The sequence below is a fragment of the Bacillus cereus group sp. BfR-BA-01523 genome (assembly GCF_022662615.1).
GTDB lineage: Bacteria > Bacillota > Bacilli > Bacillales > Bacillaceae_G > Bacillus_A > Bacillus_A mycoides.
In genome coordinates this window covers 634,386-692,056 of the sequence record NZ_JAKUDX010000002.1, presented here as the reverse complement: position 1 = coordinate 692,056, position 57,671 = coordinate 634,386, and the positions used below count along the sequence as shown (strand labels likewise).

Below are 57,671 nucleotides of genomic sequence, written 5' to 3'. Positions count from 1 at the left end.
GAATTTCTTGAGATAGTCGATTTCTTTCCTCTAATTTAAATGTGTATTCAGATTGCCTTATGTAATCTTTATTTTCATTTAAACTTTTCGTAAGTCTTTGTATGTCTTTTCTCATTTTATCATTTTGCATTTCTAGTTTTAATAATCGTGCTATATAGCGATGAGCTATCGTTAAGGAAAAAAAACAAAATGCACTAATAAGTCCATACATCATTTGAATACCTTCACCTATAAAAATAATAGGAAGAATCATAATGAAAAAGATTAACCATTTCTTTTTTATGTAATAATTTGCAATTTCATATAAGTTCAAAGGTAAAAACAAAATAAAAAACGGATGAACCTTCCATGTAAATAACATAACTACGCCAATTGACACACAAGTTAATATGTTTTTGTACGTATCTTTTTTAAATATAGAGATCAACACATTGACAGAAAGATATAAAAGCAAAGTAAGTATAATCCACGGTAAGTTCGTAACATTTAAATGAATGTAGCTAAACACTATATATAAAAAGACAATAAGTTTACTTACAGTTAACCAAAATTCCATAACATTAATCTACTTTCCCTGTTAAGTAATAAATCGCAATTTGCGTGCGATGTTCTAGTCCAGTTTTCCCTAAAACTGATGTAATATAATTTGCAATCGTTCCTTCAGATATGAAAAGTTGCTTCGAAATTTCTTTATTCGAAAAGCCTTTCGCAATTAATGCGATAATACTAAGCTCTCTTTCTGTAAAAAGACTCTTATCAATTTTAGATTCTTCCTCTTTACTTTCCATTAAATTAGACTTAATTTTATCAAGCACTACATCTTGCATAACAGTTTGACCGTTATAAACTCCTTTTATCGCATCACGAATACGCTCCGGATCATTATTTTTTAACAAATAACCTTTCGCTCCGTTTTTTACTGCATCCAAAATATATTCATCATCATCAAACGTCGTTAAAATGAGAGGCTTCGTTTTTGTCTCTTCACAAATTAACTTCGTCGCCTCTACCCCGTTCATGTTTGGCATACGAACATCTAAAAGTGCGATATCAACTTCATACTTTTTACAATACGCTACAGCCTCTTTCCCATCATTTACAGTATCTAATACTTCAAACTCTTCGTATGTATTTAAAATAATTTTCATGCCTTCTCTAATAAAAGAATTATCGTCCGCTATTAATATTTTAATTTTCATGTTTGTTAGTATGGACCTTCCCCTACTAACATTCACATCCTTTCTCTGTGTAACATTTCCTTCTTGCTCATTATATACTTCTCTTTACCATTTTTTCACACCTTTTTCATATAGCCCTCCTGCTAAAAATATATTATTCTTTTTTTATAACATGTGTAGGGTGACTTATCATTTCTTACGTCTATATAATAGAATGCGTCAAAAAGGAGGGAGAGACCGATTGAGGAAAAACAATTAGTTGAAAAAGCACAACAAGGAAGCGAACATGCTTTTCGTATCCTTGTACAAACATATCGTCATTATATTTTTCAAGTTATCTTTTCTATTTTAAGACATGAAGAAGATGCTAAAGATGTTACACAAGAAGTATTCGTAAAAATTCACGCCTCTCTCCCAAATTATCAATTTCGCGGATTAAAAACGTGGATGGCACGTATTGCCACCAATCACGCTATTGATTATAAGAGAAAAAAAGCTAGAGAAAACGAAGAACTCTCCTTATGTAAAGAAACTGCGGAAAATATAAAATCCTCTCATAATATTGAGGCTTTATTATTGACGAAAGAGCAAAAATTACTCATTGCTCAAAAACTGCGAGAACTTCCCGACAATTACCGTGACGTCGTTCTCGCACATTACTTAGAAGAAAAAAGTTATCAAGAAATTGCTTTGCAAGAAAATATTGAAGTGAAAACAGTCGAAATGAAACTGTATCGGGCAAGAAAATGGATTAAAAAACATTGGAAGGAGGAAGAGTTTCTATGATGCATTATTCAAAAGAAGATTGGCGCAATTATACATTAGATGTTATATCAAACAATGAACGTGAATCTATGGAAGAACATCTTTATGAATGTGATCATTGTTTAGCACTTTATATGGAAAGTATTGATGAACAACATGAAAACCTTCCAATGATAAATGATGATTCATTTACGAACGAAGTTATGACGCAAATTAATTTTGAAACACTACAATCTAATGAAAATATAAAAACAAACTCACTAAAGCGCACAATTATTCACTACATAATTGCGACTGCGGCTACAATTATTTTTATGGTAAGTGGTTTATTCCAGTATATTTTCACAGCGACATCAAATTTCGAGAAATCTTCAAAACATAACGAGTCTTCTATCTCACAACAAATTGTAAACAAATCGGTAGACACATCAAAAAAGGACGGAGGTTCAAAGCATGAATAAAAATCCCTTTTTAGCACTTGTGTTAGGGCTAATTCCTGGGCTTGGACATTTATATTTAAAGAAATTTGGACGATTTATTTTATATAGCGGCGGGGCTTTATTTCTATTTATCCTTGCAGCATTTTGTACAATAGCATTAGGAGCGCGTGATATTGCTTTTCTTTCTCTATTTTTACTAGTCGTGTTATGGGCGATCAATTTATTAGATTTAGTTATCACTATTATTAATCAATCGAAAAAACAAGCAGCCGGAGAATTTACAGAGTCCTCTAAAGAAAGCGAACGATTTTATATCATTCTTCTATCAATCATTCCTGGGCTTGGTCATTTTCAATTAGGACTTATGCAACGCGGACTTACATTTTTAGTCGCTTGCACAGGAATCGGAAGTATGATTATATTCGTTGCACTCTTAACATCTCAAGGAAGTTTCCTTATCTTTCTTATTACATTACCTGTTTTATGGATTTATAATTTCTTCGATGTTGTTCAACAACTACAGAAAAAAGAACGCGGCGAGCAATTAGTGGATCGTACTATTTTTGAAGAATTTGAAGAGCACCGAGAACAAGGAAAGAAAAATAAAACATTCGCTTCCATTTTAGCAATGTTTCCTGGAGCAGGACATATGTATTTAGGCTTACAGCGCCGTGGTCTTCAGCTTATGGCAGCCTTTTTACTATCTATTTATTTGCTCGACTTATTAAGACTTTCTGCGTTTTTATTTTTAGTACCAATCATTTGGTTCTATAGCTTTTTTGATGCGTTACAGCAAACTGCAAAATACGGAAAAGAACGTGTAAATGACGAACCTATCATTGACTATTTTATAAATCATCAAAGATGGATCGGTATTGGGTTAATTACACTCGGTGGTTATTATTTATTAGATCAAACAGTCCTTCCTATTTTGAATGACTATTTTGCAACTATATTTAATATTCATCTTAGCGAACTATATTATCGCTATTTCCAAACATCTATCGTTGCTCTCCTTTTAATTGGTGGCGGCTTTAAATTGTTACTTGGAAATAAAGAAAACAAAGGTGGTACAAACGAATGAGAACATGGCGCGTTGGAACATTCTCAATGGGGCTCTCCATTATTACATTAGGTTGCTTTTTACTATTTTCAGTCGTAAAAGGAGTTCAAGCATTAGATACATTAACAGCCTGGTGGCCTGTTTTACTTATCATACTTGGCGCTGAAATTTTACTATACCTTCTATTTTCTAAGAAGGAACATTCATTTATTAAATATGATATTTTTAGTATTTTCTTTATCGGAGTTTTAGGAAGTGTTGGAATTGCTTTTTACTGCTTATTATCAACTGGATTGCTAGAAGAAGTTCGTCATTCTATTAACACAACTAGACAAACGAGTAATATTCCAGACGGACAACTTGATATACCTGAATCTATCAAAAAAATCGTAGTGGATGCGGGGCATCACCCTCTAACGATAGAGGGTGATAATACAAATCAAATTCATCTTTTTGGAACATATGAAATGACGACAAAAACAAATGAAAAACCTAATTTAAAAAGAGATGATTTCCTTTCAGTTCAAACGGCTGGAGAAACGATGTATATAACGTTAAAACCATTACCGGTTCAGCATACGTTTTTTAACTTCGCACCACAGGTGAAACAAACACTCGTTCTTCCGCAAAATAAAAATGTAGAGATCCGCGCTTCGAATAACGAACTATCTCTTTATCCAGGTCAATTACAAAATAATTGGTTTGTACAAAACAGTTCAAACGTATCTGTTCATTTAACTAAAGAAAGTGATGTTTCTTTAACAGCCGTAACAAATCAAAAAGAAACTCACGGAAACACACCTTGGGAACAAGTAGAAGATTTAGCGAAAAAAGAAAATAATTCTTCAGAAGAAAATCCAGAATTAAATGGGCAAGAACATTGGTATAAAAACTCGATAAAAACAGGAAATGGAACGTACAAATTAAATATTGAGAAAGCTTATAATTTAAATATGAGCGTTATCGAAAAATAAGAAACCTTCCACAATTGTGGAAGGTTTTTCTCATATAATCGCTTTTATTCCTTCTAAAATTAATCCAATCATAAAACCACAAACAGCCCCGTTCACACGAATCCACTGCAAATCTTTACCGACATTATTTTCAATCATTTCGATTAATGTTTTATCATCTAACTTATCAAGGTTTTCTTGCACAAGCTTTCCAATTTTCGAATGATTCTTTTCAACAATAGTAACAACTTGTTTTTGTAACCAATCTTCTATTTTTTGAACAGTCAATTCGTCTTCTTTTATTTTATTCATTTGTGTTTGTAAGAATGGAACAACATATTTATCAGCAAATTCTTCATTCTTCACAAAAGTAACTGCCCTACTCTGTACTTGCTCTAGCATCTCTTTTATTTTGTCAGTAGCATCCCAATTTGCAATCCATTTTTCTTTCCACTTCTCTAATTCCTGTAATAAAGATTCATTTTCTTTTACATTTATAATCTCTTGACGAATTTTCGCTAATATAAGTTGCCTTGTGCTATTATCTGCATCTTGTAAGCTGTTAATATTGCTAATGATAAACTTCTGCAAAATGCCGCCGATTTTATCCTCATCAACAATATTCATAAACGATTTCAAAGTAAACTGTAGGAATCCATCTACTTTTATGTTTTCCATCGCCTTCATGCCTAAGCTTCCGAGCTGATAACGTGCTTCATCTTGAGCTGTCCAATCTTTCACTTTTACTAATATGTAATCAAGTGTTTTTTCATCATATTCTTGCACTACTAATTGATCCACGAGAACTTGTAATATGTTACTTGTATTAATTGTATGCAAATACGTTTTTAATTCTTTTTCAATAATAACTGCTAATTTTTCCGTATCTATTTGAAGAATCGCTTTCTCAGCAATTGTTACAATCCCTTTTTTCACAGCGTCAGACTGTAACTCTTTCTCAGCAATTTGCAGTACCATTTGCGCTAGCTGCATTTCTTTTACTTTACTTGTAATACTGTCTTTCGTCAGCCATTCATTTTCTAACGTAGAAACGAGTCCCTTTGTTACCCGCTTACGATTTTTCGGTAATAATGCTGTATGTGGAATTGGGATTCCCAACGGATGACGGAATAAAGCTGTAACCGCAAACCAATCCGCAAGTCCACCAACTAACCCAGCTTCAAATCCACCTTGTATAATTTCTCCAGCTACCGTTCCTTGAAAAGGGATGGAAGCCGCAAAACCTACGCCCATAACCCCAAGCGAAATACCCGCTATATATTTAGTCTGTAATGACATCGTATACACATCCTCTTATTATGTAAAATAAAGCTTTTTTGTTATTTTTATTCGATATTAGCAATCCTTTATATCTATACTATAATGAACTAATGCGAAAATAACAAAGAATTTTATGCACATGAAAAAAATGAGGCTGTAAATAGCCTCATTTTTATTTTAACGTTAATTCCAAACCTTTCTTATAATACCCATTCATCACGTCTTCCGGAACCATACTCCCACCAGTTCCCCACACAATATGAGTACCTTTCTTCACCTTCTCTGTTAACTGTTGCTTTTGTAAATACTCATTTTCAGCTTTACATACATTCAAAGGCCCTATCATACCCGCTAATGCAGAAGGCTCTAAATAAATATTTTCAGTATCAGCCAGTTCTTTTAATAATCTATATAACTCCTCATCACTTACTGTGTAATTTCCACTCAAAAATGGTTCCATCGTTTTACCGACAAATCCAGATGGTCTTCCTACCGCAAGTCCATCCGCATCAGTTACATTATCAATCCCGATATCTTGAACGGCGATTTTATCGTGAAGCCCTGTCATTAAACCGAGTAACATACACGGAGAGTGCGTTGGCTCCGCAAAGAAACAGTGTACGTTGTCTTTATACAATAACTTTAAGCCGAATGCTACTCCGCCAGGTCCGCCCCCTACTCCGCACGGAAGATAAACGAATAAAGGGTGCTCTTCATCTACTACAATCTCTAACTCTTCTAATTGTTTTTGTAAACGTGACGCTGCTACTGCGTATCCTAAAAATAAATCATGCGAGTTTTCATCATCAACAAAATAACAGCTAGGATCTGTATCTGCTTGCAGTCTTCCTTCTTCTACTGCTTTACTATAATCAGCTTCATATTCAATAACGTTTACACCTTTACTTCTTAATAAATCTTTTTTCCATTCTTTTGCGTCTGCTGACATATGAACAGTCACGTTAAAACCTAGTTTCGCACTCATAATACCGATGCTAAGCCCTAAATTCCCAGTAGAACCTACTGCAATTGAATACTTCGCAAAGAAACCTCTAAATCTATCACTATCTAAAATTGAATAATCATCTTTCTCTGTTAACATTCCATGCTGAAGTGCCAGTTGCTCTGCATGTTTCAGCACTTCGTATATTCCGCCTCTAGCTTTTATTGATCCTGATATCGGAAGCCCGCTATCACATTTTAATAGTAATTCCCCTAAAATAGGTTTCCCATAACTTTTCTCTAAAGATTGTTTCATAGAAGAGATTTTCACTAAAGGTGATTCTATAATACCGCCTGTTTCTTTCGTTTCAGGAAATACTTTCGCAATATATGGTGCAAAACGCTTTAATCTCTCTTCCGCGTCTTTTACATGTTCTTCATTAAGTGGCGAATTTTTTATTGCTGTTTCATACTTTTCCATATTCGGGTTTATCCAAAATACTTCTTCTGTTGCGATTAAGTTATTTACTAGTGGATATTGCTCTTTTAATGCCTCTATCTCCTTCATTCCTCTTCCTCCTCATATCCTTGTAGATAGCCATATAATAAATTATAATTAAATTAATTTTAATATAGTTTAACATAAATAATTCATTTTAGTTAATTTCAATTTAATTTATTTAAATATAATTTAATAATTATTAAGGAGCATTTATTATGGAAAATATAGATATTGGTAAAAAGATTGAAAAACAAAGAAAAGAAAAAGGATTAACTAGTAAAGAATTAGCAAAGATGGCCGAAATCACACCATCAATGCTTAGTCAAATTGAACGTGGTTCTGCTAACCCTTCTATTCAAACATTAAAGGTACTTGCAAAAGCTCTTGATGTTCCAACATTTAGTTTTTTACTTGAAGAAAATAATACAGACGATTTAATTGTACGTTCTCATAAAAGAAAAAAAATGATTATCGATAATTTATCATATGAATTGTTATCACCTGATTTCACAGGAAATTTAGCAACAGCAATTATGACTATCCCACCAAATACTGCTTCATCAGAAAATGTTCTAGAACATAAAGGTGAAGAATTAGCATTAGTATTAGACGGAAAAATCACATTGCACTTAAATGAAGAAGAATACACATTAGAAACTGGTGATAGCGTAAAAATACCAGCTTATTTAAAACATAAATGGGTAAATCAATTCGAGAAAAATGCGATTGTTTTATTTTCTGTTACTCCGCCGATTTTTTAATTCATATGATGATACAAAAATAGCCATGCTCTCCGTGCATGGCTACTTTTATTTTTTTGGTACTAATAAAATCCCTAAACTAATAATAAAAAAACTGAGTATTTGCTGTATTGAAAGACCAAATAGAACTGAATTTTGTTCACTAATAAGTGAAATAATGATATGAGCAATTCCCTCGCAAATTAGAAAAAAGCTTATATTCTTTCCATTTCCTAATCTTTCATTTTTAATCCATAACGAGCCAATTATACCGAGCGCGAGTATAATCTCATACATGAAAATAGGATGATACAAAAATTTTGATTCATATATTTTCATCCCCCACGGCAGTGTCGTTTGTGCACCTACTTCTTGATGGAATATAAAATAAAAGATTATACTCACGCAAAATCCAAAAGGTAATGTATCAAGTAAAATCCGAAGAGAAAATTGCTCTTTTTTACTTTTCCAAACAATATATATACTCGCAATTACGCACCCTACTATAATATGCTGAATACTTCCTACAGCTAATAATGCTGGCATTGGCGCCCCAATGGCCCATACCGGATTTAAAATTGCCGGTGCGAATTTCCATACTAATACAATGATAAGAAAGCCATTCGTTACTGCATCCATCATTTTTTCATATTGAATATTTTGCTTTTTCATCCTTAGTTTCATTAGAGTAAATCCAAATAAACTTCCTATTATAAGAGAAACGGGTTGTAACCTCACCATCCACTCCATCACTATGAAATCCCCTCTTAATTCTCAATTATTTTCTTAAACTTCTCTTCTAATTGATCTGGAGGTAATACCCCTCGTGCATGATCTACAATAATTCCATCTTTATTAACAAAAAAGGTCGTTGGTAAAGAAAATACTTTATAATCTATTCCAGCTACTCCGTCCATATCTAATAGAACAGGAAATTTAAATCCGTGACGATCTGCAAATGCGCTCGCTTCTTGTACTGGATCCCCGATTGTTGCATTTACCGCAAAGATTTCAACATCCTCCTTATATTTATCATACAAACGAACTAGATCAGGAGCCTCCATTTCACATGGACCACACCATGATGCCCAAAAATTAATAACATATGGTTTTCCCTTTGCATCATTTAACGAATAAAGCTTCCCATCTAATCCTTTTAATGTTATGTTCGGCGCTTTAAATCCCACTTGTGGTAATACTTCCTTCTCTTGTAACTCCGCTTGTTTCGCTTTTCTTTCTTTTTCTTCTTTCTTAGTATTATAAAAGTTAACTCCGGCCCAAATTAGTGCCCCAGCTAGTATAATAGCAATTAGTTTCTTCACTTTTCTTCCTCCTCATTTCTAAAATCCCGTAAATCCGCCGAATAGACGAATAAAGAACGCTGTAATTTTCGTCATTTGATTTGTATATAATAAAACCCCTGTTAAAATCATCATTCCACCGCCGATTTTCATCATGACATTGGCATAAGTAACAATCCATCTTACCTTTCCAATAAAAAATGCCATCACGAAAAACGGAACTGCAAAGCCAAGAGTATATGCCGTAATATAAAGAAGCGCACTTTCAGGATTGGTCGCTCCGAGCATAAGCACTGCAGAAAATATCGGACCAACACACGGTGTCCATCCTGCTGCATATGTCATGCCGACCAAAATTGAACGAATATATCCTGTCGATTTACTTCTATACTGCACTTTTTTCTCTGCCATAAGCCACTTAGGCTGAAACAATCCAGTCATAAATAACCCCATCAAAACAATAAAAACCCCACCAATTTGCTGAATCAATCTTTGATTAGATGAAAAAGTAATCCCAATCCAACTCACCGATAAACCTAACGCATAAAATATAACCGAGAAACCGATCATAAAAAATACTGTATGTATAATCGCTGACTTTTGCATAATCCCACGATTTTCTTTTAAATCTTGAATAGACACACCTGTAATATATGATAAATAAGATGGATATAGCGGTAAAGAACATGGTGATATAAATGAAAGTATCCCAGCCCCTACTACTAGCCAAATTGTTAAATCCGCCGCATTCATTTTATCCCTCCTAAACACACTACAACGCGTAGTGTTAATTATTAAAAAAAGAGGCTATATGCACTCTCCGACAATAAGTACAATCGACATACAAAATAGCCCTAATGTTACATATACTGAATTTGTATGTAATGGCATATTCAGCTTAACAACTTTCTCATTCAACACTTGCTCAATTCGTAAATTAATTGCGGTTTTCGCAAACGACGCTGTAATACATTGATTTTCCATCGTCTTTATTTTAATTAACTTTAATAATGCACTACCTAGCTCAAATGAAGATTTCATTTTTTGCATCGCATATTTATCTGCTGATAGCTCTTGATATACATGATAACGCTGCAACATCCCTTTTAATATAGGAATATACATCATTCCCTCAGCTAACAATGTAAAGAAAAATAACTTTAATGGATCTCGATTTTTTTGATGATATTCCTCATGTAATACAATCGCATCAATTTCTTCCTCAGAAAATGCCTGAAACATTCCTTCTGAAATGACAATTTTCGGTCGAAATAATCCAATTGTAAATGCCGTAATCTGTAACGTTGATAATACGTACACTTGCTTTCCTTTTCTAGTAATAGACACGAGATTTCTTTTCAATCTTTTACTATAAAAAAATTGCTTCCAAATTCTTTTACTCATAATGATTACAGTAAATAACAGTAATCCGGCTATCATTATACGAAGTATTGATAGTTCCCTCATATGTTTTTGTAATTCAAATAAACAAAATTGAGAAAGGAAAAATGCTTTATTTTGAAAAAGAAATGGGTATGTAACATAGTATACTAACATGCTTAAAAAAAGCACACTAATAGTCACTGCTAACAAAACGATTTTACGCATTTGCCACTTCATTTTATCGGTCCTCTTTTTTTAGCCGACTTAATTTCTCTTCTAATTTTTTTATTAAAGATGGATCAGCTTGTTCTAACTCATCTATCATATGGTTCACAACAAGATCTCCAAATTCACCCATTAATTCCTGTGTCATTTTCTTCGTTTGATTAGATAAAAATTCTTCCTTCGTTTGTGTAGTACGATACATACCACTTCTTTTCACAATATGCTTTTCTAAATGTGCTTTCTCTACTAATCTGTTCATAACTGTCATTACAGTATTAAAATTCACCGGGGATTCTTCACTTAATCTCTGTTGCACATCTTTAATGGTAATACCCTCAGTAGCCCAAACAATTTCCATTATTTTCGCTTCAAGCGGTCCGAAAAAGTGATTTAACCCTTGCTCATTTAACTTGTAGTTTTGAGTAAACATCGTATGGCCCCTTTCACACTACAGATTGTAGTATAAAATATATAGAAGGTCAAACATAAATGATATTAACTGATACTTAAATGAATCCTAATCTCCACTAATTAGTTATCTGTACCACGTTCGATTCATTGTAAACCTAACTTCTCTCCAAATGTATCATAGAGATAATATTCTAATATTTGCACACTAAATTTCTCATTACGCCCAAGTGCAAATAATTCTCGATCTTTAGCTACGATAGTATCTAATGGAATCACCACATTATCCACTATTTTTGTAATTTCAATTATATTACTTTCTACGTTTACTTCTGTTTTAAATTCAATATTTTCTAATACTATATGTGAACGTCTTCCTGATGCAAAAAAAGTAAAGTTAGGGTTTTTAAAAATTCCAATTTCACTCTCTAACGGATATAAATATTTATAAATTATATCTCTGTGTCCATCTTTTATTATTTTTTCATCTTTTTCATCATCTAAATATTCTTTCACCTTCGCTGCGAACTCAAATCGGAAATCCACTCTTTCACGCTCCCTCTTTTTAGTCTACGCTAATAAATATATTAATATAATTTAACTATATTATAAAATAAGTTCCTATAAAAAGTAAAAAACACTTTTGTAAAACTTTTGGTATTCCCTGTACTTTTTAAATATAAATACTCTTTCAACATTCATTAGTACGTCGTTATATTCATTTAAACATATTGTCCCCATATTTTGAAACAATATTTTCCAGTATTATATATCAATAAAGTGAAACTTTAATCAATGGGGATTTTGTTCATCCCCCATTGATTATTAGCCCACACCAATCGGGCGTTTACGGGACGCAGGGCTCCCACCTAACCGCTTTGCTCCAATCGAATTTTGAGGCTGGAGTTTACTGCCCGCAAATAGCGGGATAAACTGCTTCTAATTCCTTTCTATCCACAGCTATCGACTCCTTATGCTATTTCAATATATTGTTCACTTTATTTCCCCTTATTCATTAAATCACAGAAGGAATGTAACTCCCCACTATCGAATTTTTACATAACAAATATTATTAGGTGGTGCTTTACTATGAAATTAGCTGTCATTGGTGGCGGTGATTTACAAGATCCAAATCACTTGCATATTAATGAACGACTTATAGAATTAACGAATAAACAATACCCAAAAGTATTATTCATTCCTACAGCTAGTCGTGATGATGAAGGATATATAAAGTTATTTTTAGCAACATTTGAAAAGCAATTACATTGTGAGGTTCAAATTTTACGCATTTCAACCGAAACACCTACTAAATATGAAATAGATGAGATGATTCATTCTGCCGATTTAATTTACCTTGGCGGTGGAAATTACGTTCACATGCTTGAACAATGGAAAGAACATAAACTAGATGAAAAGTTACTATTTGCTTTAAAACGAGGAACACTTATTGCAGGATATAGTGCCGGTGCTATGTGCTGGTTCACATCTAGCATTCGTTCAGATTATGAAGGTTCCGGTTATATAGAAAGTTGTGGCTGGGGTATTGTTAACAAAAGATTTTGCCCCCATTACAATCAATTAAATAGAATGAATGCCTTCCATACGTTTTTACAAACTCACCAAGGTAATATAGAAGGTATTGCATTAGAGGATAATTGCGCTTTATATATTACAGAAGGTTCATTTGAAATTATCGGTGAGCCAGATACAGCTTGGGAGTTTTATATGAATAATGGAGAACTCATTAGACAACATTTTGACATAACTTTAAAAAGTTATTTATAAGTATTCATAAAAAAATGTCCCTAAGTATAATGACTTAGGGACATTTTCATCTTTTAACTCACTAATCGTGTAATTCGTTTCTTCTGCCATGAAAGCTTATAATATGCATACTGTAATATTAAGCTGACGATGAATGCAGCTGGATACCCAATCCATATCCCTTCTATTCCAAGGGTCGTATGGTAAGAAAGATAATACGCCACAGGTACTTCAACAAGCCAAATTGATACAACACTGATTACAGTTGGCCATAATACAGTACCACTTGCTCGCATTGTCGCACTAATAATTTGTGCATGACCGAAAATTAAGTAGCTCCATAATGTAATCATGATTAGACTATGAGCAATGTCAATTGTATTTTGACTTGTTAAAAATAGTGCTAAAATATCTCTTGAGAACAAGTAAATAAGAGATATTAATACACCACCAATGATGTAATTCATAATAATTCCGGCCTTAACAACTTTCTGTAATCGATCAAATTGGTTCGCACCAATTGATTGCGCTGCAAAAATTGATACTGTAATACCGAGGCTAACCGCTGGCATTTGTACATAACTTGCAACTTGGTTCACAACGCCATACGCCGCTGTTGCATCTGAACCGTACCGATTTACAAATGCGATTACCGCGATCTCTGATAATGAAACTAATATCATATTAATACTCGCTGGAATACCGAGGCGTAACAATAATTTTAATAACTCCCATTCCATACGAAGATATTTTCTTACTGTCCCGTCTAATTGTAGTGGATGATTTTTCTTCTTTAAATACACTAGCATGACAATAAACGTAATAACTGTAGATATAACTGAAGCATAGGCTGCTCCGTAAACATCTAATTTCGGAGCTCCTAACCAGCCAAAAATAAGAATTGGTAATAAAATCATATTTAGCGCTGTACTTACGATTAAAAAGTAAAATGGCGTTTTTGAATCTCCTGTACCTCTCATAAATGTTGTGTATGCAAAATATAAAAATAATACTGGCATAGATATAAATAAAATTCTTGCGTAATGCACACTTATTTCAATAATATTTTCTGGCGTTCCCATAAGACGCATAATATCCATCGCAAAAATACTACCTATTATCGCCAACACGACTCCGATAATAAAAGTAAACGTAAGCGTCGTACCAACGATAGCTTTTAAGCGCTCCTCATTTTTAGCACCAAATGCCTGACCAATTAAAATTGAACTACCAGAACCAATTCCAATTACAAATGAAATGAGTAGGAAAAATAACGGGAAAAATGCCGATATAGCTGCTAGATCATTTACGCCAAGCCATCTTCCTACTACTACCATTCCAAATAACTGTCCAACTGACTGTAATACATTACTTAAAAGTAACGGCACTAAAAACATGGACATCGATTTCCATATCGGCTTATGTTCCGTTTCTGACTTCTGTGACTCTACACCTTCTTTATTGTTATCTGTAGGTGGTTTCAAATTTCATTTCTCCTTTTATTTAAAATCTGCACGGTTAAATCCGTGCTCAAATAATTGTAATTACTCCAACCATTTCTATACTGTTTGCTCGTCAAAGTAATTGCTTCTTCTACTCACTATTTTCAAATTCATCATAGAACTTTAGCATATTTTTCGTATCTGTAATCCTCAATCTCTTTGTATAGTTGTTTTTATTATGTGCATCTATTCATTTTCTTCTCTTCATTCTTATAACTTCACCCAATATTGGCTTCCATCAGCTGTTCTATCTAAAAAACCATATTCGATTAAATATCTTCTCAAAGTTACAAAATCCGGATATATATTTTCTAAAACTGTATTTACTTCTTTTTCAGTATACTTTTTATTACTATCGAATTTCTTCACTAAATGACGTAATATAATTAATTTCCGCTTTTGCTTTTTCGGAAATTTAGAAAGCGGTCCATCCAAACCTTCTGTAAAATGCGCTGTTAAAACTTCAGCATTTTCTTCCTCTGTAATATTGTATCGATCATCCACCATCGTAGCTGTTCTATGAATCGGTACAAATTTAGTTTGAACTTTTGATTTTTCTTCTGACAATTCCATTAACGCTAAAAATACTTTCGCTTGCTTCATTTTCTCGCGCAATGTAAATCGATGATTGCGAATCGTCGATGTGCTCCCGCCATCCATTTCTTTTACAATCTCTTTATCGTTAAGTCCCATATGGAAAAACTGAACCATTTTCTTTTGCAAATCAGTTAAGCCTGTAAACTTTTTATCAAGATTTAATAAATATTCAAACATAGATGTATGCTCATTTTGAATATGCAACTGTACAAACTTCTCTGCTTCATACAAAACTTGATTCTCTTGATAAATAACCCCTTTAATAAACGTTTCTCCACAAGCTAAACAAACATACTCCTCTGCTTCCTCGTCAAATACATACCCTTTCTTCAATTCCTCTATCGACGCATCCCAAAACTTCTCTGAAATATCACTCATACTAAACATTCCTCCAAAAGGTTTATTAAAACCATAAACAAATTACGATAACGTTTATTACCACTCCATCATCTTACCATACAAAAAGCAAACAATTCAATGTTTCGTTTGCCTATTTTACAAACTTTTATAAAAATATCTATTTATACGTTATAAAAAGGACTTATCCCAACAAACAGCGAATGTGTTTTTAGAAACGACTTATTATTAAGATGTGAAATATGCTGTTCAATATTTAAGTGCTACAAACCACATGGAACCGGCATTCACACATTCCAAAACTTCAGCATTCAATTTTAACTACAAAAAAGGTGTTTCCATATACGAAAACACCTTTTACCTTTTATATATTTTATAAACAACCTCTACTAAAACTTTACTTGCTTTTACAAATACATGTTTTCGATTTCCATCCTCAACGAATCTATTTGAACAACCACTAATCATCATACAACTAATTATGACTATTACTTTAATACTTTTTCTGCAAATCATTTTATGCAACTCCACTTTTGAAAACTCCATTCAAATTTACCCCATCAAAAAAAGTTTACACGAATAATGAAACGTAAGAATATGTAATGTTGCATATTTTTACGTTTCATTACAATATTGTGATTTAATTATTTTAATGACTGGTATACCGAGGTGATTTACTTGAAATTTAAAGCGAAAAAAAATCCATTTCATATCATTTTAATCTCATTGTTTTTAGTTGTTTTTTTCATTTCTCTATTCTTCCAAAATGAGAATTCTATTTTTTTCACTCTCATGATGCTCTTAAATATCGTGAATCTCTCTTCTTTCTATTTTTCTCATTACAAAATAACGGAATCTGCCCTTATTGTTAAACATGGTTTCATACTCCGTACTGAAATTCCATTTGAAAATGTACGCCACATTAAATACTCTGGTAAAAAGCTTCGTTCAGAAAATTGGACAAGACAACAAATAGAAATTCATTATAATTTATTCGACTCATTAACATCTTTCGTACCACAAGAAGAGGAGAAATTCATTTCACTCTTAAAAGAAAACTGGCCAAATGTGAAAATAATCAATAGTACCTCAAATGAATAATTTTGTTTGAGACAGTTCAATACTATTAGGATAACTATATAAGAATTGAATATCCTCCCCTCAGGCTAACTCTCCAATAGTTAGTCTATTTTTTATTACATAAAGATGCTACGCCTTCATCACAAACAAACGATACGAACATACACTATTTCTAGAAAAACAAACTACTACACAAAATGAATGAAAGGTGCTTATTATGTATGAGTTAAGTTATGAAGGATTAACAGGTGAAATTATTACAAGATATGATTGTGAGTACGAAGAAGCTAGACAAGAATGGAATCGAGCTATTCAAAAGTTTCCTTTAGCTATCATTTATTGTTTTACGAAATGGGATGTTAGTAATGCGATTATTTGGGCGAGAAAAAATGAAATTGCTATTCGCATTCGTTCTGGTGGACACCATTACGAAGGATATTCTGTCGGAAACAATGTCCTCGTAATTGATATAAGTAAAATGAACTGTATGCAGCTTAATGAACATAAAAATACATTAGTCATTCAAGGTGGTGCTCAAAATAAACAAATCTATGACTTTATCTCTTCAAAAGGTTACCCATTTCCAGGAGGAACTTGTCCAACTGTTGGAGTAAGTGGATACACTTTAGGTGGAGGTTGGGGCTATTCTAGTAGGTATTTCGGCCTTGGTTGTGACAATTTAATAGAGTTAGAATTAATTGACTATAAAGGTAAAGTAATTACAGCTAATGAAACTTGCCATAAAGACTTATTTTGGGCTTGTCGCGGGGCAGGTGGCGGAAATTTTGGCATCGTTGTTTCGCTAACTTTTAAGCTCCCTCCAATAGTTGATAAAGTTACTTTCGTTGAACTATATTGGCCTAACACTTCAGTAGACATCCAAAAGGAATTTCTTCACACATGGCAAAGCTGGCTAGTAAATTTAAATAGTAAGATGACAATCGGTGCGAGCATATACAACTCTGCTGTGGAAGGACTTGCAATATATGGACGAGGTTTATATTACGGTACCCCAGAAGATGCAGCGTTCATTCTACAAGATTTACTCAATATAAACGGGGTGAAGATGAATTTACAATATATCAGTTTTCTTGAAGCAATGGCCATTGTAGAATCTTCATATCCCTCGTCTGAACAATTTAAATCTACAGGCCGGTTCGTTCATAAACAATATAACGAGGAAGAAATCGAAAAAATTATTAGTCTTATTGAAGATAGAGCTTCCGGTAGTATTTTTGCAGCTATAAGTCTCTACCCCCTTGGAGGAAAAATTCAAGATGTAGGTAAAGATGCGAGCGCTTTTTATTACCGCGATGCACATTATATTCTAGGCATCCAAACTATATGGGAAGATCCAATTGTTAAAAAGGATAATTCCCAATGGTTAGAAAGCCGATTTGACTATATAGAATCTATAACAGAAGGCTCATTCATCAATTTCCCATACAGCGATTTGAAAGATTATATGAACGCTTATTACGGGACACATGCGAACAAATTAAGAAAAATCAGTAAAAAATATGACCCTTTATGTGTATTTACTTTTCCGCAAGGAATTAAAAATTAATATGCGATAAAGTGAAACTTTAATCAGTGGGGTTTTGTTCATCCCCCACTAATTATTATCCTTCACCAATCGGGCGTTTATGGGCAGCAGGATAAAAAAACCAAGATTCTAAATTAAGAATCTTGGCCTCTTCTATTATTCTTTCGGAGCAATCATTTTTTTCGGATCTACGATCTCATCAAATTGCTCTTCTGTTAGTAGTCCAGATTGCAATGCTGCTTCTTTTAAAGTTAACCCTTCTTTATGGGCATGCTTTGCAATTTTCGCGGCATTTTCATACCCGATATGTGGGTTTAGCGCTGTTACAAGCATTAATGAACGATTTACATTTTCATTAATTACTTCTTCATCTGCTTCAATACCAACTGCACATTTATCATTAAACGAAACGGTTGCATCCGCTAATAAGTGAGCAGATTGCAGGAAGTTGTAAGCAATAACTGGTTTGAATACGTTTAGCTCAAAATTACCTTGGCTCGCAGCAAATCCGATTGTTGTGTCATTCCCCATAACTTGTGCTACAACCATTGTTAATGCTTCACTTTGCGTTGGATTTACTTTACCTGGCATAATAGAGCTTCCTGGTTCATTTGCAGGGATAATAATTTCCCCAAGACCACTTCGTGGACCACTTGCAAGCCAGCGCACATCGTTAGCTATCTTCATTAAATCAGCAGCTAATGCTTTTAATGCTCCATGTGCAAATACGACTTCATCATGGCTCGTTAACGCATGGAATTTATTTGGTGCAGAAACAAATTGTTTACCTGTAAACAGACTAATTTCTTCCGCTACCATCTCACCAAATTTAGGGTGCGCATTAATTCCAGTTCCAACCGCAGTACCACCAATTGCTAATTCTTTCATATATGTATTGCTATCTGCAATCATACGCTCTGTTTTTTCAAGCATACGGTGCCATCCGCTAATTTCTTGTCCTAACGTTAAAGGTGTTGCATCTTGTAAATGCGTACGACCGATTTTAATAATATGTTCAAATGCAGTTACTTTTTCTGCTAATGTTTCTTTTAATTTCGTAATAGCTGGCAATACATGATTTTCTACCGCAATTACACACGCTACATGAAGTGCTGTTGGGAACGTATCATTGGAACTTTGAGACATGTTCACGTCATCATTCGGATGAATATGTACGTCAGATCCCTTTTCTTTCAAAATTTGATTACCGCGGTTTGCAATTACTTCATTTACATTCATATTCGATTGTGTACCACTACCCGTTTGCCATACGACAAGTGGAAAATGTTCATTCCATTTTTCTGCGATAACTTCATCAGCAGCTTCCACAATTGCTTGCGTCTTCTCTTCTGATAGCTTTCCTAATTTTTGATTACTAAGCGCTGCACTCTTCTTTAAAATCGCAAATGCTTTTACAATTTCAAGCGGCATATGCTCTGTTCCAATCGGAAAATTTTCCTTACTACGCTGCGTTTGTGCTGCCCATAATTTATCAGCTGGAACTTTCATTTCTCCTAATGTATCTCTTTCAATTCTGTACTCCATTTTTTCATCCCCTTGAAAATAAAATACCTACATCTTTTATTTTAACAGACTTTCCATCAAATGATAAGAATTCTCATTGATACATATAAAAAAAATTACCTTCCGCCACCGCAGAAGGTAATTTTTTATGATGCTTACTTTCCTTTATCCGCATCATCTACATACCAAATGAACTTGCCTGTATATCCATAAATAACTGCTAAAATGAGTGATACGAAGCTTAGCCACATAAATGGAACGTATGATAATGTTGATACACCTAAAATACCAGCCATAAAAATACCATTATCAGACCATGGAACCATACCAGAAGTCAAAGTTCCACCTACTTCTGAGTTACGTGCTAATACGCGGCGATCTATTTTTAATTTATCATAGCTTTCTTCCATAATTTTTGGTGTTAAAATAAGTGATACGTACATCGCACAACCAAATATGTTAGCTAAAAACGCAACGATTAATGTAGACAATGTTACATTACCTGCAGAATTTAATTTCTTCTCAAATTTCGATACGATTACCTTTAGAACACCTAACTTTTCAAGTAATCCACCAAAACCTAATCCGAAAATAATAACAGCTACTGAACCAAGCATACCATTAATTCCACCACGGTTTAATAACTTATCGACAAACTCGACACCAGATTGAATTGAGAATCCGTTATATGCTGTTCCAATTGCCTCTCCAAAGTTCATTCCTTGGAAAAGTGTTGCCCAAATCGCACCAATTAAAGCTCCCATAGCAATTGTTGGCATAGATGGTTTCTTCATCGCCAATAGCACAATAACAATTACCGCTGGAACAAGCATCCATATTTTAATATCAAAGTGCTTTAATAAAGATTCTTTTAAAAACTCAACTCTATTTAAATCTACATTATCCCCGCCATACATCCATCCAGCAACAGTAAACATAATGCTGGTAATAATATAAGCTGGAACGTCTAATACGAGCATAGCTCGAACGTGAGCAATAACATCTACTTTCGCCATAGAAGCTGCAAGAACTGTGCTATCAGAAAGTGGTGATAATTTGTCTCCGAAATAAGCTCCTGAAAGGACTGCACCCGCAACAAGCGGAAGTGGTAATCCAAGCCCTTCACCTATCGCCATCATAGCAATACCTGCAGTTCCAACTGTTCCCCATGATGTTCCTGTCGCGATAGAAGTGATTGAACAAATAATTAAAGTTGCCAATAAGAATATGCTAGGGTGAATGAATTCTAATCCATAATAAATTAATGTAGGTACAACCCCACCAGCAATCCACGTTCCAATTAAAGCCCCAACTGCAACTAAAATAAGAATTGCTTCTAATCCATTAGAAATCCCTTTCGTAATTGCATCTTGCAATTCTTGATAACGAAATCCTAATCTTAATCCAAGCGCAATAACTAAAAACCATGAAATAAATAGCGCTAATTGAATTGGGAGATCAAAAATCGTTTGGAAGGAAAAGACGACAGCAAGAAATAGGCATAAAAGAATAATAATTTCTAGCATCGATGGTAATCTTACACTTTTCATTTTTTTCTCTCCTTACAAGTCGATAACATGATGTATGTAGTCTTACGTGTATGTAGTATACAATTAGCGAAGACAAAACAAAATTTTCATATTATTTCGATTTATTTTTCCAGTATAATATATTCACAACCCTTTCTATTGTAAAAGTAGATTGCGCTTTTCGCAATGAAAAATATAAAAAATGTTGTATTTTATTTATTTAGATAAAAACACCTAATGAAATAAAACTTTAATCAATGAGGGTTTTATCCATCCCCACTAATTATTAACCCATAATAACCTTTTTAATATTTGCCTCAACAAAACTTTTTACTACCGCTTTCACCTCATATGTAATAATATATTTCTACATAAAAAAAGAGCACACATCATTTAATCGATGCATGCCCCTCTTTTATTTATACATATTTTGTATCTCTTCTTTATTTTTAAGTATTTCCGAAAACTTATCGCTACAACCTTTCGGAAATAAAACTCCGAGTCCATATGAATGCCCAAACTGAAAATGAGGGTATTTCACCTTGACCTCATCCCAAAACTTATACACACCGAAATCACCGTTTTTAACTTCAATATCATGAAATAATACAATACCATTTTTCGCAACTTTAGGTAACCATGTTTTATAATCATGAGAAACAGCTTCATAGGTATGATAGCCATCAATATGCAAAAGATTTATCGTTTCATCTTGAAACTCATCCAGAGCATCATCAAAAGTAGACCGAATTAAATTCCCTATATTCAGGTAGTTATCCCTCACCACTTTTTCTACTATTTGAAAAACCCCTTCTCCATATGGACCTGTATGCCCATCTCCAGCCCAAGTATCTACAGCAAAACATTTTGTGGCTAACCCACCATCTTTTACCCCCTGGCAAAAACTAAAAAAGGAAGCACCTAAATGCGTACCTAACTCAACTAAAGTTGCTGGTTCTTCAAATCTTACTAAATCATATGCGAAATCTAAATGCCCACTCCACGCAGATTGTGACCGAATAATAGGACTAAAATTTTCAAATTCAAACGATGGTTTATGAGTAACCCAGTTCATCACGTATCTCCTTATACACATATTTTTAACAAACCAAATTACTCTTATCTTTATTTTTTTGGCGTCGCGATTATGATTATATTTCATAAAAAGATGATCGTTCTTAATAAAATGAAAATTTAATCAGTAGGGTTTTTTCCATCCTCCACTGATTATTAGCCTCACCAATTGGACTTTTACGAGCAGCACGACTCCCACCTAACTTCCTCGCATTCGCCGAATTTCAAGGTGGGAGTCTTACTGACCGTTAATGCGGGATAAACAATTTTATTTCAAATTAGAAATTTCAGTTTATTGATATTCCATTCTGTGATATATTGCATATTGTATTCAATATATTTTTTTAAAAAGGAGGACTTATATATTTTATGGATTCAAATCGTTTAAAAGGAATTATTATGGTTGTAATCGGTGCTTGTTTATGGGGCTTATCCGGAACAGCTGCGCAACAACTTTTTCAGTATGAAAACGTTTCTACTGAATGGTTAGTTACAATCCGTTTGCTTATATCCGGTGCTATTTTGCTCATTATGTCATCATTCGGAGCGAACAAAAAAGAAATATTTGGAATTTGGAAACAAAAGTCTGATGCCAATAAGATAATTTTGTTCGGTCTTTTAGGCATGCTTGCTGTACAGTACACGTACTTCGCTTCTATTAAAGAAGGAAACGCTGCTGTTGCAACTTTGTTACAATATTTAGCCCCTATATTTATCACTGTATACTTACTTCTCAAATGGAGCGTTCGTCCATCAAAAATTGATTATATTTCAATTACCCTCTCATTAGTAGGGACTTTTCTCCTATTAACAAACGGTTCTGTTCATAACTTAGCTGTATCTACACCTGCTATCATTTGGGGCGTTTTATCTGGACTATCTCTTGCATTTTATAGTTTGTATTCAAAAGAATTGTTAGAAAAGTGGTCTTCATCCGTTATCGTTGGATGGGGGATGATCATTGGGGGGATTGGCGTAACGATTTTACACTTTATTTCCACAAACGAATTCATTTTATTATCAACTATGAAATATGTAAAACTAAGTACCCTCCCGCTCATTACATTTGTCGTCATTTTCGGGACACTCATCGCATTTTATTTATACTTAGATAGCATAAGATACCTTACGCCTAAAGAAACAACATTATTTGGCTGTACAGAACCACTCGCAGCTATTATTTCTTCTGTGCTTATTTTGCACGTACCGTTTCAATCTTTTCAGTTATTAGGTGCTTTTTGTGTAATTGTAATGGTGCTCATATTAAGCCAAAAACCGGATAAAGGAAAACCAAAATTAAAGCTTGTTAATACGAAAAAGAAATATATACAATGAAAGGATTGAATTCACTATGCCTGTCCCTCAAAATTATAAAAAACCAGGAAGAGTTTCAGCAAAGTCACTCGTTTTAAATCAACTGCAAGATTGGATTATAGAAGGTGTTTTACGACCTGATGAAAAAATAAATGATGGGGAATTGGCAGAAGCACTAGGAGTAAGCAGAACACCTGTTAGAGAAGCTTTACAAATTTTAGAGCTTTCTGGATTAGTTGAAATGGTACCTGGGCAAAAAACGAAAATCGCGCCTATTAAGTTAGACGACGTATCTATCATTTATGAGACGATAGCTGGTCTTCACTCAATTATAGGAAAGCAAGCACTGCAAAAAGTTACAGACGCTGATATTAAACTACTTTCCGAGATAAATGATGCTTTTCAACAATCTATACATGAAAAAGATTCAAAAAAAGCTTTAGAACTAGATATACGATTTCACAATACAATTACTTCTATTGCTAAAAACCGATATATTGAACCTTTTCTAGAAAATATGCAACTTCACATTTTACGCCTTGAATATTTATTTTTCCAAAACTTCGTGCCTGCAAGTCAATCTATTAAAGAACATCACTCTATAATTCAAGCACTACAAAAACAGGATGAAAAACGAATGGAACAAATGATGTCTCAAAACTGGCTCCGTCCAATGAAAGAAATACAAAAAATAATTTCTATGAAATAATAAAGCTGGTTACACAAAAGTGTAACCAGCTCCTTCTTTAATAATCTATATGCTATGCCTGAATATTTGCGTAATCTTCAATATGCTCGTACTCTTTTTCCAATTCCTCTAAAGATAGCTCGTATAATTGTCGGTCGCGAATCTTAAACACCCCTGCTCCAATTAACTCATCAATTAAATGTCTCTTACGATTTTCAACAGCAAAACGGAGTTGACTACTCATCTTTTAAAAAACTCCTTTCTACGATCATTGAAAATGATAATCTTTATCAATTACCACTTTTGATTATAAAAGATGATTCTTAATAAGTAAAGTAATCTTATGAAATATTTACCTTACAAAGTATTTGTGGCCACATTATATATATGTATGCCACGCGAAAAATGTTATGACACTTTTTCATACCCTTTTTCTTTCATACTTTGCAAGTTGTCTCATTATGGTTAAATTCACCTTCTATTTCAACTTGAATGGTGACATGTTCTACATGAAATTTCCCCTTTAATACATCCGTTGCTTCTTTCAATACGCTTTGCGTTTCATTACCTTCGATAATAAGATGGCAAGTTAATACTTGAAAATCTGATGTTACAGACCATATATGTAAATCATGAACTTCTTTTACAATAGTAATATTTAATAATGTATTTTTCACCTCTTCAGCATCTATGTGCTGCGGTGCACCTTCCATTAATATATGAACTGTATCACGTGTTACACGCCATCCACTTATAATGACTAAAATAGACACAAGAATACTAGCAACCGCATCTGCAGCAGTCCATCCAAAAAATTTAATAAGTAACGCAGCAATAATCGCTCCAACTGAACCTAATAAATCGCCTAGTACATGTAAGAACGCACTTCTTAAATTTAAATTACCTTTCACATCTCCGCCTCTCATTAATATCCAAGCTGATACAATATTAATAAGCAGACCAAGCACAGCAATAATGAGCATTCCATTACTAGCGATTTCAACTGGTTCCTTAAAACGACGAATTGCTTCAATAAAAATATATACTGAAATGACAATAAGAACGACACCATTACATAATGCCGCTAACATTTCGACTCGCTTATACCCATATGTTTTCGCAGCCGTTGCCGTTTTTTCCCCAAGCTTGAACGCAAGTAAACTTAAAGCTAAGGATACTGCATCACTTAACATATGCCCTGCGTCAGACAATAGTGCTAAGCTATTTGTTACAAATCCGCCAATAACTTCAGCAATCATAAAGCTTGTTGTTAATAAGAAGGCAATTAATAACGCTTTTTTATTTTTTGAATGACCGTGATCATGTGAGTGTCCCATACAAATACTCCTTTAAGTGCAATATCTGTATGTTATTATGAAACACATTCCCTATCTTTATCCCCCATTAACGCCCGATAGTGAATGCTACTAATCCATAGAAGATGAACAATACCCCACTGATTAAAGTTTCACTTTATCCCGCTTCCTCTGTATACAAACTTCGCTACTTTTCAAACAAGTCCTTTTTCTCAACTAAAAACAAGACTACTTCTTTTTTATTTTCATATTGTTTACTAATGAAAGAATTTTTAAGGGGGTTACAAACTTGAAACGACTATTTCTCTGCATGGAGCGTGAACTTGTTGTAGTAAAAGAACAATATGGTAACTATGAAACCACATATCATTTACAAAATATGCAACCTACCTGTATTGTGGTTGATCCATTCCAAACAAATCGTGTATATTGCGGCACATTTGGACGAGGTTTATGGCTAAGTGACGATGGCGGGGATTCATGGAGACCAATTGGAGATTCATATCGTTACTTTGATTTCCCTAAAGAGGATGGTATTTTACACTCTTCTATTACTTCTATAACGATAAGCTCAAATGAACAAGTTAACGGCTACGGCGTCGTTTATGTCGGCACAGAACCGAGTGCTTTATTCCGTTCAGAAAATGGTGGTGAAACGTGGACTGAACTTAAAAATATGAAATCATTATTATCTTCCTATACGTGGGCTTTTCCGCCTAGACCTTTTACCCATCACGTACGCTGGATTACAGTTGATCCAAACAATCCAAATACACTCCATGTTTCAATCGAAGCTGGTGCTGTTATTCAAAGTAATGATAAAGGGCATACATGGATTGATAAAAAATTCGGTGCTCCTATCGATGCTCATCAATTACTCATGCACCCTGAAGCCCCAAATCGCCTTTATGCATCATGTGGTGACGGATTTATGGGCGGACCTGATCGCGCATATCTTGAAAGTTATAACAGTGGAAACAGCTGGATCTCATGTAGTGACGGACTTGAGCATCATTATTTATACAGCATGGCTATCGATCCAGCTGATTGCGATACAATTCTCGTTTCTGCCGCACCGAGTGCTGATTTAGCTCATCACCGTATTCCTTATGAATCTTATATTTATCGTAAAACGAAAGAGACTCCGTTCCAGCAAGTACAGCAAGGTCTACCATCTGCAATTGGTACAGTCATTTCGATGTTTGCTACAAATCCAGCCGAACCACATACGTTTTACACTTTAAATAACAATGGCATCTTTCAATCCACTGATAGCGGTGAAACGTGGGAACAACTAAACATTACATGGAAAGAGGAATATAAAACGCAGCATCCGCATGCGTTACTCGTTACTAATTCTTAACGCAAAAGAGACTGCCTTCATTTAAGGCAGTCTCTTTATTTATTTCTTTAAATCAATGACAATATCATCTAACACTATATCTTTACTCTTCGCTTCTTTTTTCGGTACTTCTATTTTCTTCTCTTTCCCATTCACATACTCCACTCCACCATGATTTTCAGGTGTATGAACTCGCAAGTGCACACGAGGTGTAACGATAAGCTTTGTAGCATTTTCGTTCAACTTTTGGAAGGTAGCACTCCAACTACTTTTATGTGGCTCTGCTACTGTACTACTTCCGCCATTTCCTTCACCAGCATAATGATTTCCTAAATCATCTTTTATTTCTAACTCAACATCCGCACTATCCCATATACTTCTTAATGCCTTAGATTCTTCTTGATTGAAAAAAACGATAAATGACATTGGGGTTACTTCCATTTTGTCTATATTTACTTTTATTAATTCATTTTCAGAAACCCTATTAACCTTTACTTCCGTACTATCCATTGCTTTTAAACTAAGCGCGAAATTCCAGTTCCCCTTTATTACATTACCTTCATAATCCAACTCAATTGCCTCTATATCCCACCAAACATTTGCAACATCTAACCTTTCACTACCATGACCACTCATCGTAGTCATACCTACATATTTTCCCTCTCCAACTTTTGAAACGTTCGAACTACCTCCTCCGCCATTAAAGCCCATAACTTGCGGACTTCCAAATAGGAACGGTTTCTCTCCTAAATCTTTTTCACTCTCAATAGAATATGTGATTGTAATTGTTCTACCATCGAACACAGCATCATTAATTGTAACCTTAACCCCATTACTCTCTCTCGTCATATTCAATTCAGTCGAAAACTCTTTATAATTTTCATATAGTCCTGTTCTACCATTATCTAAAAATCGGAATATATCACCTACAATTGGCAATCCCCCGGCATATGTAGGAAACCCGATACCAAGCGTTGCAACTGATAACCCTACTAAAATAGATGCAGCAGCGACACCCTTTTTCCAACTTTTCATCTTTTTCTTCATACGTATCGATTGTTTTACATTACGTTTTACTTTTCCTTTTTCAATTTCAGAGGCCTCAATTTCCTCAAGTTCTTTTTCATCTATATCAATGTCATTTAATAGTTCATAAATGTCTTTCATATTGCACTACCTCCAAAACTAATATTCGTAGCATTTTGTTGTAGTTTCTTTTTTCCCCGGTACACACGATTATCGATCGCCGCCCTGGTTAATCCTAACTTGTCACCGATTTCCTCTGTCTTCATACCGAGAAGATATTTCATAACGAACACCTTTTGATCTAACGGTTCTAATTGATTAATAAGCTTCAATAACTCTTCCCTATCTTCCATAACGATTAATTCATCTTCTGCCGATTTTTCTGTACTAATATGAAACTCATCTGAAATAATTTCTACTGTTTTAGTCGCTTTCCGGTAATAATCAATCGCCTTAAACTTTGCAATCGCTGCAATCCATTTTTTAAAATCACTCGGCTCTCCATGAAACTTATTTGCGTTATTCCAAATGGAAAGAAATATATCATTTACACATTCCTCTATGAGTCCATCATTTTGAACTGGAAGAAGTACTTTGTGCGTGATTCCTTTTATGAGTGGTAAGTATGTATCGACAACAAATTCTAGCGCATCTTCTTTTTGCCGCTGTAATCTTTTTATAAAATTTTTCTCATTTGATTTCATGTAGCGATTCCCCTTATTTTTTTGTAAAAGCTTTTACACCCTATATAACGTTTTGGAAATTTTTTTCTCTCATCTTTTTTTATTTTTTGTATGTAATGGAATACTTTTCCTTAGCTATTGTCTCATATAACTATGTATTCAAAGAAAATTTTCTCAAGTCTGTAATTCAATTAGTGTAGTACACTATTTATGCAGACACTCTTTAACCTAGTGTACATTTCATTTAATTAATCTACTTTTATAATTTTAAATTAGGAGATGAGATTTGTATGTGTGGAATTACAGGTTGGGTAGATTGGAAGAAAGATCTTTCAAATGAACATGTTATTTTAGAAAAGATGGCGAATAGTATTCAGCATCGCGGTCCTGATGCTGAAGGATTTTGGTTTTCACCTCATGCGGCTTTTGCACACCGACGTTTAATTGTTATTGACCCAGAAGGCGGGACGCAGCCAAAAACATTCCGTGCCGGTGATTATACGTATGCTCTTACTTATAATGGAGAAATTTATAATTTTCGTGAGCTGAGAGAACAGCTTCAAAAATGTGGGCATGCATTTGAAACTCATTCAGATACAGAAGTGTTACTACATGCTTATTTAGAATGGAAAGAAGACTGCGTACAACATTTAAACGGAATTTTCGCTTTCGCCTTATGGGATGGTCAGAAGCAACAACTGTTTTTAGCACGTGATCATTTAGGCGTAAAGCCACTCTTTTATACAGAAAGAAATGACAGTATTATTTTCGGATCTGAAATAAAAGCATTATTAGCTCATCCATCTGTTCCTGCTGAAATTGATGCGGACGGCATAAATGAAATATTTGGATTAGGCTTATTTCGAACTCCAGGATGTGGCGTCTTTAAACATATTCAAGAAGTTCGTGCTGGACATTCTATAACATTCACACGTGATAAAAAAGTAGTTAAGAAGTATTGGAATTTAGAAAGTAAGATTCATACAGATTCTACTGAAGATACATCATCACATATTTTATCTATTTTACAAGATACAGTAAAAAGACAATTAATTGCCGATGTTCCTCTCGTTTGTATGTTATCAGGCGGATTAGATTCTAGTGGTATTACTGCACTGGCAGGTAAAGAATTTAGAGAGGAACACAAAACACTTCACACATATTCAATCGACTTTTTAAATAGCGCGAAAGATTTCGAACTGACATTTGCTCGAACTGGTCTAGATGCTCCTTGGGTAAAACGTGTTTCTGAACATGTAGGGACGTCGCATCATGACATTATTGTGAATGCTGAAGAGTTAGCAAATCACTTATTCGTTCCCCTTCACGCGAAAGATTTACCCAGTGCTGGTGAAATGGAAACTTCACTTTATTTACTATTTTGCGAAATGAAAAAAGATGCAACCGTAGCTTTATCTGGAGAATCTGCTGATGAAGTATTCGGGGGATATCCTTGGTTTCATCAAGAAGAACTATTATATGTAGATAAGTTTCCGTGGTTAACAAACTGGAAAAACACATCTTCTCTATTATTAAACGACGTCACAACTCAATGTAATCCTGAGCAGTATATTAATAAACGATTCCATGAAGCTGCTCTTGAAGTACCTACTCTTGAAGGTGAAAGTAAAAAATCCGCGAAACAACGTCAAATGTTTTATTTATTTTTAACACGATTCCTTCCGTTCTTACTCGACCGTAAAGACCGTATGAGTATGGCTGTAGGATTTGAAGTTCGTGTACCGTTTTGCGATTATAGACTAGTTGAATATTTATGGAATGTTCCTTTCAACATAAAAAGTATTGATAATATTGAAAAGGGAATTTTACGTAGAGCGCTGAAACCGGCTTTACCTGATGATGTGCGAAATAGAAGAAAAAGCGCTTACCCTACTTCACAGGATCCACACTATTTACAAACAATCCGCAATTTAACGCTTGATATGTGCAGCAATAAAAACAATCCTGTTTTCTCACTCATTAACCATTCCATATTACTTGCAATTGCTGATCAAAGTAACAAAGAGATTACCAATTTTGAAGCAAGAAGTGCTATGGAGTATATGCTACAAGTAAATGAATGGTTAAAAACGTATCATATTCATATTGCTTAACAAAAAGGAGTTCAAGGACAAAAACCCTTGAACTCCCTTTCATTTATTAATTGGCACATTGTCTATTTTCAGTATCGATGGACCATCCAATAATAGTGGCACAATCTCTACCTTTCCACTGAAGTACATTTGTTAATACAGGCTCAATCTGTAAACAAGATCCGTCGTGTAATATTTCTACTAAAGATTGATCATCATCAAACTTTAGTTTATCACACTCTAAAATACCATCCGTTGCCATTACAATGTGATTCTGACCTTTTTCTAATCCCCTTACCCCTGATGTAAAACAAGGTGTATTCGCTGCAAAAACATTTTTTCTTCCTATATACTCATAGTTCTTACGCTTATTTAGCCTACCTTTTCCATTTTTCTTTTGCTCTGAATGGAATAAATACGCGAAGCAATCACCAACTGATAGCCAATATAAGAACTCGCCTTTTCGTAAACAAATTAAACATGCAAGCTCCTCATCATCTTGGTCACATTTCTCGATAAAGAGCTCATCTGTAAATAACGCTAATAAATACATATGTGTATGATGAAATGCTAAATGGATTGGGTATGAAAATAACTCTTTTAGTTTTTCTTCTCTTTCTGAAATCGCTTCTATTATATAATGTATATTTTTCGTTTTATGATGTGTATCAAAAATCATAACAAATTCAAATTCTAATTTCGGATCCCACCAAGCTAGCACTGCATCTCCTCTTTCATATGCATCACTCTCTTGATTTCCTCCATATACGCCGACTGAAAGAGGACCACATTTTTCAACATGTATTTGATCTACATACATCTTTTCATGACTAATCCATTTAAATGTATTCACAGCTATCATCCTCTCTCTTGCTAAATGTATACCTTTACACATAGATTACCTTATATTTCAATAAAAATAAACTTTTTCAACATTTTTAATGAAAATAAAAGGATTTTACTTCTGAATCAACGAATATATCTTACTATACGATATAAAAATAGGAGGATTTATCATTATGAAAGACATTAATCAACATTGGGAAAGTATTTATTATCACTTACGATATGAATATGAAGACAACCTTTCTCACCAAGCTATTCGTATTTTACAAATCGTTTCTCGTGAGAAAGATATAACAATTGGAAAAGTTGCTACTGAGCTTAGTCTCTCTCATAACACAGCATCTGAACACGTAAAGCGCCTTATTCAAAAAGGATTTATTATAAAAGAAAGAAACAAACACGATGAAAGGGTTGTAAACCTTACTTTAACGAAAGAAGGCATTGAAGTATTAGAAAAGCATACTTTACTAGATAAAGAAAAGATAAAAATATTAGAATCACAGTTATCAAAAGAAGAACAACAATTAATTGAAAAAGCCTTTTCGTTATTAGCGAAGGAGGCAAAATATGCATTTCCTCGTTAAAGTAATCGTTTCGGCACTTATTATCGGCGTTATTACTGAAGTCGCTAAACATTATAGTACGATAGGCGGCTTTATCGCTGCCCTTCCACTCGTTAGTTTACTAAGCCTATTTTGGATTTCTTTCGAAGGTGGGAGTAAACAAGAATTAAGTCAATTCGCTTTAGGCGTATTATATGGATTTCCTGCATCTGCACTACTATTATTTATTGTTTATATCGGTTTAAAGAACTCCTTTTCACTTAGTACATCTATACTCTTCGGCATATGTGCCTGGTGTATCGTCTTTACTTGCCAAAAAGTATTTCAAACTTAGGGGGAATTACTATTAATAGATCAATAGAGATATTTGGACAAACTGTAGAAGTATATATAAGAGGTAACAGTAAACAAACTGTAGTCATTCAAACAGGAATGAGTTGCTCATTTTATGATTGGCTCCCTATTATAGAAGAGCTTTCACAACACTTTACAGTTGTTTCATACCATCGCCCAGGTTACGGAAAAAGTGAGCTAGGAACTAATCGACGTACAACAATGCAAGTTGTAAAAGAACTACATATGTTACTACATGAACTAGATATTTATGAGCCAATCATTTTAATCGGTCATTCCTATGGAGGTTTATGCGCACAACATTTTGCAATGTTACATGAAGATAGGCTGCAAGCACTTCTTTTAGTTGATTCTACTTCCATGAACTTACACCGATTAGATGAGCTTCATTTACCAGTTTCTGATCAAACTGATTCTGATGATATGTGGCTACAAAAATATTATACTTACTCCAACATGGATGCAGACGCACTTTATAATGAACTAAAATCTATGCTCGTCAATACAACAAAACAGCATATCAAATTTTCTACATCTCCTTCCTTATATAAAGCGACAGCTTCTGAACTGTCCGAGTGGAAAAATTGTGCTCGCTCAATAAAAAAACAACATAAAACATTAGAAATACCATTAATCGTTATCGGTAGAGATCCTCAATATTCTATTGCTCAATTGATTGAGGGCGGTATGCCAAAAGAAGAAGCTACACAACTTGAAGATATGTGGCAAGAACTTATTCGTGAACAATTAAATCTCTCAATAAACAGCCAATACATTTTGGCTGAACATGCTAGTCACGGGATAGAAAACGATCGTCCAGATGCTATCATTGAAACGATTCACTTATTGTAAATAAAAAAAGGAAGCAACTAAAGCTGCTTCCTTACTTATCTATTCATAGTCTTCTTCATCATCGACTTCTTCATAATACGAACTCCCATTGCTTACATATATAGGACCGTTCGCAACATCAATACGTAGTACCCATGCCCATGGCACAGCTAAACGTTTATGTATTGCTCTCCAAAAGTTCATTGATTTTCTTTCGTACTCCTGGAACTCCTGAAGTAACTCTTTATAGGAGGAACCGTCTAACTGAATATTTGCTTCTAATAAACGAGAATGGGCATAGTACTGTAACTCTAGTTCAGCAGCAATCTCCATTTCTTCTTCCGTTGCCATACCTATAATTGCTCCATCTGCTGGTGCGATTTCATATACGTTGTGAACTTCAATAAGCCCTTCTTTCTCTTTCTCAAACATGTAAACAGCCTCCTTTAACCAATATTTTTTATGTTACAAAGTCATACTTCTACAATACCTTCTCCCTTTCCTCTTTTTTTGATAAACTTTTACAAATTATTTATCTGATAATCTGTAGACTGTATTCTTTCAGCAGAACTGAAACAATTATTATCAAAAGTTAATTTATACACATCAGGCATATGAAGGGTTTTCCAAAACTGAAAACCATATTTCGAATCAAAATAATTCATTAGTAATACCATAATATTCCCATGAGTACCTATTACAATATTCTTACCTTTATATTTTTTTAATATACTTTGCATACATATTACAGCGCGTCTTTGCGCTACATCATTTGATTCTCCGCCTTCGTATGCAAAAGTCCAGTCTTCCCATACCTTCTGAATAGCATCGTTAAAATCTGTTACTGGCTCTTTACTTAATAACCTTTCCCGTAAATCTTCTTCCAGTTGTATTGATAAATTATATGTATTCGCAATTCCTTGCACGGTTTGAATCGCCCTTTTATACGGGCTAGAAATAACAACATCAATGTTTTTATCCTTTAACAAACTTGTTACATTACCTGCATCAATCTCACCTTCTTCAGATAAGGGACGTTCCCTTTCTTCCTTTGTATATGTAGAGTGAGCGTGGCGAACGAAATATACTGTAGTCATTATTCAACTTCCTTTCTTAGTTTCAATCTATATTCCATGCAGTAAATAGGAAATCCTGTATCATGACTAGAAAAGAGCGCCTTTTAAAAAGCTCTCTTTTGTTTACATAATAAAATTATTTCATTATAACTTTCTTCTGAATTCTTCATCTGTTATAGCATCTCGAATGAAGTAATCTATATTATTTCTAAGCTTTTGGTATGTAATTTGATTATCTATATCATTAAACATTATTACAACCTCAACCTTATTTCCCTTCTTATCTGTAGTATACAAACTTTTTGTCAATACGAATGCGGTAGAACCACCTTTTTGACCAGCATATTCCAACTTACTATTTTCAACTGTTCCTTTAAAAACATTATCAATTTCATCTTGCATTGATTTTGGAAAATAATTTCTACTATTTATCTTTTCCATTAAACTCAAATAATCTTTAGCATTTGCACTCACTAATCGATCTGACCAAATACGCTGGAATTCCATATCTATTTTTAATGGTATATCACGTTTCTTCCATTCACCTTCATCTTTCATCCATTCATGTATTTGTAACACGTGTTTATTATATTCATCATTAGACATGTTACGTATCATTTCTAACGATTGATTTTCTGGCTCATTAAGCTCCTTTTCTACATACCCTCTCATATATAGTGAAGCAGTATACGAAGAGAACTTGTCATGACTAGTAAGTTCTAACTCTTTTAAACTATCATTTACTCTTTCTATTCCAAGCTTATCTAACAAATACGTTGTATTCGCATTAGAACTATAATGAATCATCCCTTTAGCCACTTCTTCTAAAGCAATCTGTCCATTTTGCACTAACTCTCTTACTTTTGAATCTTCTAACCAGTCAGGATGCGCTCCACCATCAGTGTTTTTAACATAATATTTTTCTAAATCCTGCAATGAAATTTGTTCATCTCGACTTATTTTTCCTTCTGACACTTGCTTAGCAAATTCAACTGCTATGACGATTTTTGCCGTACTCGCTAATGGTAATTTTACATTTTCATTTATAGATGTTACTACTTCACCGTTTTTTCTAATAAGTAATGAACACGTTTCATCATCTTTATGTTCTTTTATGTACTTTAATACGTAATCAGGATCTTCTTTTGACAAATAGTACTTCATAATAAAAAAGAAAGCTATAACGGCTACTATAATGACTCCTGCAACAATTCCTATAATCTTTAATATGTTCACAATATGCCCCCTCTATAAATTCCCTTCTATATAATAATTATAACGAATAAAAATACAAAATTATACAAAACAGAGTAACTCTTCCTAAAAAAAGAAAGAGTTACTCTATTTCACATGATGTTATTTGTCCATTTAACGTAACAACTATATTTGAGTCGTCACTTTCTTTAACTCTATTTAGTCGATTTGAGTTAGGAGGACCAATTACAACTGACTCCTTAATTGGCGAAAGGTCCTTTCCTAATTTTTCTGCACTTACACCGTATGCAGCTTGAAATACTTCTGGCGGTGTTAATCTAAGTATGTCTGATCCCTCTGCTGTTTCAAACTGATCGTTATTAAAGAACAAATGTAATTGTACTTCTTCTGTTACCGCTGTAATCCAATGCCACCATCCCATTGGAATAAAGACAGTTTGCCCCGCTTTCACATGATAATTTTGCAATTGATTCGTTTCTGGATTTAAAATGGATGTAACTGCTTCTCCTGATACAACAACATCTAATTCCCACGCATTCGGATGCCAATGTGGTTCCCGCATATGCCCTTTCGTCATAAATAAATCAACAAACGCCCCTCCTATCATCGCAGGTAACTGCGTTGAGGTAACTTCATATGCAACGTTTTTCTCATCTCTTTTAAAAAAGACATTTTTTCTCGAATCAAAGAAAAGATTTGGCGTTCCTGAGCTTTTCTTTAAATTTTTATTATCTGTAACATAACCTGAATTACTCATTCAATCCCTCTTTCCCGCTCCGAACATTTCTGATTTTACACTGTATCGTATGGGGAAATTTTATAAATGTGCCTATTAACAACATAACAAAAAAACATGCCTTCATGATGAGAGCATGTTTTGTGATTTTTTTCACATTGTTTAGTTAAAAAATAAACTTTTTACTTACCATGATGTAACATTAAATCACTAAGTTCTTCTTCAATGTGATTTAATTTCGCAACTCCTTCTTTCCACTTATGAATATAACGCGATACCCCGACAATAAATAAAACAATAATTGTAGAAAGAATAATACCATATACGATTGTTACAGTACTCATAGTTACACTTCCTTATAATTAGTAATGTTGTTATTAGTTATATTTTTATTATAAACCTTTTTCTTTTAAAATACTTCGATTTCAACTTTTTGTAACAAAATTGATTTTTCTAATATTTCGTTCATAAAAATGGCATATTTTTCACAAATTATACAAAACTTCACCATATGTACTATTACCACATGAGTTATATTGTTAAATAGGATAAAATGAAATTTTAGTCAGTACGGGGTATCTATCCCACACTGATTATTAGCCCGCACCAACCAGGATTTTACGGACCGTTACTGTGGGATAAAGGGGATGAAATACTATGACGACTTGGTTTATTGTAATGTTAGTTGTATTTGGAGCATTTAAAATTATTGTTTCTAGCCTTCCTAACTCTGCTATTGAATCCATTATTAGCAAGTACGAAACACATCCACAACTTGAAGAAGAGAATGTGACTGTTACAATCAATGGAAATAACTTAGAAGGCGAAAAGAAATCCAAAATTATTCATGATTTTAACGAAGGATTATTTTTAGATCGCTATTATGCACCACCACACAATGAAGGCACTCCTTTAATTATCAATGCAAAACGTGGCAAAAAAGATTTTACATTTTATATTTATAGTCATGAAGAGCATGTTGATGTAGTAAAACAACATAAAAAGAAGGTAGTTGCTTATAGTTTACGCTCTAAAAACCTTCAAAATAATGATATGTTCGTGTCAGCTGATTTAGCTTAATACTCATATATTAGAAGAAGGAATCCATGGCACATGGATCCCTTCTTTCCTATTTACTGAAAAATAAGCTCTGTCTTCAAACTATCTTTCGGTAACAACCATCCTTTTTGTTCTAAACTCTTCATTAATAATTCTCTTTGTTTTGTTGCAATACTTTCCTCATTTGTTTTAAACGACACTTCTATTACGAAATCATCTTCTATTTTCTCTGTATTACTTAGTGGCCAAACTTCAATATTCGTTTTTATATTTTCAAACTCCCCTGTATACCGTTTCATTAATACAGGACCGTAAATACGAGAATTCTTGAGCATTTCTTCTCCCCAATTCGTATACAACCATTTGTTCATTTTCCCTGGCAACTTTTCTATTAACATGTTTTGAGCGGCTCGTTCGTTTGGTAAATCAAGTACTCCATATCCTTTAGCACTATAACTTTTCTTATTTGAAATACTTAATGTTTTCTTCTCAAATCCCCAATCTATTTCTGCCTCATAGTTATCAGTTTTACTATCAAATCCATCCTTCTTAGCTACTTCTAATGCATCTTGAATCATACCATTTTGAATCGGGTATCTCTTTTTATATGTTAGCTCAAAATCTTTACTAAATTCTTTCTTTCGGATCCTCGCAAACCAACCTTCATTACTTAAACTTTTATTCGCCGTATCTAAAAATTGCACTTGTATTCTTTCATAATTTGTACCAGCCTGGAAATGTTCTAGTACCTCTTGCTTTATCTCTTTGTTATAACCTAATACTTGTTCTGGCTTTAATAATAACTTCACTTCAAAACTAGGTTTCATTGGACTAGCAGCAAATCCTTCCTTAACGTTATAAAGGAAACAACAAAAGAAAATGTTTACGAATACAAATACTTTTTTCATATACATATCCCCTTTACTTTTTAAATGACTTTTATACGTTCCATAGTAAGTGAATACACATTTTCATATCCTGCTATGCTAAGCTTTTCCTGCAATCGATCCGTATCCTCTTTCAAAGCATGTACTAACACCGTATGTTCTGGTAATAATATATTTAACATCGCTTTAACGTCACTTATACTTTGATGAACTTTATACGGAACCCATTTTACCCAACATGTATCCCTTACAGACTCTTTCATAACTTTTTCTGCAAAACTTCCTTTAGCAATATGTCCAGTAAAGATAATGGAATTTCGTTCTTCATGCCGAAGTTGTTCATAATACAACTGTGCTCGTTTCGTTTGCATATTCGCATCACTCATTACAACTATTCCGTAACTATTTTGCATACAAATGTCATTATCCATAACTATTATGTTTCTTTTTAAACTCTCCACAACCCGTTCAAGTTTTTCATTATTTTTTAGCCAATCTTTATATATGAACATCTCTTCAAAACCAACCAAAATTTCTTTATCTACTATAAGCGGAAACTCTTTATATCGTTCATATAAATACAATACTATATCTTGTGCCCTACCAAGTGGAGGTAACGGTAGTAATGCTATTCCTTTATTGTGCGCAACTCGTTCAATTTCTGCACATAATTCGTCCACTCGTTCATTTTGCGAAACATCATCAGTGTGATAAGCGGCATCTACAATTGCAATTTTTATATCGCTTCGCAAATTTTCAGGTAAATTAGCTCGTAGTATATTAGATTCTGCTGAATAATCACCAGAATAAAATACGTATGTATTACACATATCCACTAAAAACCAAACAGCTCCTAATACATGCCCACTATACCCCCATTGAAACCGCAACGTTGGTGTAATCTGTATCCATTCATTTGGATTACTAATCTCATCAATACATACATAATTTAAATCTTTAATATTTTGATCGTTATAAGGTAAATTCCACCCTTTTGAAAGATTGTGGTTTCCCCATTTTTCAAAATAAGCTGGAAGTTGCTCCTTCGTATAACGAGTCGTCCAAATTTTTTTCTTATATCCATACTTCGTCAATAAAGGTAAACCCATCGTATGGTCTTCATGAATATGTGATAAAAATACTGCATCCAAAAATGGAACAACTTCTCTTTCTATTTTAGGATAACTATCCTCATATGATCGATTAATACCACAATCAAATACTATTTTTGTCTCTTTATTTTTTACAAAATAGCAGGAACGACCGTATTCTCCCGCTCCTCCCCATACTTCCATCCTCATCATGCTACCCCTTTTCGTTTTTGCTCCATATGTTGCAGAAGTAATAAGCACATTGTTGTAAGCCCAACAGAAACAACAGCCATTGCCATTCCTATAGATACTTCTCCTTGTTCAAATTGAGCAAAAATAAACGTTGCTGACGTTTCTACTGATGGAGGTAGTACGAGAAGCGATGCTACTAACTCTCTTATCGAAATCGTAAATGTCATCGCCCATCCAGCAAGAATTCCTGGAATAATAAGCGGCAATATTATTTTTCTAAAAATATAAATATAATTCCCGGAAAAAATACTTCCTACCTGTACAAGAGAATCATCAATTTGTCCGAGCGATGCTTTTACATACTGCACCGTATAAGGTAAAAAGAGAACAACATACGTTACGATAACCATGACTGGTGTATTGTAAATTGACATAGGCATATAGGGTGAATTCCAAAATAAAATAAGCCCTACAACCATCACTATTCCTGGTACCATATTCGGTAACATGCCGCACATATCAAGCCATTTTTCAGAGGACTTTTTCCCCTTTCGAATCATAAGCGCCAAAAATACGCCAATAATTACAGCAACAATCGCCGTTACGAGTGAAAAAAGAAAACTGTTCCATAAAGCTTCTAATCCCGGAGAACCAATTGTAAATAATGCTTCATAATGGCTTGTTGTAAAGTTATTAAAATGTAAGCCACCGCCTCTTAACTTCGACAAAGAAGCAATAAGTATAGAAAAGTATGGGATTCCAATTGCTACTATTAGTAAGCCAATTACATAAACCCATGCTATAACGCGCGCAAATATAGACAAAGTATACCTTTTAGATTTCACACCTTTTCCACTAACCATTGCATATGTATACTTTCGATTCAATACATTTTGCATATACCAAATGAGCATACACGCACTAAGTAATAAAGAAGATAATGCTGTGGCACTGCCAAAATCAATCGGCCAACTAGAGATAAATTTATGAATCTCAGATGTTAACACATGGAATCCTATTCTACGTCCGAATGTAGCTGGTGTTCCAAATTCAGCAATCGTCTTTACGAAAATGAGTAAAGCACCCATTACATAACTTGATAACAATAACGGTAGTATTATTTTTCTTAAACGATAGAAAAAACTGCCACCATGAACTGCTGCAGCTTCTTCTTTACTACTCCCAATCTGAAGTAACGTGTTTTTCAACATGAAGTAAAGGAATGGGAATAAATGCAGACTCATAATTAAAACCATACCGCCTAAACTAAAAAACGATGATGAAATCGGCTTTAAAGCCGGAAAAAATTGTTCAAAATAACCGTTAGGTTGCATGAACAAAATCCAGCCCATCGATCCGATATAGGGCGGGGTCATAAATGGGATCATAAAAACAATATCTAACTTACTATACTTTCCTACATCTGTTTTGCTCATAATGAACGCCAATGGAAACGCAAATATTGTAGCTCCTATTACAACGAGTACACCTAGAAGCATCGAATTTAGAAAAATCCCAGCTAATCCACCACTCTGCATGACTTCAAAAGGCTTTAAAAAATTCCAACTGCTATTTTCATATACACTAGAAAATAAAATGAGAAAAAGCGGAATGACGATTAACATCGCCACAAGTAACAACGCTACTGTCATTCCAACTTGTCTTACTGATACGAATCGATTTACCATGTAATCACCATCTTATTGAAATACTTTCTTAAATTGTTTTGCTATTTCATCTTGTTCTTTCTCAACTGTTTTCCAATCAATATTTAATACTGGAATCTCTTCTACATTCGGTCTATTTTCAGCTTTTATATCTTTTCTACCGGGCAACAAATACGCTTTAGAAACTTGTTTTTGCACATCATCTGATAATAAATAATCAATAAACTCTTTTGCACCTTCTACATTTTTACTATCCTTCATAATGCCTGCTGCACGTGGACTAATGACTGTTCCGCTTTTTGGATATACGATATCGACCGGTTCACCCTTTGCTTTTGCACTGTACGTCATATAGTCAACACCCGCGATTACCATATCTTTCGCACCTGTTACAACTGGGTCTAACGCTTCTTGGTTTGCCCCAGCTACTGTAACTTCATTTTTCTTAAGCTGTTCAAATAAATTCCATCCATCTTGTCCATTCTTTTTCACATATCCTGTTACAAAGTCTAAAGCTGAACCTGAAAGTGCTGGATCTGGAAGATTCACTTTCCCTTTCCATTCTCCTTTCGTTATATCGCTCCAATCTTCAGGTGCTGTCTTCACATTTTTTGTGTTATACACAATTCCTAATGCTGAAGCACTATATCCAAAATAATGTCCTTTATCATCCGACCATTCAGAACGAAGCTTATCAGCTTGTTTTGCTTCTTTATAAGCTAACGTTTGCCCATCTTTTTTTAATCCTTCCATCGCTGGTAAAGAAGCAAGTACGACAACGTCAACGACTGGATTTTTCTTTTCAGCCTCCATTCTTGCTAAAATCTTACCCGTTGTTCCTTGAAACATTTCTACTTTTATCCCTGTTTTCTTTTCAAAGTCCTTTTGAATTTTTTCTGCTAATCCTTTTGGTCCTGCACTATATACAACAATTTTCTTTTCATTAGCGTTTTTATTTTTTGCATCTACACTGCCTGTCTTTGAGCTACAACCTGTTACTACAGCAAAAAATAGTAAAGTACATACAAATAAAGACTTAAGCGAACTGAATTTCTTCATACGATTCTCCCCCTATATGATGAATACATTTTTTTGGTACATATAACGATACCGGTTTACCAACGCTTAGCTTACTATTGTGATAAGCTGTCCATACACCGAGTGTCCCCATGTTTACTTTCACTTCATAACGTTCTCCTACATATGTAACGTGCTGAACTTCACCTGTATACATTTCGCACAAGTCATTTTTTGTCCAGCTCACATGCTCTGGACGAATCATTTTTTTCCCCTCTACAAGCCAATTTGCCTTACCAACAAATTTTGCAACAAATTCATGAGACGGTTTCACATAAATGTCTTCTGGTGTTCCTTTTTGTAATACTTCACCCTGCTTCATGACAATAATTTGGTCTGACATTGACATAGCTTCTGTTTGATCATGTGTTACATACAATGCCGTTAAACCAATTGAATGAACGATGTCCATAAGTTCTAATCGCATTTCTTCTCGCAAAATTGCATCGAGTGCACTTAACGGTTCATCGAACAAAATAAAATGAGGTTTCGTTACAATTGCTCTAGCAAATGCGACACGTTGCTGCTGTCCACCTGAGAGTTCATGCGGATATCTTTTCTCCATACCTTGCAAACGAACTCGCTTTATCGCATCTTCTACCTTTTCTCTTAATTGATTCGTTTGCTTTGTAGCCCTTAAACCAAATGCAACATTTTCAAATACAGTCATATGCGGCCATAAAGCAAAATCTTGAAATACCATGCCGATATTCCGCTCATGAGGAGATGTTTTTATCTTTTTAGCAGAAGAATACATGCACTTATCTCCAAAATATATTTCACCTTTATCCGGTTCCTCAAGCCCTGCAATCATTCTAAGTAAAGTCGTTTTCCCGCATCCTGAAGGTCCTAAAAGTGTGGTGAATTCCCCTTTTTTCATTACAATCTGTAACGGCTTTAACGCCTGTGTTTTCCCAAATGCCTTTTCTAATCCATGAATTTTAATATCCATCGTTTCACCTCTCTCCCCTCATTCTTAACCTGCTTTCATTCTATCTGGAAGTTTTATACTGAATGTTAATGTACTGTAAAGATTAAATTAAAAAATCTCTAATAAACTATTTATTTCTATAGATTTTTTCTATAGTTAGAAGAAAAAGGGGCCAACTTATCATGAATCTCTTAAAATTAGAAATTGTAGTGCTTATTAAGAAATACAAAAAGCTTACTATTGTTGCAGAAAAACTTGGCGTTAAACAACCTACTATTACGTTTCATATAAAAAGCTTAGAAGAGGAACTTGGTGTGCCTTTATTTGAATTACGTTCCGGAAGGTATTTCTTAACAGAAGCTGGTGAAGCGTTGCATCATTATGCTTGTAAAATAGATGCACTTATGAAAGAAGCTAGGCGGGTCACACAAGAGTTTAAAGATTTTAATAAAGGCGCTATAACAATTGGTGCTAGTTATGTACCCGCGACTTATCTTTTACCAGAAGTTGTTCACCAATTTCAATGCGAATTTCCAAATATAAAAATAACACTCATAGTAAAAACAGCTCCTGAAATTCGAACGATGCTACAAAATCATGAAATTGATCTCGGGGTAATTTCTGCGGCACCGTTTGACGAACCACTTCTAAAACAAATGAATGTAATGCCTGATACACTTGTTCTTGCCTTTTCCAAAGAACATCATCTTTCTAAAAGAACAAATGTATCATTACAAGATATCCAAAAAGAACGTATATTATTGCATCGTAACCCATCTACAACGAGAGATTTACTTACACAATGGACGTTAGCGCATAACATTACATTCCAATCAGAAATTGAACTAGATTCATTAGAAACGATGAAACAAATTTTAAAATATGGTAATGGGGTTGCCTTTATTTCAAAACTTGCTATTGAGCAAGAAGTACAACGAAATGAGCTATGCTATATACCAATCCCTGATTTTGAATTTCAGCGTAATATTTATACCATTCATCATGAGGACAGATGGAATTCTAAAATAATTTCTTTTTTACTACATAGCATTACTTCTTTTGCAGAAAAAAATTAAAAGGCTGTCGTTATACACGACAGCCTTTTAAACTATAACTCTATTTGTTTTTCTTATCCTCAATTTTTGCTTGTGCCTCTTCAGCCTTATCTAATGCTTCTGAAACTTTTTTCTCTTTTTCTTTTACATCATCTATACTATCAACAGCTTTAATTAATTTATCGATTCCTTCTTCATTTACCTTTTTTCGTTTCGCTACTCTTTCATTTACTTTCTCTTCCACATCTTTTGCTTTTTGAAGCATATTCTCTGCATTTGATGTCACAGCTTTTTCAAGTGCATCATCTTTTTTCTTTTGTAACACTTCATTTGCAATATCTTTCGTTTCTAAATACTTACCGTCTTTTAATGCTGTCGCACCACGATCTAGTAACTGAGCGACTTCTTTATATGCCTTTGCTTCATTCCCTGATTTCTCTTTTTCCGCTTTTTCAAACCACATAATCGCATCACTATATTTTTCATTTTTCAATGATTGCATACCTGTTTCAATATACGTGTCATAATTACTACATCCAGCCATTACGACTAACAGAAAAAGCATTACAAAACTTAATTTTCTCATGATGTTTTCTCCTTTTCTTTGCCTGCTTACTTTACTGTAACATACATGAAAAATAGTTTCAAAAACTAAAATACTAATATGGTCATTTTTATATTGTTAAAATTTTCTTTTAAACCGATACATCCACTTGTTTTTTCGCCATATGCTGCTTTACTCCAACTAATACAACTAACAATAATCCTCCACCTAATGTCATCATAACAATGCTAGTTGGCAACATATCTAATAATAATCCATATACAATCATTCCAAGCGGTGCGATTGCAGTAGAAATTGTTTCAAGTAGACCGAATACACGTCCTAAATAGTTTGGATCTGTCGTCTTTTGCATATGTACTTGCATCGGGATATTTACAACCATCATTGATATACCAGTTAAAATCATAAAAGTGATATAGTAAATAAAACTTGCTACTTTCGGAATGATAACTAACAACGGAAAGACTGTGCATAAACTCAAGCCCGCAAATAAAAACAGTCCAATATAAACAGAGCGAAACGGATTATTCACTTCTTTACGTACTGATAAAACAATTGCACCAATTAGCATCCCGACTGCTAACATTCCCTCTACAACACCGAGTTGCTTCGAGGATAAATGCAAATTTTTAATAATAATATATGGAAGCGAAACGAAAAGTGCACTCGCAAAAAAGTTTACCCCTACTGCAATTTTCATTAAACCATATATTTCATGCTGTCGTTTCACATATGAAAAACCTTCTTTTATACTCGTCAAGAAATGCTCTTTACTTTCGGCCAATTCTTTTTTATATAAATCAAATACGATGAATAATTGTACAATAACTGCTAAAAAGAATGTAATACTATTTAACAGGAAAAATGTTTTGATTGAAAAGAAACCAAATACAACTCCTCCAATAATCGGCGCTAAAATATTCGATAAAGATGATGCCGTCTGATTTAAAGCACTCGCTTTTTGAATACGCTCCTCATCTACTAAATTAGGAATAGACGAAGTTAATGAAACAGAATAAAAACTTGCACAAATTGATAATAATGCCGCTGATACATAAATAAACAGAAGTGATGGTCCAAATATAGTAGCAAGAATAAACATGATAAGCATTGTTAAGCTACTTAATAAATCAGTGCCAATTACAAGCCATCTTCGGTTCACACGGTCAGCTACAGCACCTGCAATTGGGCCACAGATCATTCTTGGTATTGATCCGCAAATAAGAGTAGTTGCAAACCCCATTCCTGAACCAGTTGTCTTTAATACGTATAATCCCATTGCAAACGTATAAATACCCGCCCCTAACAAGGACGTCATTTTTCCAATCATCATTAAAATAATATTTCTCGTTGCAATCTTCATTTTCCAATCATTTGGAACTATACTTACATCCCCCATTATGACACTCTCCCCTTAAAAGTTAAACTGTGTTAAACTTATTATATAATCATCTTTCCAATTTTTACAACAAAAAGTTTAATTATATTTAACTTTTCAGTTATAAAGGAGCAATTATATGGCTACTCTCGGTGAAAAAATTAAAACGTTACGAAAAGAAAAAAAACTTACTCAAACTGGGCTAGCAGGTTCAGAACTGACAAAAAGTATGCTAAGTCAAATTGAAAACGGAAAAGCTACACCTTCCATGAAAACATTACAATACATCGCTAATAAACTTGGATGTGAAATGAGTTTTTTACTAGAAGAAGATGATGGAGAAATTGTAGAACTCATTCAAAAAATGGAGGAACTAATAAAGACAAATAAATGCGATGAAGTATATGATACTTTACTACCTATCGTTCAAAAAGAGCTACCTTCTACTTTAAATACGGCTCGTATATATAAACAGTTCATAACTGGGGCAGCTATTATGAACGATTATAATATTGAATATTACGTCGAAACCGCTATTTCTATATTTGAAAAATATACTTTATATCGAGAAAGCACTGAAACGAAACTACTGTTTTACTATATGCTCTTCAAACGTAAAAAATATAAAGAATGTTTACAGATGATTACCATTATTCGTGATGAATATAAAACGAAGAATTTAGAAATGGATCTTATTACACATATACAGTTATACTTAAAAGAAGCAATTATTTTACTCGCATATGGCAATTATGAAAAATGTGAAAGAGTCATCTTAGATGCACTTGCCTTTTCCAAAAAACATCAAGTGTATTATAAAACAGATGATTTTTATCGTATTTTATCTTATCAAAAAATCATTACGGCGGATAAAGAAAGATATTTATATTACATAAAAAAATCTGAGCAATTTGCTATTTTTACAGAAGATACTTTATCCGCTGCAAATATAGATATATTAAAAGCTTATTACTACAATACAATTACGAATGATTATACAATCGCATTAAAACATTTAGAACAATTTCGAGAAAAACTAAAAGATGAACCAATTTTTCAAGACGATGGATTGTATTATCTTGAAAAAGGAAAATATTTGTATGGTTTAAAACGTTACGAGGAAGCTTTAGAAGTATTAGAGCATGCTATCATACCGGATTATATGAGTCATCCACTTGATCAATCGTGGTTATTAACAGCTGGATCTTATCGTGCTCTTTGCTATATAGAACTTCAAGATAAAAAATCTGCTCTGAAAGAAGCAAAAGAAGCAGTTCAAGCGATAGATAGCTATCCAGATTCCATCTTTTCTTCTTTTATTAAAGAAACATTACAAATAATACAAAAACTTTAAAAATGTCTCGAAATGGTATATTATTCCTCCTTTTTTGCAAAGATAATAATGATGGGAGGAATATAAATGAATATACAACGCGCAAAAGAGCTTTCCGAGTCATCTGAAGAAGCCAATGTCAGTTTCCAAGGCATGCCTGTTATGATTCAACACGTCGATGAAAGCAACGAAACCGCCCGCATATATGAAGTAACAAATCCAAAACGCGAATTAACTGTTCCAGTTAATAGCTTAGAGGAAATATAAAAAATGCCACTTCTTTTTTTTGAAGTGGCGTTTTTCTTACTTTAGATTACTTAATATAAATCCCTTCTATCCTCTGTTTTACAACACCTAAAAAAAGAATCTTCTACTTCTTTTTTTAACCTGCTAAAATACAAACTATGAATTAATTATTCGCACTATACATTAAGGGGGGAAAATAATGAAATATGATTTAGAAAAAAACAAGCCCTATTATGCAGTTATATTCACTTCAAATCTATCCAATGATACAACAGACTATAGTACCGTTGCTGAAAAAATGGAAGACCTTGCGAAACAGCAACCTGGATTTTTAGGTGTCGAAAGTGCACGTGATAATTCGGGACTCGGAATTACAATTTCTTATTGGGAGTCACTTGAAGCAATTGAAAATTGGAAAAGGAACGCCTTACATAAAGAAGCGAAAAAAAGAGGCCGTGAGCAATGGTATGAAAATTTCCACCTGCGCATCTGCCTTGTTGAGAAAGAATATAAGTTTCAGAGAGAAATCTTGTAAAGGAGTTTCATATGCCACTAACATTACTATTACTCATATTCATAATAATTCCCTTCATTTCAGCATTAGCTCTCATTTTTATGACGGTTAAAAAAGGAACTTTTCTAAACCGACCACACTTACAATCATTCATCGTATGCACTCTATTCTTTACGAATTGGATATTATATTTAACAAATTTTTATTCATTACTACCTGAGAAAGTTAGTCAATTTATATTCCTACCCATTTGGTTTTTCCTTTGCGTTTTAGGTTTAATCGTTTTCACACGCGAATGGAAAAACAATCGTGTTTTTTCCATATCTATCGGCTTTCTTTCTTTTATCCCGCATTAACGGGCAGTAAAACTCCCACCTCAAAATTCGGCTGAAGCAAAGAAGTTAGGTGAGAGATTAACTGCCCGTAAACGCCCGATTGGTGAAGGCTAATAATCAGTGGGGGATACCCCCCACTGATTAAAGTTTCACTTTATTAGTTTTCTATTTGGGTTATTTTTGTTAGTTCTTTCGGGAATGTGACTGTGAAATGGTAGTAAAAACCTAATCACTTTATTTCATTAACAGCTTTGACCTGAACTTGGTATAATACCAAGTTCAGGTCTATTAATTTCTCCTTAATTTTTATGTAATTATTATATCTCATCTATTTTACACTCTCTTCTTGAAATCATTCCACAGTCTTTTAAACTTAGAAATTCATAGTATCAAGGAATTGTTCAGCTGCTTCATTCTCCTCAATATACTTTTGAAGTCGTATATTCATGATCCACATATAATCATACCAATTTTAATGAATTCATTAATCACTTTTTAACAATTGAACTATCTTATCTTAAACAAATTGAAACTATATGGCATTTTCTTAATGATTGTAAAACCATTGTAAAAATTATAAATCTTTATATCTTATTATTTACACGTACAGTTAATTGGATTATCATCTTTATTGAGAAGGCCTCTCAATAATAAAATAACAGGGAGAAAAACATGAAAACAAAAATTTTTTCTATTATTACAGCTTTAACTTTAATGACATGTTTCGCTATACCAACATTAGCAGCATCTAGTAGTTACAGTTTTAAAATGGACTATCGAGTGGTGGATGGTAGTAAAAACAAACAGTTCCACACACTGTCTAAAGGAAGTGTATATATCAATGGGAGCGCATATGTATATTCTACTGATGGAGGAGCGATGGGACCTTACGATGTAAAATATACTCTGTACAGATCTGCATGGGGTTCGGACCCTAGTTATGGAACAGTTAATGGTGGCATAAATAAATCTTTCTCTGGTGCATACAGTGTTGATACAAATTCAAATGAATACTACTTATTTATTTGGAAAACAAATGACGATGGACAGAATGTAAAAGGGAACGGAAAAATATCTAATTAAAATATTGCTACTAAACTATGATGTCTAATAATAGACATCATAGTTTAAATATGAAAATATGAGGGATTTTAAACATGCTAATTGACTTTGATGGTTTTATTCTTATTGGAGCATTTATTATATGGTTATTTTTACTCCTCTTTTTTAAGTTACACCTAAAAAAGAGGAACATGTACTTACTATTTTTTTCAATATTTTATTTGTACCTTTGTGTAGTACTTAATTATACCCAATTCCCAATTATTATAGATGAAAATATGAAAAAAGAAATTGGACAAAATGTTTGGAGAGATGCTAATTTTATACCATTCAACACGGAGCATTTCGCTATCACAACATCATTACTTAATATACTACTAACAATTCCTTTTGGCTTTGGTTTTCCTTACATAAAAAAGACGAATTTCAAACAAGTTGTTTTATCAGGAATTTTCTTAGGATTCTTGTTAGAAATTCTACAACTTTTATCAGCACTTTATGCCGGATTCACTTTTCGATATGTCGATATAAACGATGTAATTTTTAATTGTATGGGTGTCATTTTAGGGTATGGTATATCAAAAGGCTTTACCCTTGTGTATAGAACATTTATACACAAACTTGATATTAAATTGAATTCCTTTTTAAGATATATTTATGAAACGAACAATTCCTCAACATGACTTCCCTTTTACATTAGCATGTTCTATAACGTTTTATAGAACATTATAAAGCAAGAAAAATAGAAGAAAGAAAAGCCTTCATTCAACTTTTCTTCCTTCTATTTTTACCTTTAGATTTTATTGTCATAGTTTCACAAGGTGTGTAATAAATTTGAGGTGTCGCCTTATCAACAAACATCATAAACGTAATAAAACCGATAATAAAAAAAATAAACAACGTTAACAATATTGCTCCTATCGTTAAAAGTATCATAACACCACCCCTATATATTTCATGTTATTACACCTTTCGCTATTATATGAGCTGAATCCTTTTTAGAAAAATAAACGTAACAAAATAATTACAATGACTCCTGTTAATACTGTTCCTAATAAACTACGAGTATATATCGCTACGAAGAATGTTGGGATTGCCGCAATGATATAATCCCACTGCACTGTCTCATGCATAAATAATACTTGTGCTAAAAGTGCTGCTAATATCGCAATTGGTATGTAATTTAACCATTTTAAACCCCAGTCTGGAATTTGTAGTTTACTAAATACGAGAAGAGGTAAAATACGTGGTACGAGTGTGACAGCTCCGGCTGCTAGTAAAAGGAATAATACGTCCAATCTTACTTCCATTTTTCAATCACCACCCCGATTGTCGCAGCTAAAAGTGTTGCGATAATAACTGCTATACTATCTGGCATAAATAAGTGTGAAACGTATGCGATAATAATCGCTACAATTGCAACACTTAGATGAATGGCTAGTTTCGGTTTACTACTTATTAGCTGAAGTACAAATAATCCGATAAACATCGCTGGTAACGCATAATCCATTCCGTACGTATGAGGATCTGGTATCCACTCTCCAAAAAGCCCTCCGAGAACTGTAGCTAAAATCCAATTTAAATATGCTGTTACATTAAGTCCCATCATCCATTTCTCGCCTAAATGGCCTTTTTGTGCTGCTTGTTGCACTGCAACGCCGAAAGTTTCATCTGTAATTTGCGAACCAATTATTAAATTTTTAAAAAGAGGTATCTTGGTAAAGTAAGGTGCGAGTGCAGCACTCATTAATAAGTGACGTAAATTAACAAAGAACACAGTAAAAATAATTGCCGAGGCTGGGGCACCCGCTGCATACATACCTGCTAATATAAACTGAGCAGAACCTGCGTAAATTAATGTGGACATAAAAGCAATTTCTATGATCGAGAAACCTGCTGTTTTCGCAATAACACCAGCCGCTATACCGATGCTCAAATATCCAAATACAGTTGGTAAACAATCCTTTACACCTTGCTGAAATGAATCATCGCTCTGCAGTGTCATATGTGCTTGAGCTTTATTCACCATTATCTCCCTCCATTTCTTCTATAGTACGTTTTCCTGTTACGACATGAACTAAATCTATGTTTTCACGCCATAATGTATCTAATTTATCAGCTCCAAACTCCTTCGTAATCTCTTCCACCATAATGTCGTGCCGAACATATTCTGTAGCGACGAGAACTAAAGCTGGATCGTACGTTGTAACGGCCCATGAAGTGCTATCATTTGAAAAGTTAGCAATTAATACTTCTTCCCCATCACGCGCGATAACAGTTAAATGACCACCCATTCTCTTTTCAACGACGTGAGGTGTCATATAATTATGGTGAAATGTCGCTCCTATTTTTGTTTCTGGAGCACCAAATAAAATTGAAAAAATATGTACGCCTTCCGCTTCCTTTTGATGAATGAATGGCTCAATCTCTTGCACTTGATCTTCCCATACAGAAATCCATAACTCTTCTTTTGCTCTATTAATTATATTGCATATTTCTTTCAAAACACGATCATTTGAGCGAATATGCGAAATTACATCAATTTGTCGCTCTTGTTCTAAACAATTTAATTTTCGGTTTAGAAATTCAAAGGACTTTTCAAAATCTTTTCGCATTCGATCCATTAATTCCGTAGCTGGCACTGGTACATATTTCACTGGTTCAGAAGGAACGATATGCACCGCTCCTTTATCCATCAACTTGCCAAGTACTTCATAAATCATCGAACGAGGTACGCCTGTTTGTTTACTAACTTCATAACCTGTTACTGGATAATGTTTTAATAGTCCAATATACGCTTTACATTCGTACTGGGAAAAACCTAACTTTTGTAACTCCTTTATTATTTCATCCATCGGTAACCCCTCACAATTTATATAGCTCTAATTTCAAAACTACGATTTCACTTTCCATTAGTAGTTATTGCTATACCTACTAATATAAAAAAGAAGCCTCTACAAGTCAACTGATAATTCCGAATTTTTATTCGAAATAAAAAGCCTTCTTTTGAAAGGCTTTTTGTGCATAAGGAATTATTTCAACTGTAGAGCATTTAATATATTACCCTCCAAATGCTCACGTAAGGTTGAACCTGTATACTCTTCTCTAAATACACCTGCTCTCACGAATAAAGGAATGACTTCACTAAAGAATAAATCCAATGATTTTGGAGGACCGCCTGGAATTGCAATAAATCCATCTAGTGCCCCTGCTTCAAATCTTTCCATAATTTGCTTACAAATATCTTGTGGTGTGCCAATAGCGACCCAATGAGCAGAACCAACAACTTCTGGTCGTTCTAGTATTTGCTCAACAGTTGGTTCATTTTTTATGATGAAATTCCGTAATAATTCGGCATGCGTTTTACTACGTACAGCTTGATTTCTACTTGGTAGCATATGTTCAGTAACCTTACTTTCTAATGGAAGCCCTCTAACGTCTAATCCAAGAACCATTTCGAGTAAAGCGTACCTCTTCTCTTTTGTAAGGTGTTGATGAGCTTGCCTGTGCATTTCTAGTGCTTCTTCATATGAATCACCAATAAAGAAATATAAACCTGGCAATACACGTACATCATCTTGCTTTCGGCCATGCTTTTCTGCTCTTCTTCTTAAATCTTGACGAAGTTCGATTCCTGATTCTACATCTGGCATTGCGGCAAAAATCGCATCCGCAACAGAAGCAGCGAAATTCCGGCCAGACTCTGAAGCACCCGCTTGAAATAAAGGCATTTCCCCAGAAATATATTGCGGGATATTAAGTGGACCTTTCACCTCAAAATGCTCACCACGATGCTCAATTGGCTGTACCATCTCTCTAATTACATCTGCGTTGTCTTCTTTCAAAACTTCATAAGGATGACTCCTCCAAAGTTTTCTTACTAACTCTGTACATTCTGCCGCTTTCGCGTATCGTTCCTCAGATGGTGGCATCCCTGCCTCACCGAAGTTTTCAGCACCATCAATTGATGTGACAATGTTCCATCCTACTCGGCCGTTACTAATCCAATTTAAAGATTGTAGTTGCCTCGCTAGTATATATGGTGGATAAAATGATGTTGAAGCGGTCGTAACCACTCCAATCTTTTCTGTCGCATAAGCAATTGAAGTAAAAAGTAATGTTGGATCTAAAATTACATTCCCCTTATTACGTGCAATTAAATCTGGATGTGCCACTAAATAATCCGCTTTAAAAACAAAATCTAACTTCGATTTTTCTGCTTGCTTCGCTAACTCTACTTGCTCATCAATTCCCGAATCAAACTCATTCTCTTGTTCTTTCTTTCTAGAAATCAAACATAGTCCAATGCAAAGCTGTTTTTTTGTAGACATATGTACACACCTTCCCCTTAGTTTTTAATTCACCTAGTTAAACAAGTGATGCGACCATCACATCTTGTATTTTTTATAACGCATAAAACGATAATGATTATCAATATCATTTTATGATGTTACTGAAATAAATGCAATAACAAAAAAGACCCCCGCTAATGGGAGTCCTTTATCTCAATATTTCATTTGCTTCTTTTTCATAAATTTTATCAAACGAAGTCATAATACGTTGCGATGCTTGAATCATTTTTTGACTCGACATAAGATCTGCCATCTCTTTCGTCATATCCACATTTGAATTTTCTAGCATATGATTTTTTACTATTCCTGTTCCGTTCGGTAAATCAGCGAGGTTACCTTCTGCTAGTGTAAAACTTTTATTTTCTCGTTGCACAAGGCGAGCATTCGTTTCTGCATCTACTGTTTTCGTTTGCAAGCGGCCAATATTATTTTGTGTTACTTCATCGTATAATGTACCGTCTGCTTGTACAGCTATCTTTGCTCCTTCTGGAATACGAATACGTTCATTATTCTCACCCATTACGAAAGCACCAGATGCTGTTTGTAAATAACGATCACTATTTAATGTAAAACTACCGTCTCTCGTTAAAAATGTTTCATCATTTTTAGATGTAACGAAAAATGATGATGTGCCAGCCGCACCGTCGTCTAAAAAGAAATCTGTAGCACTATTTGTCATTTGTACATTTCCTTGTACTAAGTTCACATGCGTCGCAGCTGGTACGACAGCGTAATCGACCGAGCCGATATTTGTCGCCGATCCGTCTCCACGGCGATATGTGTCTTGCACATCAAATACTTTAGACGTCATGTTTTCTGCTTTAAATCCTGTCGTTTGGGCATTTGCGACGTTATTCGAATGAACATTAATATGCTGCATGTAATTCATCATACCCATAGAACCTATATAAAGACCGTTCATACTCGTTTGAATAAGGCAAGCGCCTTATTCTTCACCTCTTTTCTTACGATGTTTGTAACATTTGTTTTGCTAAATGTTCAGCTGTAGCGATATGTATATGTTGCTTCACGTCTTGTCCGTCTGTCATTAATACAATTGGTGCTGATGATACTGCTGGAATTTTTAACAATTCACCACTACTCGCTGTTTCATCAAATTTCGTAAATACGATTCCATCAATATGAATATCTTTAAAATTCGTAATGATTTCAATCATATCTTTACTTTTCATAGAAGCAGATAACGTTAAACAAATATAATCTGGCTCTACTTGCCCCATCGTCTCAATCATTTCTTCAACCGTATCTGACGTACGATAATTCTTTCCAGCCGTATCTATTAAAATATAATCGACGCGGGCTTCTTCTTTAAAATAAGTAAGTGCTCTTGCCATTGCGGGTTCATCTCGCACAGCGATAACTTCTGCTCCAATTGTTTTTACGTAATCTTGCAGTTGCTGTACCGTTCCGATGCGAGAGTGGTCTGTTGTAATAAAACCAACCGTTTTTTTCTTACCGTGAAACTGCCACGCCATTTTCGCAAGTGTCGTCGTTTTTCCAACGCCAGTTGGACCGATTAATGCAATTGTTTGTACCTCTTTTTCAAATACGTTTTCAGTATTGAAATGAGATCTCATATCTTCCAATATGTATCCGATGACTTCTTCTTCTGTAATCATCGTTGCATTCTCAAACTTCACTTTTAATTTTTCAGCATATGCATGAATGAAATATTGTTCCACATCGTTTTGTTCTAACATCCGAATTACTTTTTGAATAATAAATGGTACAGATTCCTGTTTTTCTTTTTTTATAACTACTTCTTCTTTCTTTACAGGAATAGCTTGTTTCACAACAGGCTGTTTTTTAGCTACCTTCGTCTCCTCCGTACGTTTCACAACGACAATACCATTTTCAAACAGTTGTAATAGTTTCTCTTTTTTTCTTGCCCATTCTTCACTATTGCCTGTTTGCATCGCTGCGTATGACATAGAAGTCGTTACGTTTTCTAAATTGTGCAAGACAGATTGAATTCCATTCACCTTCACGATTTCTTCTGAAGATTCACCTACAACATCCATTAATTGTTCATGAAATTGAGTTACGCCTTCGTTACTTTCTTCCTGTTTATCTTCAGGAAAAGCGACTAACATTTCATAATTCTTCTTCCAAAAAAACGGGATGTTTCGTTTTACACTTTCATCGACAACGTAGTAATAATCTGTACCATATTGGTCAAATAACTTTCGATACAATTCATTTTTCGAAGCTGCTTTTATTCGCATTAACGCTTCTTTTTTTTCTGTACTTTCCATTACTTCACCTCCTACTATTCAATATAAGCAATTTGATCTACAACAATTTCTGGTGCTAATTCACTAATACATAATACTTTAGCTTCTATTTGATAACGTTCAAGAAGTCTCACAATCGCAAACCTGAAATCTTTTCTGCGTGTTAATAATACTGGCTCTCTTCCCATTAAACGAGCTTGTTTGAAAACGCGCTGTACTTGCTCTACTACACGCGTTTCTAAATCTAGATCCCAGTTTAATAAATAACCTTGGTATGAATTATTAACAACATCTGCATCTAACTCGATTGAATCAGCGAAAAGTGCTGCATAAATTTTCCCATCAGGATTTTTCGCACTCTCACAAATAACTTTTGAAATACATTCACGTACAAATGCAGTGACACCATCAACATGGTTTTGATAAATTTCTTTCCCGTCAATAATACCTTCAATAATTGTCGGTAAATCACGGATTGAAATTCCTTCTTTCAGCAGTTGTTTAATAACATTTTGAACGAGTGATAAATCGATTTCTTTCTTCTTAATTTCTTCTAATAAAACGCCATTATCAGTTTCAAGCGAGTGAATCAAGTCTTTCACATGTTGACGCTGAATTAACTCATGAAGGTTACGTCTAACGACAACATCTAAATGCGTAATTAATATGCTAAGCGGCTCTAACACTTGATAGCCTTTCATTTGTGCATCTTGTACCATATGCTCCAAAATCCAATATCCATCTTCACCAAAAATTGGATCTTTCGCCGGCTCTGCATCTAAATCAGCCATTACGTTCGGTGTTTTCAGTGCTAATAAATAACCCGATTTTAAAACACCTTCAGCCGCCTTCGCACCTTTAATACGAATAATGTAACGTCCGCGTGGTCTAAAGCTCGTATTATCTTTAAAGTTAATTCCAGGAACGTTAATACCAAGGTCAGTAATAATCGACTTCCTCATAAGAACAACTTTATCACGAGCTGTTTCCCCGTTAATCTTCTGCTTTACAAGTGCCGCTAAATCTAAACCGAGCTCTACGATAATTGGATATTTATCTGTAAACACGCCGAATGAATCTTCCACTTGTTGCAGTTGCTCTTCATCGCCTTGAATCATTTCTAATTCTTTTTGAAGCTCGTCTTCTTTTTCTTTCTTTATTCGCTTTTTATTACGAACTCCTAAGAAAACAATCGTGCCTCCAACGAGAGCAAATGGTAGAAATGGTAACGGTGTAAAAACACCCATTGCGATAAATAAACCACCGAGTGCATATACAACAACTTCATGCGCTAATAACTCTTTAAAGATTCCTTCAGTTACTGTATCAGCTGAACCGTCAAATACACGCGTTACGATAATACCTGTTGAAATCGCAAGCATTAACGAACCGATTTGGTTTACAATTCCGTCACCGACAGTTAACTGTGTAT

At 34.1% G+C, this 57,671-nt stretch carries 65 protein-coding genes (2 of these 65 cut by a window edge); 23 read left to right on the top strand and 42 right to left on the bottom strand.

The features are described from left to right. Together MR066_RS08030 and MR066_RS08025 are read right to left on the bottom strand one after the other, a co-directional pair. Positions 1–556: the 5' portion of a sensor histidine kinase gene (locus MR066_RS08030; protein ID WP_242246615.1), read on the bottom strand. The gene continues 545 nt to the left of window position 1, outside the view; the window shows 556 of its 1,101 coding nt (coding positions 1–556); the start codon lies at positions 554–556; its stop codon lies off the left edge, out of view. A 4-nt stretch (positions 557–560) separates the two neighbouring features. Then, entirely contained in the window at positions 561–1,199 is a 639-nt protein-coding gene (locus MR066_RS08025) for a response regulator transcription factor (RefSeq protein WP_002012250.1), read from the bottom strand. A 219-nt stretch (positions 1,200–1,418) separates the two neighbouring features. Here MR066_RS08025 and MR066_RS08020 point away from each other — a divergent pair, with 219 nt between their 5' ends. The 4 genes from MR066_RS08020 to exsE are packed head-to-tail and all read left to right on the top strand — an operon-like array spanning position 1,419 to position 4,420. Continuing rightward, positions 1,419–1,964, top strand: a complete 546-nt coding sequence (locus tag MR066_RS08020) for an RNA polymerase sigma factor (protein WP_307838321.1) — start codon at positions 1,419–1,421, stop codon at positions 1,962–1,964. Then, positions 1,961–2,404 (top strand): hypothetical protein, encoded by a 444-nt coding sequence (locus MR066_RS08015; RefSeq protein WP_002086380.1) that lies wholly within the window; start codon positions 1,961–1,963, stop codon positions 2,402–2,404. Before MR066_RS08020 ends, MR066_RS08015 begins: the two co-directional genes overlap by 4 nt. Beyond that, on the top strand, positions 2,397–3,467 hold the full coding sequence (locus MR066_RS08010; protein ID WP_002086382.1) for a hypothetical protein: 1,071 nt from the start codon (positions 2,397–2,399) through the stop codon (positions 3,465–3,467). Before MR066_RS08015 ends, MR066_RS08010 begins: the two co-directional genes overlap by 8 nt. Next, entirely contained in the window at positions 3,464–4,420 is a 957-nt protein-coding gene (exsE, locus tag MR066_RS08005) for an exosporium protein ExsE (protein ID WP_002141220.1), read from the top strand. The genes MR066_RS08010 and exsE overlap by 4 nt, the downstream gene beginning before the upstream one ends. 30 nt (positions 4,421–4,450) lie before the next feature. Here exsE and MR066_RS08000 read toward each other — a convergent pair whose 3' ends face one another. Together MR066_RS08000 and MR066_RS07995 are read right to left on the bottom strand one after the other, a co-directional pair. Then, the gene (locus MR066_RS08000) at positions 4,451–5,698 is read right to left on the bottom strand and encodes a DUF445 domain-containing protein (protein ID WP_088031589.1); all 1,248 of its coding nucleotides are present in this window, start codon (positions 5,696–5,698) and stop codon (positions 4,451–4,453) included. A gap of 154 nt (positions 5,699–5,852) precedes the next feature. Continuing rightward, positions 5,853–7,190, bottom strand: coding sequence for a D-serine ammonia-lyase (locus tag MR066_RS07995; protein ID WP_242246599.1), 1,338 nt, complete (start codon positions 7,188–7,190; stop codon positions 5,853–5,855). A gap of 149 nt (positions 7,191–7,339) precedes the next feature. Here MR066_RS07995 and MR066_RS07990 point away from each other — a divergent pair, with 149 nt between their 5' ends. After that, positions 7,340–7,885: a helix-turn-helix domain-containing protein gene (locus tag MR066_RS07990; protein WP_002141215.1), complete on the top strand. Its 546-nt coding sequence runs from the start codon at positions 7,340–7,342 to the stop codon at positions 7,883–7,885. A gap of 48 nt (positions 7,886–7,933) precedes the next feature. Here MR066_RS07990 and MR066_RS07985 read toward each other — a convergent pair whose 3' ends face one another. The 6 genes from MR066_RS07985 to MR066_RS07960 form a co-directional block, all read right to left on the bottom strand. Beyond that, on the bottom strand, positions 7,934–8,617 hold the full coding sequence (locus tag MR066_RS07985) for a prolipoprotein diacylglyceryl transferase family protein (protein WP_242246597.1): 684 nt from the start codon (positions 8,615–8,617) through the stop codon (positions 7,934–7,936). A gap of 14 nt (positions 8,618–8,631) precedes the next feature. Beyond that, entirely contained in the window at positions 8,632–9,186 is a 555-nt protein-coding gene (locus tag MR066_RS07980) for a TlpA family protein disulfide reductase (RefSeq protein ID WP_002031090.1), read from the bottom strand. Positions 9,187–9,204: 18 nt separating this feature from the next. Next, positions 9,205–9,918, bottom strand: a complete 714-nt coding sequence (ccdA, locus tag MR066_RS07975; RefSeq protein WP_002012263.1) for a cytochrome c-type biogenesis protein CcdA — start codon at positions 9,916–9,918, stop codon at positions 9,205–9,207. Positions 9,919–9,972: 54 nt separating this feature from the next. Beyond that, positions 9,973–10,785, bottom strand: coding sequence for a M56 family metallopeptidase (locus MR066_RS07970; protein ID WP_002012264.1), 813 nt, complete (start codon positions 10,783–10,785; stop codon positions 9,973–9,975). A 1-nt stretch (position 10,786) separates the two neighbouring features. Then, the gene (locus MR066_RS07965; protein WP_002031086.1) at positions 10,787–11,203 is read right to left on the bottom strand and encodes a BlaI/MecI/CopY family transcriptional regulator; all 417 of its coding nucleotides are present in this window, start codon (positions 11,201–11,203) and stop codon (positions 10,787–10,789) included. 125 nt (positions 11,204–11,328) lie between these two features. Next, positions 11,329–11,727 carry a DUF3942 family protein gene (locus MR066_RS07960; RefSeq protein ID WP_002031084.1) on the bottom strand — a complete coding sequence of 133 codons (399 nt, stop codon included), beginning with the start codon at positions 11,725–11,727 and terminating at the stop codon, positions 11,329–11,331. A 543-nt stretch (positions 11,728–12,270) separates the two neighbouring features. Between MR066_RS07960 and MR066_RS07955 the strand changes: the two genes are divergently transcribed. Next, complete coding sequence (locus MR066_RS07955; RefSeq protein WP_242246595.1) at positions 12,271–12,969, top strand: peptidase E; 699 nt, start codon at positions 12,271–12,273, stop codon at positions 12,967–12,969. A 53-nt stretch (positions 12,970–13,022) separates the two neighbouring features. On the opposite strand, the gene MR066_RS07950 is transcribed toward MR066_RS07955, so the two are convergent. The 3 genes from MR066_RS07950 to MR066_RS07940 form a co-directional block, all read right to left on the bottom strand. Then, positions 13,023–14,432, bottom strand: a complete 1,410-nt coding sequence (locus MR066_RS07950; protein ID WP_242246594.1) for an MATE family efflux transporter — start codon at positions 14,430–14,432, stop codon at positions 13,023–13,025. Positions 14,433–14,660: 228 nt separating this feature from the next. After that, on the bottom strand, positions 14,661–15,425 hold the full coding sequence (locus MR066_RS07945) for a DUF2087 domain-containing protein (RefSeq protein WP_002086396.1): 765 nt from the start codon (positions 15,423–15,425) through the stop codon (positions 14,661–14,663). 336 nt (positions 15,426–15,761) lie between these two features. After that, positions 15,762–15,950, bottom strand: coding sequence for a hypothetical protein (locus MR066_RS07940; protein ID WP_012260704.1), 189 nt, complete (start codon positions 15,948–15,950; stop codon positions 15,762–15,764). 132 nt (positions 15,951–16,082) lie between these two features. Between MR066_RS07940 and MR066_RS07935 the strand changes: the two genes are divergently transcribed. Further along, a complete protein-coding gene (locus tag MR066_RS07935) occupies positions 16,083–16,505 on the top strand; it encodes a PH domain-containing protein (protein WP_242246592.1) in 423 nt (140 codons plus the stop codon). Between the two features lie 196 nt (positions 16,506–16,701). Next, entirely contained in the window at positions 16,702–18,051 is a 1,350-nt protein-coding gene (locus MR066_RS07930; protein ID WP_242246590.1) for an FAD-binding oxidoreductase, read from the top strand. Positions 18,052–18,186: 135 nt separating this feature from the next. Here MR066_RS07930 and fumC read toward each other — a convergent pair whose 3' ends face one another. From fumC to MR066_RS07915, 3 genes are all read right to left on the bottom strand, one after another. Beyond that, positions 18,187–19,575, bottom strand: coding sequence for a class II fumarate hydratase (gene fumC / locus MR066_RS07925; protein WP_002035171.1), 1,389 nt, complete (start codon positions 19,573–19,575; stop codon positions 18,187–18,189). A 134-nt stretch (positions 19,576–19,709) separates the two neighbouring features. Continuing rightward, a complete protein-coding gene (gene nhaC, locus MR066_RS07920; protein WP_242246588.1) occupies positions 19,710–21,104 on the bottom strand; it encodes a Na+/H+ antiporter NhaC in 1,395 nt (464 codons plus the stop codon). Positions 21,105–21,498: 394 nt separating this feature from the next. Continuing rightward, positions 21,499–22,158: a class I SAM-dependent methyltransferase gene (locus MR066_RS07915; RefSeq protein WP_002030981.1), complete on the bottom strand. Its 660-nt coding sequence runs from the start codon at positions 22,156–22,158 to the stop codon at positions 21,499–21,501. Positions 22,159–22,526: 368 nt separating this feature from the next. On the opposite strand from MR066_RS07915, the gene MR066_RS07910 reads away from it, so the two are divergent. Beyond that, the gene (locus MR066_RS07910) at positions 22,527–23,492 is read left to right on the top strand and encodes a DMT family transporter (RefSeq protein WP_242246578.1); all 966 of its coding nucleotides are present in this window, start codon (positions 22,527–22,529) and stop codon (positions 23,490–23,492) included. Between the two features lie 16 nt (positions 23,493–23,508). Continuing rightward, entirely contained in the window at positions 23,509–24,180 is a 672-nt protein-coding gene (locus MR066_RS07905; protein WP_002030983.1) for a GntR family transcriptional regulator, read from the top strand. 52 nt (positions 24,181–24,232) lie between these two features. Here MR066_RS07905 and fbpA read toward each other — a convergent pair whose 3' ends face one another. Both fbpA and MR066_RS07895 read right to left on the bottom strand, forming a co-directional pair. Continuing rightward, on the bottom strand, positions 24,233–24,403 hold the full coding sequence (fbpA, locus tag MR066_RS07900; RefSeq protein ID WP_002012091.1) for a Fur-regulated basic protein FbpA: 171 nt from the start codon (positions 24,401–24,403) through the stop codon (positions 24,233–24,235). A gap of 193 nt (positions 24,404–24,596) precedes the next feature. After that, positions 24,597–25,496: a cation diffusion facilitator family transporter gene (locus MR066_RS07895; protein WP_002012090.1), complete on the bottom strand. Its 900-nt coding sequence runs from the start codon at positions 25,494–25,496 to the stop codon at positions 24,597–24,599. A gap of 268 nt (positions 25,497–25,764) precedes the next feature. On the opposite strand from MR066_RS07895, the gene MR066_RS07890 reads away from it, so the two are divergent. Next, positions 25,765–26,838, top strand: coding sequence for a WD40/YVTN/BNR-like repeat-containing protein (locus tag MR066_RS07890; protein ID WP_002141199.1), 1,074 nt, complete (start codon positions 25,765–25,767; stop codon positions 26,836–26,838). A gap of 39 nt (positions 26,839–26,877) precedes the next feature. On the opposite strand, the gene MR066_RS07885 is transcribed toward MR066_RS07890, so the two are convergent. Together MR066_RS07885 and MR066_RS07880 are read right to left on the bottom strand one after the other, a co-directional pair. Continuing rightward, positions 26,878–27,984 carry a DUF4179 domain-containing protein gene (locus MR066_RS07885; protein WP_242246575.1) on the bottom strand — a complete coding sequence of 369 codons (1,107 nt, stop codon included), beginning with the start codon at positions 27,982–27,984 and terminating at the stop codon, positions 26,878–26,880. After that, on the bottom strand, positions 27,981–28,547 hold the full coding sequence (locus MR066_RS07880) for a sigma-70 family RNA polymerase sigma factor (protein ID WP_002141196.1): 567 nt from the start codon (positions 28,545–28,547) through the stop codon (positions 27,981–27,983). Before MR066_RS07880 ends, MR066_RS07885 begins: the two co-directional genes overlap by 4 nt. A gap of 269 nt (positions 28,548–28,816) precedes the next feature. On the opposite strand from MR066_RS07880, the gene asnB reads away from it, so the two are divergent. Further along, positions 28,817–30,640 carry an asparagine synthase (glutamine-hydrolyzing) gene (asnB, locus tag MR066_RS07875; RefSeq protein WP_242246574.1) on the top strand — a complete coding sequence of 608 codons (1,824 nt, stop codon included), beginning with the start codon at positions 28,817–28,819 and terminating at the stop codon, positions 30,638–30,640. A 46-nt stretch (positions 30,641–30,686) separates the two neighbouring features. Here the strand turns inward: asnB and MR066_RS07870 are convergent, their stop codons facing one another. Further along, the gene (locus tag MR066_RS07870) at positions 30,687–31,514 is read right to left on the bottom strand and encodes a PP2C family serine/threonine-protein phosphatase (protein WP_242246571.1); all 828 of its coding nucleotides are present in this window, start codon (positions 31,512–31,514) and stop codon (positions 30,687–30,689) included. A 124-nt stretch (positions 31,515–31,638) separates the two neighbouring features. On the opposite strand from MR066_RS07870, the gene MR066_RS07865 reads away from it, so the two are divergent. Genes MR066_RS07865 through MR066_RS07855 form a run of 3 tightly spaced genes read left to right on the top strand, consistent with a single transcriptional unit; the run spans position 31,639 to position 33,234 of the window. Then, entirely contained in the window at positions 31,639–32,049 is a 411-nt protein-coding gene (locus MR066_RS07865) for a MarR family winged helix-turn-helix transcriptional regulator (RefSeq protein WP_002030991.1), read from the top strand. Continuing rightward, positions 32,033–32,362: a DUF3147 family protein gene (locus MR066_RS07860; protein WP_242246562.1), complete on the top strand. Its 330-nt coding sequence runs from the start codon at positions 32,033–32,035 to the stop codon at positions 32,360–32,362. Before MR066_RS07865 ends, MR066_RS07860 begins: the two co-directional genes overlap by 17 nt. Next, positions 32,314–33,234 carry an alpha/beta fold hydrolase gene (locus MR066_RS07855; protein ID WP_242246560.1) on the top strand — a complete coding sequence of 307 codons (921 nt, stop codon included), beginning with the start codon at positions 32,314–32,316 and terminating at the stop codon, positions 33,232–33,234. The genes MR066_RS07860 and MR066_RS07855 overlap by 49 nt, the downstream gene beginning before the upstream one ends. A 39-nt stretch (positions 33,235–33,273) precedes the next feature. Here the strand turns inward: MR066_RS07855 and MR066_RS07850 are convergent, their stop codons facing one another. From MR066_RS07850 to MR066_RS07825, 6 genes are all read right to left on the bottom strand, one after another. Beyond that, complete coding sequence (locus tag MR066_RS07850; protein WP_000461762.1) at positions 33,274–33,645, bottom strand: hypothetical protein; 372 nt, start codon at positions 33,643–33,645, stop codon at positions 33,274–33,276. A gap of 89 nt (positions 33,646–33,734) precedes the next feature. Then, entirely contained in the window at positions 33,735–34,310 is a 576-nt protein-coding gene (locus MR066_RS07845; RefSeq protein ID WP_002030998.1) for a histidine phosphatase family protein, read from the bottom strand. 123 nt (positions 34,311–34,433) lie between these two features. Beyond that, entirely contained in the window at positions 34,434–35,525 is a 1,092-nt protein-coding gene (locus MR066_RS07840; RefSeq protein ID WP_242246558.1) for a serine hydrolase, read from the bottom strand. 100 nt (positions 35,526–35,625) lie between these two features. Further along, complete coding sequence (locus MR066_RS07835; RefSeq protein WP_002086416.1) at positions 35,626–36,261, bottom strand: cupin domain-containing protein; 636 nt, start codon at positions 36,259–36,261, stop codon at positions 35,626–35,628. Between the two features lie 161 nt (positions 36,262–36,422). Next, positions 36,423–36,584: a hypothetical protein gene (locus MR066_RS07830; protein WP_000109008.1), complete on the bottom strand. Its 162-nt coding sequence runs from the start codon at positions 36,582–36,584 to the stop codon at positions 36,423–36,425. Positions 36,585–36,649: 65 nt separating this feature from the next. Beyond that, positions 36,650–36,766, bottom strand: a complete 117-nt coding sequence (locus MR066_RS07825) for a hypothetical protein (RefSeq protein ID WP_002018064.1) — start codon at positions 36,764–36,766, stop codon at positions 36,650–36,652. Positions 36,767–36,897: 131 nt separating this feature from the next. Between MR066_RS07825 and MR066_RS07820 the strand changes: the two genes are divergently transcribed. Then, positions 36,898–37,320, top strand: coding sequence for a YfmQ family protein (locus MR066_RS07820; RefSeq protein WP_002011948.1), 423 nt, complete (start codon positions 36,898–36,900; stop codon positions 37,318–37,320). Between the two features lie 53 nt (positions 37,321–37,373). On the opposite strand, the gene MR066_RS07815 is transcribed toward MR066_RS07820, so the two are convergent. From MR066_RS07815 to MR066_RS07795, 5 genes are read right to left on the bottom strand one after another with little or no spacing between them, the layout of a single operon-like run. Then, entirely contained in the window at positions 37,374–38,207 is an 834-nt protein-coding gene (locus MR066_RS07815) for a hypothetical protein (protein ID WP_242246555.1), read from the bottom strand. 20 nt (positions 38,208–38,227) lie between these two features. Then, positions 38,228–39,490: an MBL fold metallo-hydrolase gene (locus MR066_RS07810; protein ID WP_242246553.1), complete on the bottom strand. Its 1,263-nt coding sequence runs from the start codon at positions 39,488–39,490 to the stop codon at positions 38,228–38,230. Further along, the gene (locus MR066_RS07805; RefSeq protein WP_242246551.1) at positions 39,487–41,157 is read right to left on the bottom strand and encodes an ABC transporter permease; all 1,671 of its coding nucleotides are present in this window, start codon (positions 41,155–41,157) and stop codon (positions 39,487–39,489) included. The genes MR066_RS07810 and MR066_RS07805 overlap by 4 nt, the downstream gene beginning before the upstream one ends. Positions 41,158–41,169: 12 nt before the next feature. Then, a complete protein-coding gene (locus MR066_RS07800; protein ID WP_242246549.1) occupies positions 41,170–42,195 on the bottom strand; it encodes an ABC transporter substrate-binding protein in 1,026 nt (341 codons plus the stop codon). Continuing rightward, positions 42,173–43,165, bottom strand: a complete 993-nt coding sequence (locus MR066_RS07795; RefSeq protein WP_002011954.1) for an ABC transporter ATP-binding protein — start codon at positions 43,163–43,165, stop codon at positions 42,173–42,175. Before MR066_RS07795 ends, MR066_RS07800 begins: the two co-directional genes overlap by 23 nt. Positions 43,166–43,326: 161 nt before the next feature. Between MR066_RS07795 and MR066_RS07790 the strand changes: the two genes are divergently transcribed. Further along, on the top strand, positions 43,327–44,220 hold the full coding sequence (locus MR066_RS07790) for a LysR family transcriptional regulator (protein WP_242246547.1): 894 nt from the start codon (positions 43,327–43,329) through the stop codon (positions 44,218–44,220). A 40-nt stretch (positions 44,221–44,260) separates the two neighbouring features. Here MR066_RS07790 and MR066_RS07785 read toward each other — a convergent pair whose 3' ends face one another. Beyond that, positions 44,261–44,785, bottom strand: coding sequence for an outer membrane protein assembly factor BamD (locus MR066_RS07785; protein WP_061688915.1), 525 nt, complete (start codon positions 44,783–44,785; stop codon positions 44,261–44,263). A gap of 109 nt (positions 44,786–44,894) precedes the next feature. Next, positions 44,895–46,163 carry an MFS transporter gene (locus MR066_RS07780; protein ID WP_242246545.1) on the bottom strand — a complete coding sequence of 423 codons (1,269 nt, stop codon included), beginning with the start codon at positions 46,161–46,163 and terminating at the stop codon, positions 44,895–44,897. Between the two features lie 118 nt (positions 46,164–46,281). On the opposite strand from MR066_RS07780, the gene MR066_RS07775 reads away from it, so the two are divergent. From MR066_RS07775 to MR066_RS07750, 6 genes are all read left to right on the top strand, one after another. Next, positions 46,282–47,496, top strand: coding sequence for a helix-turn-helix domain-containing protein (locus tag MR066_RS07775; protein WP_002141168.1), 1,215 nt, complete (start codon positions 46,282–46,284; stop codon positions 47,494–47,496). Positions 47,497–47,562: 66 nt separating this feature from the next. Next, on the top strand, positions 47,563–47,742 hold the full coding sequence (locus MR066_RS07770; RefSeq protein ID WP_001025736.1) for an H-type small acid-soluble spore protein: 180 nt from the start codon (positions 47,563–47,565) through the stop codon (positions 47,740–47,742). A 178-nt stretch (positions 47,743–47,920) separates the two neighbouring features. Then, positions 47,921–48,256 (top strand): antibiotic biosynthesis monooxygenase family protein, encoded by a 336-nt coding sequence (locus MR066_RS07765; RefSeq protein ID WP_002141167.1) that lies wholly within the window; start codon positions 47,921–47,923, stop codon positions 48,254–48,256. Between the two features lie 11 nt (positions 48,257–48,267). Beyond that, positions 48,268–48,591 (top strand): hypothetical protein, encoded by a 324-nt coding sequence (locus tag MR066_RS07760; protein ID WP_002141165.1) that lies wholly within the window; start codon positions 48,268–48,270, stop codon positions 48,589–48,591. A gap of 651 nt (positions 48,592–49,242) precedes the next feature. Then, the gene (locus tag MR066_RS07755; protein ID WP_242246543.1) at positions 49,243–49,653 is read left to right on the top strand and encodes a hypothetical protein; all 411 of its coding nucleotides are present in this window, start codon (positions 49,243–49,245) and stop codon (positions 49,651–49,653) included. Positions 49,654–49,727: 74 nt separating this feature from the next. After that, positions 49,728–50,315 carry a VanZ family protein gene (locus tag MR066_RS07750; protein WP_033716326.1) on the top strand — a complete coding sequence of 196 codons (588 nt, stop codon included), beginning with the start codon at positions 49,728–49,730 and terminating at the stop codon, positions 50,313–50,315. Positions 50,316–50,397: 82 nt separating this feature from the next. Here MR066_RS07750 and MR066_RS07745 read toward each other — a convergent pair whose 3' ends face one another. The 8 genes from MR066_RS07745 to flhA form a co-directional block, all read right to left on the bottom strand. Then, a complete protein-coding gene (locus MR066_RS07745) occupies positions 50,398–50,568 on the bottom strand; it encodes a DUF3951 domain-containing protein (RefSeq protein ID WP_002011981.1) in 171 nt (56 codons plus the stop codon). 62 nt (positions 50,569–50,630) lie between these two features. Then, positions 50,631–50,942: an AzlD domain-containing protein gene (locus tag MR066_RS07740; protein ID WP_002086437.1), complete on the bottom strand. Its 312-nt coding sequence runs from the start codon at positions 50,940–50,942 to the stop codon at positions 50,631–50,633. Continuing rightward, positions 50,933–51,661, bottom strand: a complete 729-nt coding sequence (locus tag MR066_RS07735) for an AzlC family ABC transporter permease (protein ID WP_002126646.1) — start codon at positions 51,659–51,661, stop codon at positions 50,933–50,935. Before MR066_RS07735 ends, MR066_RS07740 begins: the two co-directional genes overlap by 10 nt. Then, positions 51,651–52,487: a TrmB family transcriptional regulator gene (locus tag MR066_RS07730; RefSeq protein WP_002141154.1), complete on the bottom strand. Its 837-nt coding sequence runs from the start codon at positions 52,485–52,487 to the stop codon at positions 51,651–51,653. The genes MR066_RS07735 and MR066_RS07730 overlap by 11 nt, the downstream gene beginning before the upstream one ends. A gap of 177 nt (positions 52,488–52,664) precedes the next feature. Continuing rightward, positions 52,665–53,963, bottom strand: coding sequence for an NtaA/DmoA family FMN-dependent monooxygenase (locus MR066_RS07725; RefSeq protein ID WP_242246541.1), 1,299 nt, complete (start codon positions 53,961–53,963; stop codon positions 52,665–52,667). 169 nt (positions 53,964–54,132) lie between these two features. Continuing rightward, positions 54,133–54,906, bottom strand: a complete 774-nt coding sequence (locus MR066_RS07720; protein ID WP_033716436.1) for a flagellar basal-body rod protein FlgG — start codon at positions 54,904–54,906, stop codon at positions 54,133–54,135. Positions 54,907–54,949: 43 nt separating this feature from the next. Next, complete coding sequence (gene flhF / locus MR066_RS07715) at positions 54,950–56,260, bottom strand: flagellar biosynthesis GTPase FlhF (RefSeq protein WP_242246522.1); 1,311 nt, start codon at positions 56,258–56,260, stop codon at positions 54,950–54,952. A 14-nt stretch (positions 56,261–56,274) separates the two neighbouring features. Then, positions 56,275–57,671, bottom strand: the 3' portion of a protein-coding gene (gene flhA, locus MR066_RS07710) for a flagellar biosynthesis protein FlhA (RefSeq protein WP_242246520.1). It continues 670 nt past the right edge of the window; the window shows 1,397 of its 2,067 coding nt (coding positions 671–2,067); its start codon lies beyond the right edge, outside the window; the stop codon is at positions 56,275–56,277.

Coding starts and splice junctions, on each gene's coding strand:
- MR066_RS08025 (WP_002012250.1), bottom strand. CDS start 1,199: ATGAAAATTAAAATATTAATAGCGGACGATAATTCTTTTATTAGAGAA.
- MR066_RS08015 (WP_002086380.1), top strand. CDS start 1,961: ATGATGCATTATTCAAAAGAAGATTGGCGCAATTATACATTAGATGTT.
- MR066_RS08010 (WP_002086382.1), top strand. CDS start 2,397: ATGAATAAAAATCCCTTTTTAGCACTTGTGTTAGGGCTAATTCCTGGG.
- exsE (WP_002141220.1), top strand. CDS start 3,464: ATGAGAACATGGCGCGTTGGAACATTCTCAATGGGGCTCTCCATTATT.
- MR066_RS08000 (WP_088031589.1), bottom strand. CDS start 5,698: ATGTCATTACAGACTAAATATATAGCGGGTATTTCGCTTGGGGTTATG.
- MR066_RS07995 (WP_242246599.1), bottom strand. CDS start 7,190: ATGAAGGAGATAGAGGCATTAAAAGAGCAATATCCACTAGTAAATAAC.
- MR066_RS07990 (WP_002141215.1), top strand. CDS start 7,340: ATGGAAAATATAGATATTGGTAAAAAGATTGAAAAACAAAGAAAAGAA.
- ccdA (WP_002012263.1), bottom strand. CDS start 9,918: ATGAATGCGGCGGATTTAACAATTTGGCTAGTAGTAGGGGCTGGGATA.
- MR066_RS07970 (WP_002012264.1), bottom strand. CDS start 10,785: ATGAAGTGGCAAATGCGTAAAATCGTTTTGTTAGCAGTGACTATTAGT.
- MR066_RS07965 (WP_002031086.1), bottom strand. CDS start 11,203: ATGTTTACTCAAAACTACAAGTTAAATGAGCAAGGGTTAAATCACTTT.
- MR066_RS07955 (WP_242246595.1), top strand. CDS start 12,271: ATGAAATTAGCTGTCATTGGTGGCGGTGATTTACAAGATCCAAATCAC.
- MR066_RS07945 (WP_002086396.1), bottom strand. CDS start 15,425: ATGAGTGATATTTCAGAGAAGTTTTGGGATGCGTCGATAGAGGAATTG.
- MR066_RS07940 (WP_012260704.1), bottom strand. CDS start 15,950: ATGGAGTTTTCAAAAGTGGAGTTGCATAAAATGATTTGCAGAAAAAGT.
- MR066_RS07930 (WP_242246590.1), top strand. CDS start 16,702: ATGTATGAGTTAAGTTATGAAGGATTAACAGGTGAAATTATTACAAGA.
- fumC (WP_002035171.1), bottom strand. CDS start 19,575: ATGGAGTACAGAATTGAAAGAGATACATTAGGAGAAATGAAAGTTCCA.
- nhaC (WP_242246588.1), bottom strand. CDS start 21,104: ATGAAAAGTGTAAGATTACCATCGATGCTAGAAATTATTATTCTTTTA.
- MR066_RS07915 (WP_002030981.1), bottom strand. CDS start 22,158: ATGAACTGGGTTACTCATAAACCATCGTTTGAATTTGAAAATTTTAGT.
- MR066_RS07910 (WP_242246578.1), top strand. CDS start 22,527: ATGGATTCAAATCGTTTAAAAGGAATTATTATGGTTGTAATCGGTGCT.
- MR066_RS07905 (WP_002030983.1), top strand. CDS start 23,509: ATGCCTGTCCCTCAAAATTATAAAAAACCAGGAAGAGTTTCAGCAAAG.
- fbpA (WP_002012091.1), bottom strand. CDS start 24,403: ATGAGTAGTCAACTCCGTTTTGCTGTTGAAAATCGTAAGAGACATTTA.
- MR066_RS07895 (WP_002012090.1), bottom strand. CDS start 25,496: ATGGGACACTCACATGATCACGGTCATTCAAAAAATAAAAAAGCGTTA.
- MR066_RS07885 (WP_242246575.1), bottom strand. CDS start 27,984: ATGAAAGACATTTATGAACTATTAAATGACATTGATATAGATGAAAAA.
- MR066_RS07880 (WP_002141196.1), bottom strand. CDS start 28,547: ATGAAATCAAATGAGAAAAATTTTATAAAAAGATTACAGCGGCAAAAA.
- asnB (WP_242246574.1), top strand. CDS start 28,817: ATGTGTGGAATTACAGGTTGGGTAGATTGGAAGAAAGATCTTTCAAAT.
- MR066_RS07870 (WP_242246571.1), bottom strand. CDS start 31,514: ATGTGTAAAGGTATACATTTAGCAAGAGAGAGGATGATAGCTGTGAAT.
- MR066_RS07865 (WP_002030991.1), top strand. CDS start 31,639: ATGAAAGACATTAATCAACATTGGGAAAGTATTTATTATCACTTACGA.
- MR066_RS07860 (WP_242246562.1), top strand. CDS start 32,033: ATGCATTTCCTCGTTAAAGTAATCGTTTCGGCACTTATTATCGGCGTT.
- MR066_RS07855 (WP_242246560.1), top strand. CDS start 32,314: ATGTGCCTGGTGTATCGTCTTTACTTGCCAAAAAGTATTTCAAACTTA.
- MR066_RS07850 (WP_000461762.1), bottom strand. CDS start 33,645: ATGTTTGAGAAAGAGAAAGAAGGGCTTATTGAAGTTCACAACGTATAT.
- MR066_RS07845 (WP_002030998.1), bottom strand. CDS start 34,310: ATGACTACAGTATATTTCGTTCGCCACGCTCACTCTACATATACAAAG.
- MR066_RS07835 (WP_002086416.1), bottom strand. CDS start 36,261: ATGAGTAATTCAGGTTATGTTACAGATAATAAAAATTTAAAGAAAAGC.
- MR066_RS07830 (WP_000109008.1), bottom strand. CDS start 36,584: ATGAGTACTGTAACAATCGTATATGGTATTATTCTTTCTACAATTATT.
- MR066_RS07820 (WP_002011948.1), top strand. CDS start 36,898: ATGACGACTTGGTTTATTGTAATGTTAGTTGTATTTGGAGCATTTAAA.
- MR066_RS07815 (WP_242246555.1), bottom strand. CDS start 38,207: ATGAAAAAAGTATTTGTATTCGTAAACATTTTCTTTTGTTGTTTCCTT.
- MR066_RS07810 (WP_242246553.1), bottom strand. CDS start 39,490: ATGATGAGGATGGAAGTATGGGGAGGAGCGGGAGAATACGGTCGTTCC.
- MR066_RS07805 (WP_242246551.1), bottom strand. CDS start 41,157: ATGGTAAATCGATTCGTATCAGTAAGACAAGTTGGAATGACAGTAGCG.
- MR066_RS07800 (WP_242246549.1), bottom strand. CDS start 42,195: ATGAAGAAATTCAGTTCGCTTAAGTCTTTATTTGTATGTACTTTACTA.
- MR066_RS07795 (WP_002011954.1), bottom strand. CDS start 43,165: ATGGATATTAAAATTCATGGATTAGAAAAGGCATTTGGGAAAACACAG.
- MR066_RS07790 (WP_242246547.1), top strand. CDS start 43,327: ATGAATCTCTTAAAATTAGAAATTGTAGTGCTTATTAAGAAATACAAA.
- MR066_RS07785 (WP_061688915.1), bottom strand. CDS start 44,785: ATGAGAAAATTAAGTTTTGTAATGCTTTTTCTGTTAGTCGTAATGGCT.
- MR066_RS07780 (WP_242246545.1), bottom strand. CDS start 46,163: ATGGGGGATGTAAGTATAGTTCCAAATGATTGGAAAATGAAGATTGCA.
- MR066_RS07775 (WP_002141168.1), top strand. CDS start 46,282: ATGGCTACTCTCGGTGAAAAAATTAAAACGTTACGAAAAGAAAAAAAA.
- MR066_RS07770 (WP_001025736.1), top strand. CDS start 47,563: ATGAATATACAACGCGCAAAAGAGCTTTCCGAGTCATCTGAAGAAGCC.
- MR066_RS07765 (WP_002141167.1), top strand. CDS start 47,921: ATGAAATATGATTTAGAAAAAAACAAGCCCTATTATGCAGTTATATTC.
- MR066_RS07760 (WP_002141165.1), top strand. CDS start 48,268: ATGCCACTAACATTACTATTACTCATATTCATAATAATTCCCTTCATT.
- MR066_RS07755 (WP_242246543.1), top strand. CDS start 49,243: ATGAAAACAAAAATTTTTTCTATTATTACAGCTTTAACTTTAATGACA.
- MR066_RS07750 (WP_033716326.1), top strand. CDS start 49,728: ATGCTAATTGACTTTGATGGTTTTATTCTTATTGGAGCATTTATTATA.
- MR066_RS07745 (WP_002011981.1), bottom strand. CDS start 50,568: ATGATACTTTTAACGATAGGAGCAATATTGTTAACGTTGTTTATTTTT.
- MR066_RS07740 (WP_002086437.1), bottom strand. CDS start 50,942: ATGGAAGTAAGATTGGACGTATTATTCCTTTTACTAGCAGCCGGAGCT.
- MR066_RS07735 (WP_002126646.1), bottom strand. CDS start 51,661: ATGGTGAATAAAGCTCAAGCACATATGACACTGCAGAGCGATGATTCA.
- MR066_RS07730 (WP_002141154.1), bottom strand. CDS start 52,487: ATGGATGAAATAATAAAGGAGTTACAAAAGTTAGGTTTTTCCCAGTAC.
- MR066_RS07725 (WP_242246541.1), bottom strand. CDS start 53,963: ATGTCTACAAAAAAACAGCTTTGCATTGGACTATGTTTGATTTCTAGA.
- MR066_RS07720 (WP_033716436.1), bottom strand. CDS start 54,906: ATGAACGGTCTTTATATAGGTTCTATGGGTATGATGAATTACATGCAG.
- flhF (WP_242246522.1), bottom strand. CDS start 56,260: ATGGAAAGTACAGAAAAAAAAGAAGCGTTAATGCGAATAAAAGCAGCT.